This window comes from Streptomyces sp. NPDC056600, assembly GCF_042792855.1.
Taxonomy (GTDB): Bacteria; Actinomycetota; Actinomycetes; order Streptomycetales; family Streptomycetaceae; genus Streptomyces.
The window spans coordinates 45818-102688 of sequence record NZ_JBHTVQ010000005.1 but is presented as its reverse complement, the minus strand read 5'-3'; the positions used below and the strand labels follow the sequence as shown (position 1 = coordinate 102688).

At 71.7% G+C, this 56871-nt stretch carries 53 protein-coding genes and 1 pseudogene (1 of these 54 running past the window's edge); 33 read left to right on the top strand and 21 right to left on the bottom strand.

Features of this window, described 5'->3' with window-relative positions:
* A protein-coding gene (locus ACFRAV_RS04460) for a DUF4190 domain-containing protein (protein ID WP_382551559.1) crosses the window boundary here: on the top strand, positions 1-285 show its 3' portion. 933 nt of this gene lie to the left of the window's left edge; the window shows 285 of its 1218 coding nt (coding positions 934-1218); its start codon lies off the left edge, out of view; its stop codon occupies positions 283-285.
* A gap of 44 nt (positions 286-329) precedes the next feature.
* Here ACFRAV_RS04460 and ACFRAV_RS04455 read toward each other — a convergent pair whose 3' ends face one another.
* Positions 330-908, bottom strand: a complete 579-nt coding sequence (locus tag ACFRAV_RS04455; RefSeq protein WP_382551558.1) for a GNAT family N-acetyltransferase — start codon at positions 906-908, stop codon at positions 330-332.
* Between the two features lie 136 nt (positions 909-1044).
* On the opposite strand from ACFRAV_RS04455, the gene ACFRAV_RS04450 reads away from it, so the two are divergent.
* The 4 genes from ACFRAV_RS04450 to tpg all read left to right on the top strand — a co-directional run bounded on the left by ACFRAV_RS04450 (position 1045) and on the right by tpg (position 4842).
* Positions 1045-1275 carry a hypothetical protein gene (locus ACFRAV_RS04450; protein ID WP_382551557.1) on the top strand — a complete coding sequence of 77 codons (231 nt, stop codon included), beginning with the start codon at positions 1045-1047 and terminating at the stop codon, positions 1273-1275.
* 124 nt (positions 1276-1399) lie between these two features.
* Positions 1400-1801, top strand: a complete 402-nt coding sequence (locus ACFRAV_RS04445; protein WP_382551556.1) for a hypothetical protein — start codon at positions 1400-1402, stop codon at positions 1799-1801.
* A gap of 11 nt (positions 1802-1812) precedes the next feature.
* Entirely contained in the window at positions 1813-4269 is a 2457-nt protein-coding gene (gene tap, locus ACFRAV_RS04440; protein ID WP_382551555.1) for a telomere-associated protein Tap, read from the top strand.
* A gap of 15 nt (positions 4270-4284) precedes the next feature.
* The gene (gene tpg / locus ACFRAV_RS04435) at positions 4285-4842 is read left to right on the top strand and encodes a telomere-protecting terminal protein Tpg (protein ID WP_382551553.1); all 558 of its coding nucleotides are present in this window, start codon (positions 4285-4287) and stop codon (positions 4840-4842) included.
* Between the two features lie 102 nt (positions 4843-4944).
* Here tpg and ACFRAV_RS04430 read toward each other — a convergent pair whose 3' ends face one another.
* Entirely contained in the window at positions 4945-5205 is a 261-nt protein-coding gene (locus tag ACFRAV_RS04430) for a hypothetical protein (protein ID WP_382551551.1), read from the bottom strand.
* A 283-nt stretch (positions 5206-5488) separates the two neighbouring features.
* Between ACFRAV_RS04430 and ACFRAV_RS04425 the strand changes: the two genes are divergently transcribed.
* Positions 5489-6343 (top strand): helix-turn-helix domain-containing protein, encoded by an 855-nt coding sequence (locus ACFRAV_RS04425; protein WP_382551550.1) that lies wholly within the window; start codon positions 5489-5491, stop codon positions 6341-6343.
* Between the two features lie 61 nt (positions 6344-6404).
* Here the strand turns inward: ACFRAV_RS04425 and ACFRAV_RS04420 are convergent, their stop codons facing one another.
* On the bottom strand, positions 6405-6917 hold the full coding sequence (locus ACFRAV_RS04420) for a MarR family winged helix-turn-helix transcriptional regulator (protein ID WP_382551548.1): 513 nt from the start codon (positions 6915-6917) through the stop codon (positions 6405-6407).
* A gap of 91 nt (positions 6918-7008) precedes the next feature.
* Between ACFRAV_RS04420 and ACFRAV_RS04415 the strand changes: the two genes are divergently transcribed.
* A complete protein-coding gene (locus tag ACFRAV_RS04415) occupies positions 7009-9156 on the top strand; it encodes an MMPL family transporter (protein WP_382551547.1) in 2148 nt (715 codons plus the stop codon).
* A gap of 262 nt (positions 9157-9418) precedes the next feature.
* On the opposite strand, the gene ACFRAV_RS04410 is transcribed toward ACFRAV_RS04415, so the two are convergent.
* The 7 genes from ACFRAV_RS04410 to ACFRAV_RS04380 all read right to left on the bottom strand — a co-directional run bounded on the left by ACFRAV_RS04410 (position 9419) and on the right by ACFRAV_RS04380 (position 17594).
* Positions 9419-10420 (bottom strand): sugar phosphate isomerase/epimerase family protein, encoded by a 1002-nt coding sequence (locus ACFRAV_RS04410; protein WP_382551545.1) that lies wholly within the window; start codon positions 10418-10420, stop codon positions 9419-9421.
* Between the two features lie 93 nt (positions 10421-10513).
* Positions 10514-11707 carry a Gfo/Idh/MocA family protein gene (locus ACFRAV_RS04405; RefSeq protein WP_382551544.1) on the bottom strand — a complete coding sequence of 398 codons (1194 nt, stop codon included), beginning with the start codon at positions 11705-11707 and terminating at the stop codon, positions 10514-10516.
* A 102-nt stretch (positions 11708-11809) separates the two neighbouring features.
* Positions 11810-12847: a substrate-binding domain-containing protein gene (locus ACFRAV_RS04400; RefSeq protein ID WP_382551542.1), complete on the bottom strand. Its 1038-nt coding sequence runs from the start codon at positions 12845-12847 to the stop codon at positions 11810-11812.
* 31 nt (positions 12848-12878) lie between these two features.
* On the bottom strand, positions 12879-13928 hold the full coding sequence (locus ACFRAV_RS04395; protein ID WP_382551540.1) for an ABC transporter permease: 1050 nt from the start codon (positions 13926-13928) through the stop codon (positions 12879-12881).
* Positions 13925-15433, bottom strand: a complete 1509-nt coding sequence (locus ACFRAV_RS04390) for a sugar ABC transporter ATP-binding protein (RefSeq protein WP_382551664.1) — start codon at positions 15431-15433, stop codon at positions 13925-13927. Before ACFRAV_RS04390 ends, ACFRAV_RS04395 begins: the two co-directional genes overlap by 4 nt.
* A gap of 159 nt (positions 15434-15592) precedes the next feature.
* The gene (locus ACFRAV_RS04385; RefSeq protein ID WP_382551663.1) at positions 15593-16774 is read right to left on the bottom strand and encodes an ROK family protein; all 1182 of its coding nucleotides are present in this window, start codon (positions 16772-16774) and stop codon (positions 15593-15595) included.
* Between the two features lie 190 nt (positions 16775-16964).
* Positions 16965-17594 carry a helix-turn-helix domain-containing protein gene (locus ACFRAV_RS04380; RefSeq protein WP_382551538.1) on the bottom strand — a complete coding sequence of 210 codons (630 nt, stop codon included), beginning with the start codon at positions 17592-17594 and terminating at the stop codon, positions 16965-16967.
* A 139-nt stretch (positions 17595-17733) separates the two neighbouring features.
* Here ACFRAV_RS04380 and ACFRAV_RS04375 point away from each other — a divergent pair, with 139 nt between their 5' ends.
* Positions 17734-18720 carry an alpha/beta fold hydrolase gene (locus tag ACFRAV_RS04375; RefSeq protein ID WP_382551537.1) on the top strand — a complete coding sequence of 329 codons (987 nt, stop codon included), beginning with the start codon at positions 17734-17736 and terminating at the stop codon, positions 18718-18720.
* A 29-nt stretch (positions 18721-18749) separates the two neighbouring features.
* Here ACFRAV_RS04375 and ACFRAV_RS04370 read toward each other — a convergent pair whose 3' ends face one another.
* A complete protein-coding gene (locus ACFRAV_RS04370; RefSeq protein WP_382551535.1) occupies positions 18750-20351 on the bottom strand; it encodes a PucR family transcriptional regulator in 1602 nt (533 codons plus the stop codon).
* Between the two features lie 150 nt (positions 20352-20501).
* On the opposite strand from ACFRAV_RS04370, the gene ACFRAV_RS04365 reads away from it, so the two are divergent.
* From ACFRAV_RS04365 to ACFRAV_RS04355, 3 genes are all read left to right on the top strand, one after another.
* Positions 20502-22010: a CoA-acylating methylmalonate-semialdehyde dehydrogenase gene (locus tag ACFRAV_RS04365; RefSeq protein ID WP_382551533.1), complete on the top strand. Its 1509-nt coding sequence runs from the start codon at positions 20502-20504 to the stop codon at positions 22008-22010.
* Between the two features lie 13 nt (positions 22011-22023).
* A complete protein-coding gene (locus ACFRAV_RS04360; protein ID WP_382551531.1) occupies positions 22024-23394 on the top strand; it encodes an aspartate aminotransferase family protein in 1371 nt (456 codons plus the stop codon).
* 175 nt (positions 23395-23569) lie between these two features.
* Positions 23570-25060 (top strand): gamma-aminobutyraldehyde dehydrogenase, encoded by a 1491-nt coding sequence (locus ACFRAV_RS04355; RefSeq protein WP_382551530.1) that lies wholly within the window; start codon positions 23570-23572, stop codon positions 25058-25060.
* A 54-nt stretch (positions 25061-25114) separates the two neighbouring features.
* On the opposite strand, the gene ACFRAV_RS04350 is transcribed toward ACFRAV_RS04355, so the two are convergent.
* Positions 25115-26113, bottom strand: coding sequence for a right-handed parallel beta-helix repeat-containing protein (locus tag ACFRAV_RS04350; RefSeq protein ID WP_382551662.1), 999 nt, complete (start codon positions 26111-26113; stop codon positions 25115-25117).
* 51 nt (positions 26114-26164) lie between these two features.
* Positions 26165-26530, bottom strand: a pseudogene (locus ACFRAV_RS04345) (carbohydrate binding domain-containing protein); the annotation flags it as partial.
* Between the two features lie 246 nt (positions 26531-26776).
* On the opposite strand from ACFRAV_RS04345, the gene ACFRAV_RS04340 reads away from it, so the two are divergent.
* The 6 genes from ACFRAV_RS04340 to ACFRAV_RS04315 all read left to right on the top strand — a co-directional run bounded on the left by ACFRAV_RS04340 (position 26777) and on the right by ACFRAV_RS04315 (position 32210).
* Positions 26777-27427, top strand: coding sequence for a hypothetical protein (locus tag ACFRAV_RS04340; protein ID WP_382551528.1), 651 nt, complete (start codon positions 26777-26779; stop codon positions 27425-27427).
* A 158-nt stretch (positions 27428-27585) separates the two neighbouring features.
* A complete protein-coding gene (locus ACFRAV_RS04335; RefSeq protein WP_382551526.1) occupies positions 27586-28116 on the top strand; it encodes a MarR family winged helix-turn-helix transcriptional regulator in 531 nt (176 codons plus the stop codon).
* A 228-nt stretch (positions 28117-28344) separates the two neighbouring features.
* Complete coding sequence (locus ACFRAV_RS04330) at positions 28345-28773, top strand: STAS domain-containing protein (RefSeq protein ID WP_382551525.1); 429 nt, start codon at positions 28345-28347, stop codon at positions 28771-28773.
* A gap of 407 nt (positions 28774-29180) precedes the next feature.
* Complete coding sequence (gene uppS, locus ACFRAV_RS04325) at positions 29181-29897, top strand: polyprenyl diphosphate synthase (protein ID WP_382551660.1); 717 nt, start codon at positions 29181-29183, stop codon at positions 29895-29897.
* Entirely contained in the window at positions 29897-31366 is a 1470-nt protein-coding gene (locus tag ACFRAV_RS04320; RefSeq protein ID WP_382551523.1) for an oxygenase MpaB family protein, read from the top strand. The genes uppS and ACFRAV_RS04320 overlap by 1 nt, the downstream gene beginning before the upstream one ends.
* Positions 31367-31526: 160 nt before the next feature.
* Complete coding sequence (locus ACFRAV_RS04315) at positions 31527-32210, top strand: DUF4232 domain-containing protein (RefSeq protein WP_382551521.1); 684 nt, start codon at positions 31527-31529, stop codon at positions 32208-32210.
* Between the two features lie 96 nt (positions 32211-32306).
* On the opposite strand, the gene ACFRAV_RS04310 is transcribed toward ACFRAV_RS04315, so the two are convergent.
* A complete protein-coding gene (locus ACFRAV_RS04310; protein WP_382551520.1) occupies positions 32307-32858 on the bottom strand; it encodes a hypothetical protein in 552 nt (183 codons plus the stop codon).
* Positions 32849-33394, bottom strand: a complete 546-nt coding sequence (locus tag ACFRAV_RS04305; protein WP_382551518.1) for a thioredoxin family protein — start codon at positions 33392-33394, stop codon at positions 32849-32851. The genes ACFRAV_RS04310 and ACFRAV_RS04305 overlap by 10 nt, the downstream gene beginning before the upstream one ends.
* 223 nt (positions 33395-33617) lie before the next feature.
* On the opposite strand from ACFRAV_RS04305, the gene ACFRAV_RS04300 reads away from it, so the two are divergent.
* Entirely contained in the window at positions 33618-34361 is a 744-nt protein-coding gene (locus ACFRAV_RS04300) for a VOC family protein (protein WP_382551516.1), read from the top strand.
* 106 nt (positions 34362-34467) lie between these two features.
* On the opposite strand, the gene ACFRAV_RS04295 is transcribed toward ACFRAV_RS04300, so the two are convergent.
* Positions 34468-35019 (bottom strand): TMEM175 family protein, encoded by a 552-nt coding sequence (locus ACFRAV_RS04295; protein WP_382551514.1) that lies wholly within the window; start codon positions 35017-35019, stop codon positions 34468-34470.
* Between the two features lie 366 nt (positions 35020-35385).
* On the opposite strand from ACFRAV_RS04295, the gene ACFRAV_RS04290 reads away from it, so the two are divergent.
* The 3 genes from ACFRAV_RS04290 to ACFRAV_RS04280 all read left to right on the top strand — a co-directional run bounded on the left by ACFRAV_RS04290 (position 35386) and on the right by ACFRAV_RS04280 (position 36928).
* Positions 35386-35883, top strand: a complete 498-nt coding sequence (locus tag ACFRAV_RS04290; RefSeq protein ID WP_382551512.1) for a DUF1877 family protein — start codon at positions 35386-35388, stop codon at positions 35881-35883.
* Positions 35884-36034: 151 nt separating this feature from the next.
* A complete protein-coding gene (locus ACFRAV_RS04285) occupies positions 36035-36589 on the top strand; it encodes a hypothetical protein (protein WP_382551510.1) in 555 nt (184 codons plus the stop codon).
* 66 nt (positions 36590-36655) lie between these two features.
* Positions 36656-36928: a hypothetical protein gene (locus ACFRAV_RS04280; RefSeq protein ID WP_382551509.1), complete on the top strand. Its 273-nt coding sequence runs from the start codon at positions 36656-36658 to the stop codon at positions 36926-36928.
* A gap of 197 nt (positions 36929-37125) precedes the next feature.
* Here the strand turns inward: ACFRAV_RS04280 and ACFRAV_RS04275 are convergent, their stop codons facing one another.
* Both ACFRAV_RS04275 and ACFRAV_RS04270 read right to left on the bottom strand, forming a co-directional pair.
* Positions 37126-39432: a glycoside hydrolase family 9 protein gene (locus ACFRAV_RS04275; RefSeq protein WP_382551508.1), complete on the bottom strand. Its 2307-nt coding sequence runs from the start codon at positions 39430-39432 to the stop codon at positions 37126-37128.
* 422 nt (positions 39433-39854) lie between these two features.
* Entirely contained in the window at positions 39855-40823 is a 969-nt protein-coding gene (locus tag ACFRAV_RS04270; RefSeq protein WP_382551506.1) for an acetylxylan esterase, read from the bottom strand.
* Positions 40824-40946: 123 nt separating this feature from the next.
* Between ACFRAV_RS04270 and ACFRAV_RS04265 the strand changes: the two genes are divergently transcribed.
* Positions 40947-41450: a hypothetical protein gene (locus ACFRAV_RS04265; protein WP_382551505.1), complete on the top strand. Its 504-nt coding sequence runs from the start codon at positions 40947-40949 to the stop codon at positions 41448-41450.
* 123 nt (positions 41451-41573) lie between these two features.
* Here ACFRAV_RS04265 and ACFRAV_RS04260 read toward each other — a convergent pair whose 3' ends face one another.
* Positions 41574-42098, bottom strand: a complete 525-nt coding sequence (locus tag ACFRAV_RS04260) for a hypothetical protein (protein WP_382551503.1) — start codon at positions 42096-42098, stop codon at positions 41574-41576.
* A gap of 210 nt (positions 42099-42308) precedes the next feature.
* On the opposite strand from ACFRAV_RS04260, the gene ACFRAV_RS04255 reads away from it, so the two are divergent.
* Positions 42309-43586 (top strand): M20 family metallopeptidase, encoded by a 1278-nt coding sequence (locus ACFRAV_RS04255; protein ID WP_382551501.1) that lies wholly within the window; start codon positions 42309-42311, stop codon positions 43584-43586.
* 406 nt (positions 43587-43992) lie between these two features.
* The gene (locus tag ACFRAV_RS04250) at positions 43993-46002 is read left to right on the top strand and encodes a SpoIIE family protein phosphatase (RefSeq protein WP_382551500.1); all 2010 of its coding nucleotides are present in this window, start codon (positions 43993-43995) and stop codon (positions 46000-46002) included.
* Positions 46003-46184: 182 nt separating this feature from the next.
* Here the strand turns inward: ACFRAV_RS04250 and ACFRAV_RS04245 are convergent, their stop codons facing one another.
* Entirely contained in the window at positions 46185-46658 is a 474-nt protein-coding gene (locus ACFRAV_RS04245) for a hypothetical protein (protein WP_382551498.1), read from the bottom strand.
* A 299-nt stretch (positions 46659-46957) separates the two neighbouring features.
* Between ACFRAV_RS04245 and ACFRAV_RS04240 the strand changes: the two genes are divergently transcribed.
* The 5 genes from ACFRAV_RS04240 to ACFRAV_RS04220 are packed head-to-tail and all read left to right on the top strand — an operon-like array spanning position 46958 to position 50181.
* Positions 46958-47296: a PadR family transcriptional regulator gene (locus ACFRAV_RS04240; protein WP_382551496.1), complete on the top strand. Its 339-nt coding sequence runs from the start codon at positions 46958-46960 to the stop codon at positions 47294-47296.
* Positions 47293-48189 carry a DUF5808 domain-containing protein gene (locus tag ACFRAV_RS04235; RefSeq protein WP_382551494.1) on the top strand — a complete coding sequence of 299 codons (897 nt, stop codon included), beginning with the start codon at positions 47293-47295 and terminating at the stop codon, positions 48187-48189. Before ACFRAV_RS04240 ends, ACFRAV_RS04235 begins: the two co-directional genes overlap by 4 nt.
* Positions 48186-48488, top strand: coding sequence for a hypothetical protein (locus ACFRAV_RS04230; protein ID WP_382551492.1), 303 nt, complete (start codon positions 48186-48188; stop codon positions 48486-48488). Before ACFRAV_RS04235 ends, ACFRAV_RS04230 begins: the two co-directional genes overlap by 4 nt.
* Positions 48485-49411 carry an ATP-binding cassette domain-containing protein gene (locus ACFRAV_RS04225; RefSeq protein ID WP_382551491.1) on the top strand — a complete coding sequence of 309 codons (927 nt, stop codon included), beginning with the start codon at positions 48485-48487 and terminating at the stop codon, positions 49409-49411. The genes ACFRAV_RS04230 and ACFRAV_RS04225 overlap by 4 nt, the downstream gene beginning before the upstream one ends.
* Positions 49408-50181 carry an ABC transporter permease gene (locus ACFRAV_RS04220; RefSeq protein ID WP_382551489.1) on the top strand — a complete coding sequence of 258 codons (774 nt, stop codon included), beginning with the start codon at positions 49408-49410 and terminating at the stop codon, positions 50179-50181. Before ACFRAV_RS04225 ends, ACFRAV_RS04220 begins: the two co-directional genes overlap by 4 nt.
* A gap of 241 nt (positions 50182-50422) precedes the next feature.
* On the opposite strand, the gene ACFRAV_RS04215 is transcribed toward ACFRAV_RS04220, so the two are convergent.
* Positions 50423-51376 carry a DUF5937 family protein gene (locus ACFRAV_RS04215; protein WP_382551487.1) on the bottom strand — a complete coding sequence of 318 codons (954 nt, stop codon included), beginning with the start codon at positions 51374-51376 and terminating at the stop codon, positions 50423-50425.
* A 131-nt stretch (positions 51377-51507) separates the two neighbouring features.
* On the opposite strand from ACFRAV_RS04215, the gene ACFRAV_RS04210 reads away from it, so the two are divergent.
* The 4 genes from ACFRAV_RS04210 to ACFRAV_RS04195 all read left to right on the top strand — a co-directional run bounded on the left by ACFRAV_RS04210 (position 51508) and on the right by ACFRAV_RS04195 (position 56740).
* Complete coding sequence (locus ACFRAV_RS04210; RefSeq protein WP_382551486.1) at positions 51508-52797, top strand: MFS transporter; 1290 nt, start codon at positions 51508-51510, stop codon at positions 52795-52797.
* A gap of 212 nt (positions 52798-53009) precedes the next feature.
* A complete protein-coding gene (locus ACFRAV_RS04205) occupies positions 53010-53432 on the top strand; it encodes a GNAT family acetyltransferase (RefSeq protein WP_382551485.1) in 423 nt (140 codons plus the stop codon).
* 1017 nt (positions 53433-54449) lie between these two features.
* Positions 54450-54692, top strand: a complete 243-nt coding sequence (locus tag ACFRAV_RS04200) for a hypothetical protein (protein WP_382551484.1) — start codon at positions 54450-54452, stop codon at positions 54690-54692.
* Positions 54693-55249: 557 nt separating this feature from the next.
* Positions 55250-56740 (top strand): hypothetical protein, encoded by a 1491-nt coding sequence (locus tag ACFRAV_RS04195; protein ID WP_382551483.1) that lies wholly within the window; start codon positions 55250-55252, stop codon positions 56738-56740.
* The last annotated feature ends 131 nt before the right edge of the window (positions 56741-56871 follow it).

Sequence of the window (56871 nt, the reverse complement as noted above, 5' to 3'; positions counted from 1 at the left end):
CTCGGGCTGTTCGCCCAGGATCTGCGGGACCACAAGTGGGAAGGGGAGGCTGCCCCGCTGGCCGCCGAACTCGCCGAAGAGGCCGACGGCGTTCGCGGCGAGTGGGAGAAGCTGGCGATGCTGGAGGACGTCGACGAATTCTGCGACCAGTGGGCCGTGGCCGAGCAGACGGTGGCGGACGACGTCGCCGGAACGGTCGCCGCGCTGCGCACCCAGCTGAAGCTGTCCACGCGCCGTCCCGTCACCACCGAGTACCAGTACCCGCCGTCGCCCCTGCTGTTCTGAAGAGCTGTGCTCAAGAAGACCGGGGGCGCCGAGCGACGGAAGACTCAGCGGGCGGGCAGCGGGTCCGACCCCGGCTGCCACTCCCGCCTGAGCAACCCGAAGACCCACGAGTCGGAGACCTCGCCGTTGACGACGCAGTCCTCCCGCAAGGTTCCCTCACGCACGAAGCCGAGCTTCTCCAGCACGCGTGCGGAGGCCACGTTCCGCGTGTCGGTCTCGGCCTGGACGCGATTGAGGTCCAGCGTGTCGAACGCCCACCGCAGCATGGCGCGCGCGGCCTCCGTCGCGTAGCCGTTGCCCCATGCGGCCTCGCCGTAGCAGTAGCCGAGCGAGGCGCTGCGGTACTCCGGATTCCACCCGGCCAGGGTGCACCAGCCGATGAACGCCCCGTCGGAAGCACGCTCCACGGCCAGCCGCGTCCCCGTGCCCTCCCGTTCCATCTGCCGGCACACCTCGAGGAACCTGTCAGCGCGTGCGCGGTCGGTCCACGGCGGCGAGTCCCAGTAACGCAGAACGTGGGCGTCGCTGTGCAACGTGAAAAGGTCGTCCGCGTCCGTCCCCTTGAAAGCACGCAGTCGAAGGCGAGCGGTCTGCAACGCCGGGACGGGCAGCGACGTTCCCATGTGGCCTCCCCTGATCGGTGACCGGCCCATCAGACAGCCACCCCGTACCACTCGCAACGGGTTTTCCCGGCGGGTCGGCACAACTGGTGGACGGTGTGGCCGGTCCTGGTCGCCGTACTCGCTGTAGCCGTGCCGGGTGGCACTGCGTCCAGTGCAAGAGGTACGCGCCGCAGCGCAGCGTGTCGTCGCCCTGTTCGTCACCACGTGCCGCACGTTCACGAAGGCCGCGCTGGGTCCGGCGCCGCGCCAGGACATCGTGGCGCTGCACCGTGACCTGCTCGGCTCGTGGGTGAAAGGCGCGCATCTTGAGGCGCTCATCCCGCTGAACGGCAGCGGTGGCGGCCCGAGGCGGCGCCCTCCGGCCTGATGACGGGGTGTGGCCAGGCGCGGTGCGGTGCGCGCTACGTGAGGGAGGGCGGCAGGGCGGCACCGGCACCAACCACCTGGACCAACGGAACAACGTTTCGTTGGTCAGTGATAAGTTGTCCCGCATGTCTTCCGATGTTCGGGATGCTGCCCGCAGGCGGTTGTCCGCTCTGACCGCGCCCGCGGACGTGGCAGGCGGTGAGGTCGCGGCGGTTCGGCTCGAGGAGGACTCCGCCCTGATAGGGCGCTTCCTCGCGACGGTCGGCACCGCTGCGGACGGCGCAGACGGTGCGGACGGGTCGGGTCGAGCGGCTGTCGAGGACAGTGGGGCGGCGCTGAGTCTGCTGGAGAGCATGCGGGCGGCGCTGGACGAGGTGGAGGCGCAGGTCGTCATGGAGGCGCGTCGCCGCGGTCTGGACTGGCGGCAGATCGCCCGCCACCGGGGCCTGAACTCTTCCCAGGCGGCCTCCCAGCGCCATCAGCGGCTGGTGACGCGGCTGGAAGAGATCCGCCAGGGCGTCAGGTAAGGGAGAAGTCGGTGACGCATCAGCAGCCAGAGCTTTTCGCTGCCGTCGATTCGCTTCTCGCCGCGGTCGACGACGGCCGTCTGCTGCCGGCCCCGGCCGAGCGGAGGCGGCTGCGGGAGGCGGCAGGGCTGAGTGAGGCGGCCGTCGCCCAGGCCCTGGGCGCGCGGGTGGCGAGCGTCCAGGCGTGGGAGGCCGGCCGCTCGGAGCCCAAGGGGGAGCGCCTGGAGGGTTACCGCCGACTGCTCGACGGGCTGGCTGCCCGCCATCCCGCCCCCGCCGGCCCTGCGGCTCCCGCCCCCGGGAGCAACGCCCAGGCTCTCGCCCCCGGCGGCGCTGCGACTCCGCCCTCCGGAACGGCTGCCGCTCCCGCCCCGGGCGGCACCACCGCGCCTCCCGCTCCGGGCACCGCTGAGGCTTCAACCTCCGACACGGTTGCGGATCCGCCCCCCGCAACGGTTGCGGATCCGCCCCCCGCAACGGGTGCGGCTCCGACCCCCGGAGCTGCCGCGACCGCGGGCCCCGCTGAGGCTCCCGCCCCCAGCGACCCCCCCGCTCCCGCCACCCCCGCCGCCGCGCCCGCGACGTCCCGCCCGTCACGCACCGCCCCGCCGTCGCCGCCCCGCCGTCCCGCCGCGCGGAAGCCCGCCCGGGCCGGGGCGAAGGCCTCGACGCCGGCCGGAACCCCGGCGGCTGCCGGCGACCGCAAGGCGTCTCCCGCCCCCGCCCCGCCAGCGGACGACCCCCGCTTCGCCAACGGCCCCCTCGCCGTCCTCGACGCCGACCCGAACGGTAAGGTGCAGGCGTACTGCACCGGCGGCCTCGTCCTCGACGTGCCTGCCACCACCCTCCCCGCCCTCGTGGAGTGGACGCTCGACGAGGCCAGGCTCGGCCAGCCCAGACTGTCCGGGCCCGGCAAGGACGCCGACCCGCTCCTCGTCCTGACCCGGACCGCCCTTGAGTGCTACGGCCTGCCCACGGCCCTCACCGACGCCGAACGGCTCGCCGGACGCCTCCCCGAGAGCCACAAGGCCGTCAAGCAACTCGCCCGTGCCCACTGGCAGCTCACCAAGCGCGGCCTGGGCCCGTGGGCGCGGATCTACCGCCCCGCCCAGGGCGCGGAGCGCTCCTGCGTCCAGCTGTGCGTCCCGGCGTGGAACGCTCTGGACACTCGCCACTGGGGTGAGGCCGCCGACCTCGCCCCGGCCGACCTCGCCCGGGTGCTCGGCCTGTACGCCTCCCGCGTCACGACACCCCGCGGCTCCACCGCCGTGACCGGCCTGGAACTGATGACCGCCCTGCACCCGCCCACCCGCGCCTCCGCACCCGACGCCGAGGGTAGACGGCACTCCGAGTACAACCCCGGCTCGCTGGGCAGCCACCCCGTCGACCCGGCGCCGTGCGAGGCACCGGACGGCCACCCCGTCCTGGCCGACCTCCCGCGCTTCCACATCCGCGGACCGGAGCAGAAGCTGTTCGAGGAGGCCTACGACTGGGCCCGCCCCATGACGGACGACGAGTGCACCCTGCGGCACCTGGTCGGCATCGACGTCAACATGGCCTTCGCCGCCGGCGCCAACGGCCTGACCGTCGGCCTCGGGGCGCCCACCCACGTCACGCGCCCCGAGTTCGACCCCAAGCTGCCCGGCAGCTGGCTGGTGGACCTCTCCCACGTCGACCTGTCACGGGTCAAGGTGGGCAAGGAGTGGGTCCGGCTGGACGCCGACCTGCTGCCCTCCCCGTTCACCCCCAAGGGCGAACGACCCGGCGGCCCGGCCTGGTACGCCACCTCCACCGTCGCGTACGCCGTCGAACTCGGCTACGACGTGCAGCCGTTGGAGGCCTATGTACGCCCCGAGAACGGCCGCTACCTGGACGGCTGGTACCAGCGACTGCGCGACGCCTACCTCGCCACGATGGCCGACCTCGGTGTCCACCCCGACATGCCTGCGGCCGACTTCCTCACCGCGATGCGCCACCACAAGAAACGCGACCCGCACCTGGCGATCGTCGTCTCCGCGATCAAGGCCACCGTCAAGGGCGGCCTGGGCAAGCTGCGCGAGCGGCCCCGCGGCGAGGGCTGGCGACCGGGCCTGCCGTGGCGCGCCCTGTCCCGGCCGACATGGCGGCCCGACATCCGCGCCGCCGTCATCTCCCGCACCCGGATCAACCTCCACCGCAAGATCGTCAAGCACGCGGCGTTCACCGGCCGGTATCCCGTGGCGGTCCTCTCCGACTGCGTCGTCTACGCCGCCGCCGGCCCCTCGCCGCTCGACCTCCTGCCCTACCGCGACGGCAAGCCGCTGCCCGGCGGCTTCAAACTCGGCGTCAATCCCGGCCTGGTCAAGCACGAAGGCACCCAGAGCGTCCTGTGGGGCGAGGAGGTCCGCGAACGGTTCGACGCCCCGGACCTCAACCTCGCCCGCTACATCAAGGACGGCAGCGTCACCGACACCGACACCGGCGAATAGGGGAGAGGACAGGCGATGAGCATGTTCGCGGACGGCCTGGACGCCGCCGTCGAGAAGGCGTTCACCCGCCCGGCGCCCAGAAGGGCGGGCACGCAGATGCGCTACCTGGTCAAGCAGCTCGGCGGCACCAAACCGGTCGCCCAACTGCTGCGCGTCTCCCAGCGCACCGTGGAGCGGTACGTGAAGAACCAGATCAAGAAGCCCCGCCCCGACCTCGCGGCGCGCCTGGAGCGAGAGGTCAGGAAGCGCTGGCAGCCGCAGGTCCGGGCCAAGGCCAGGGCCAGGGCCGCCACCACCGACGGCATCGTCATCGACACCCGGGCCCGCCTCGGCTACACCGCGCCGATCGGGTCGACCGACCAGGACCGCGTCCGGCACCTGACCGTCGCCCTGTCCCCGCAGCACGCCGCCCGCCTCTTCGACGCCCACCAGGCCGGTGCGGGCGACCAGCAGCTCCAGCAGATCGCCGCCGAAGCCCTCAGGGAGGTCTACTTCCAGGACAACGGACGCCGCGCCGGCAGCCTGGAGGAGGTCCGCTTCACCGACGTGGAGCACCTGGAGTTCGAGCTCTGACAGCTGCCGGTCGCAGGTCCGGGGGCCGGCCGCCGACACCCCGCCGGGGCGGAGCCGCCGGCCCCACCCCGACGGGGCGAGGCCGACGACGGCTCGAGCGGGTCAGCGGTTGGTCCACAGGTTCCAGAAGAAGGTGCCCTCGGCGCACTGGTATCGGTCCCAGTGCCCGCGGTCGATGCCCTGCTGGCCCGCCGTCTGGCAACCGCCCAGGGTGACGTACTTGCCGCGATGGACGTCGAGGCTGTCGGCCGCCCGCACGGCGGCCGCACCGTGGGGCGCGGCGAAGGCGGGCGCCGCCGAGGCCGCACCGATCGCGAGCGCCGTGATCGTCGCGAAAGCCGTGAGTGCCGTGCGTACACGCATGATGAAGCCCTTTCGGAAGGTGGGTTCGGTCCCGCCGGGCGGCGTGCGCCGGCACGGCCGGGACCAGGATCGGAACCGGCCGACGCTCACCCTCGGGGGTGATCCGTCCAGCCGGTACGCCGAGTTTGCGCAGGAAGGAGCGCTTTCACCACCGGATCCCGCTTGATTCACCGATGTCGGGACAAATAGGGTTCTGACCTGCTGGGACGTCATCGTCCCGGGAGGCGGGACGGTCGTGTGGGACCGCGTCGCCCGTTGTCCTGCTCGGCGGAAGGGCCCATCGATGACCGGTTCGCGGCCGGAGCGCGACGCGGCGGTACGGAATCTGGCGAACGCGCTGCGCGGACTCCAGCAGCGGTCGGGCCGCACGCTGCGTGCCCTGGAGGCGCAGGTCCGCATCAGCGACTCGTCGCTCTCGCGCTACTTCCGGGGCGAGAGCGTGCCGGTCTGGTCCGTGGTGCGCGACCTCTGCCGGGCGATGGGAGCCGACCCGGCCGAGTTCCGCGCCGCGTGGGAGGCCGCCGACCGCGCCCGCCGTGGCGAGGAGGGCGAGGCGCGCCCCCTCGATCCCGGCCTCCGTCCCGCCCTCGATAAATCCCTCGACGCCGCCGTCGACGCGGCACCCGAGGCCGCCGCAGGCCCGCCGCGGCGCCGCGGTCGGGCATGGTGGCGCCGGCCGGGCGGAGGGCTGACCCGCGGTGGGGTCGTGGCGGTGGCCGCGACGGCGACCGCCGCGGGAAGCCTGGTGACCTGGATGCTGGCGGCCCTGCTGCTTCCCCTGGGCGGGCTGGACGCCCCACAGGCCCAGGGCGCCCCGGGCGAGGCCGGTGTCGTCGTCCACAACGCGGAGAAGGTGTGCCGGAAGCCCCGCACGCACGACTGCGCCCTCTCCCTGGCCTACGACCCCTACCGCCCCTACGTCAGATCCAACGCCGCGGGCCGGGTCTGGCACCACGACCTGCTCCAGGCGCGCTGCACGGTCGCCGACGGCGTCACCGTCACCGACGAGAACGGCAAGCACAGCAGCATCTGGATCCAGGTCACCCGTGACGGCGGGCAGGTGTGGCTCCCCGGAATCCGTGTCGCCCCCGACGAACTGGACCAGCTCGCCCGGCTGCTGCCCCGCTGCACCCCCTGAGCGGAGCGCCCTTCGATCGACGGAGCATCACCTGCCGGGCCGGGCCGGCCCGGGCGTCGGTCTACCGGCTCGGCTCCTGACCCTGCCCTCCGCCGAACCGGTCGGCGGCCAGTTCCTGGTTGAGGGTCTGCAGGAAGTCCGCCACCGTGGCGAGCTGCTCGGGCGTGAACTGCTCCATCGCAGCCTCGGTGCTGCGCGCCAACGGGCTGAAGTACTGGCGGGCCAGCGCGCGCGCCGCCGGCTTGTACTCCAGGTGCACCACCCTGCGGTCGGCGCTGTCACGCGTCCGGCCGATGTGTCCGGCCCGCTCCAGCCGGTCGATACAGGCGGTGACCGCGCCGGAGGTGAGGCTCAGGCGCTCGGCCAGTCGTGAGGGTGTCATCGGGCGGCCCTCCGTGACGGCGGAGTCCATGACGGCGGCCAGAGCGTGGACGTCGGTGGCGTGCAGCCCGTGACTGTGCGCGAAGGAGTGCGCGCGCCGGTTGGTCTCGCTGGTCAGCGTCCGTAGCAGGACGGCGAAGGCCTGCAGGTCGTGCGCTGAGTCGTTCCGGCTCTCCGGACTGGTCCGTTCCATGACTCCATTCTAAGATCTCTCGATTATTGAGATACTTTATCTTTGAGATATATTGACCTTCGTCATTCGCTCCACGTCCGTTGGGAAGTGCATGAACACCCTGCGTCGATCAGTCCGCCGGCTGGTCCCTCTCGTCCTCGTCGTCGTCTGGCTCGGCCTCGGGGGAGCTTTCGGCTCCTACGCCGGCAAGCTCGGGGAGGTCGCCACCAACGACCAGGCGGCTTTCCTGCCGCAGAACGCCCAGTCCACCAAGGTCATCGAGGAGCAGAAGGCCTTCAACCAGGAGGAGACGCTCCCGGCGATCATCGTGTGGACCGCCGAAGGTGGCGGACCGGTGGACAAGGCCCAGCAGAAGGCCGCCACCGGGCAGCTGGCCTCGCTGGCCGATGTCGACGGCGTGGCCGGCACCCCCTCGCCGGCGCTGCGCTCCGAGGACGGGGAAGCCCTCCAGGGCGTCGTGCCGCTGAGCCCGGACCTCGGTGACCGGCTCGCCGAGGTGCTGGACGACGTGAAGGCGGCCGCCGCCGAGGTGCCGGGCACCCGCACGCAGCTCGCGGGCCCGGCTGCCACCCAGGGCGACCTGAGCGAGGCCTTCGCAGGCATCGACGGCATCCTCCTCGGCGTCGCGCTCGCGGCCGTCCTCGTCATCCTGCTGCTCGTCTACCGCAGCGTCCTGCTGCCCTCCACGATCATCATCAGCGCCGTCTTCGCGCTCGGTGTGGCGTGCGCCGTCGTCTACGTCCTCGCCGACCACGACATCGTGCGGGTCGACGGCCAGGTGCAGGGCATCCTGTCGATCCTGGTGATCGGCGCGGCCACCGACTACGCGCTGCTGCTGACGGCGCGCTTCCGCGAGGAGCTGTCGCACAGCGGGGACAAGGTGGCCGCGGCCCTCGCCGCGACGCGCGGCTCCTTCGGCGCGATCACCGCCAGCGCCGCGACCGTCGCCCTGGGCCTGCTCGCCCTGCTGCTCAGCGACCTGACCAACAACCGCGCCCTCGGCCCGGTCGGCGCGATCGGCATCGTCTGCGCGGTCCTCACCACGCTGACGTTCCTGCCCGCGGTGCTCGCCCTGATGGGCAAGGCCGCCTTCTGGCCGGCCAAGCCCCGCTCCGCCGACGCGGAGACCGGCGGCCACGGAATCTGGCGACGTGTCGCGCACCGGGTCGACACCAACCCGCGACGGCTGTGGCTCGGCACCATGGCCCTGCTGGTGGCCGGGGCGGCCTTCTTCCCCACCCTGCAGTCGAAGGGCGTGCCGCTGGACGAACTCTTCGTCAACGACGCGCCGTCGGTGGCCGCACAGCAGACCCTCGGCAAGCACTTCCCGGGCGGCTCCGGCCAGCCGGCCGTGATCATCGCGGACGCGGACGAGCGGGCGGACGTGACCGATGTGGCCGCCGCCACGGCCGGAGTGGCCGACGTCCGCGTGGTCACGGAGTCCGGCAGGCCGGACGCGGCGCCTCTGGTGGCCGACGGACGGGTCCGCATCGACGCGACCCTCACCGCCGCACCGGACAGCGACGCTGCCAAGGACGCCGTGAGCGCACTGCGGGAACGGCTCGAGAAGGTCGACAGCAGTGCCCTGGTCGGCGGTTACACCGCGCAGCAGTACGACACCCAGAGCACCGCGGAGGACGACCGCACGCTCATCATCCCCGTCGTCCTCGCGATCATCCTGGTCATCCTCGTCCTCCTGCTGCGGTCCCTGCTGCTCCCGCTGCTGCTGGTGGCGACCGTGGCGCTCAACTACCTGGCGACGCTGGGCATCGCCGGCCTGGTGTTCGAGCACGGCTTCGGCTTCTCCGGCACCGACGCCTCCGTCCCGCTGTACGGCTTCGTCTTCCTGGTCGCCCTGGGCGTCGACTACAACATCTTCCTGATGTCCCGCGTGCGGGAGGAGACGCTGCGCCTGGGCACGCGGCAGGGCGTCCTGCGGGGACTGGTCGCCACCGGTGGGGTGATCACCTCGGCCGGTGTCGTCCTGGCGGCCACCTTCGCGGCCCTCATCGTCATCCCGCTGGCCTTCCTCGCGCAGATCGCCTTCATCGTGGCCTTCGGCGTGCTGCTGGACACCATCGTGGTGCGCTCGTTGCTCGTGCCCGCCCTGGTCCGCGACATCGGCCCCAAGGTCTGGTGGCCCAGCCGGCTGGCCCGTGAGACGGCGGACGAGCACGAAGAGCAGGACGGGCCCACGGCTCCGGCCGAGACGGTACAGGCGCAGGCGAAGCCGAGCTGATCCGCCGCCGGCCCCGGTGGCGAGCCGTGGCCCCGGCGCCCGCCCGTCGCGCCGCGCGAGGCGACGGGCGGGCTCCGGCCGCCACGGCCGAGCGGTGTCCCGGCGGTCGCCGCGGACAGGGCCTCTGCGCACCCGATCGCCTACCGGTGCCTGCGGGCGAGCATCACCGGCGCCCGCCGGTGGGATGCCCCCTCAGGACCGCCACGGTCACTCGCCCGCCACCTCGCCGCCGCCTGACCGGGAGCCACACGGACGGACCGGCCTAGTTGCCGCCGAAGGCCGCGTCGAAGGAGGCGGCCGGCGGGTCGAAGTCGAAGGTCTTGAGCCGCCGCAACGCCTCAGGGGCACCCTGGAGGCGGTCCATCCCGGCGTCCTCCCATTCCACCGAGATCGGACCGGCGTATCCGATGGAGCGCAGCATCCGGAAGACGTCCTCCCAGGGAACGTCGCCGTGCCCGGCCGACACGAAGTCCCAGCCGCGCCGCGGATCCCCCCAGGGCAGGTGCGAGCCGAGCCGGCCGTTGCGCCCGTCGAGCCGCTTGCGGGCCTCCTTGCAGTCCACGTGGTAGATCCGGTCGCGGAAGTCCCACAGGAACCCGACCGGGTCGAGGTCCTGCCACACGAAGTGCGACGGGTCGAAGTTGAGTCCGAAGGCGGGCCGGTGGTCCACCGCCTCCAGGGCCTTCCGCGTGGTCCAGTAGTCGTAGGCGATCTCGCTGGGGTGGACCTCGTGGGCGAAGCGCACGCCCTCGGCGTCGAACACGTCCAGGACGGGGTTCCAGCGGTCGGCGAAGTCCTGGTAGCCGCGCTCGATCATCGACTCGGGGGCGGGCGGGAACATGGCCACCAGGTGCCAGATCGCCGATCCGGTGAACCCGATGACGGTGTCCACGCCGAAGGCGGCCGCGGCCCGGGCGGTGTCGGCGATCTCCGCGGCGGCCCGCCGGCGGACGCCCTCCGGCTCGCCGTCGCCCCAGATCCGGGCGGGGAGGATCGCCTGGTGACGTTCGTCGATGATCGCGTCGCAGACCGCCTGCCCCACCAGGTGGTTGGAGACCGCCCAGCACCGCAGGCCGTACTTCTCGAGGAGCCGGCGCCGGCCGTCCACGTAGGACGGGTCGGCGAGGGCCTTGTCCACCTCGAAGTGGTCGCCCCAGCAGGCGAGTTCGAGTCCGTCGTAGCCGAATTCGCGGGCCAGTCGGCAGACCTCCTCGAGCGGCAGGTCGGCCCACTGGCCGGTGAAGAGCGTGAAGTCGCGGGGCACGGTACGTCTCCTCGGTCGGTTCGAGTGAAGGGCCGGCACCGCGGGCGGCGCCGGGTTCGCAGGGGAGAGAGGCGGCGGGGCCGGGGGAGTGGCTCACCCGACGGGGGTGTAGGCGGAGCCCTCGGCGGCGCTCGCCTCCACCGCCGCCAGGACGCGTTGGACCCGCAACCCCTCGGCGAAGGTGGGGGAGGCCGGTCGTCCGGTGTGCACGGCGTGCACCAGATCGCGGGCCTGGTGCACGAAGCTGTGCTCGTAACCCAGGCCGTGCCCGGGCGGCCACCAGGCGCCGAGGTACGGGTGCTCGGGCTCGGTGACCAGGATCCGGCGGAACCCGGCGTGCGGGGCGGCCTCGCGATGGTCGTGGTACTCCAGCTCGTTCAGCCGCTCCAGGTCGAAGGCCAACGAGCCCTCGGAGCCGTTGAGTTCGATGCGCAGGGCGTTCTTGCGGCCGGTCGCGAAACGCGTCGCCTCGAGGGTGGCGAGGGCGCCGCCGGTGAAGCGGCCGGTGAAGACCGCCGCGTCGTCCACGGTGACGGCGCCGCTGCCCGCCGACGCGTCCGTGACGGCCAGGCCGCTCGAGGGGGCGGCGGGGAGCGGCCGTTCGCGGACGAAGGTCTCGGTGAGGGCGGACACTCCGTCGAGGGTGTCGCCGGTCAGGTACTGGGCGAGGTCGACGATGTGGGCGCCCAGGTCCCCGAGCGCCCCGGAACCGGCGGTCTCCTTGCGCAACCGCCAGGTCAGCGGGAACGCGGGGTCCACCAGCCAGTCCTGCAGATAGACGACCCGCACGTGACGCACCCTGCCCAGACGCCCGGCGGCGATCATCTCCCGCGCCAGGGCGGCCGCGGGGACGCGGCGGTAGTTGAACCCGACCATGGCGATCTGCCCGCGCTCCTCGGCCGCCCGGGCCGCCGCCGTCATGGCCTCCGCCTCGGCGACGCTGTTCGCCAGCGGCTTCTCGCACAGGACGTGCTTGCCGGCCTCCAGGGCGGCGATCGCGATCTCGGCGTGGCTGTCACCGGGGGTGCAGATGTCGACGAGGTCGACGTCCTCACGGGCGATCAGGGCACGCCAGTCGGTCTCGGCGGCCGCCCAGCCGTGCCGCCGGGCCGCGGCGCGGACCGCCCGGGGGTCACGGCCGCCGATCGCGGCGAGCCGGGGTTCCAGAGGCAGGTCGAAGACCCGGCCCACGGTGCGCCACGCCTGGGAATGGGCGGCGCCCATGAAGGCGTGGCCGACCATGCCGATCCCGAGGGCGGGTCGTGCTGACGGAGCGGACTGCGGCATGCGGTTTCTCCTCCTCGTCGACACGCGCTGCTCGGACGGGCCCCGCCCGAGCAGCGCACCGTTCGCCCGGCCCCACGGCCGGGCCCGCGCTCGGCTCCGGGATCAGTCGAAGCCGACGGACATGTACCGGTCGACGTTGGACTTGTCGACGACGGCCGAGTACGCCGTGACCTGCGAGGGAATCTCGAACTCGGCGAGGCCGGCGACCCCTTTGCCCTGCCCGAGGGCGCGGGCCAGGTCGATCGCGGAGGCCGCCATGGTCGGCGGATAGAGGACGGTGGCCTTCAGCACCCCGTCGTCCGCCTTGATCGCCTCGAACGCCGACAGCGCTCCGGCCCCGCCGACCATCAGGAAGCCGCTGCGGCCCGCCTGGTCGACGGCCCGCAGGGCGCCCACGCCCTGGTCGTCGTCGTGGTTCCACAGGGCGTCGAACTTCGGCTGCGCCTGCAGCAGTTGGGCCATCTTGGCCTGTCCGCTCTCCACCGTGAACTCGGCGGCCTGCCGGGCGACCTTCTTGATGTTGGGGTAGTTCTTCAGCGCGTCGTCGAAGCCCTTGGTGCGCTGCCGGGTGAGTTCCAGGTTGTCCAGGCCGGCGAGCTCGACCACCTTGGCGTTCGCCGTGTCCTTGAGCTTCTCGCCGATGTAGTGGCCGGCGTTGAGACCCATGCCGTAGTTGTCGCCGCCCACCCAGCAGCGGAAGGCCTGCGGCGAGCTGAAGACGCGGTCCAGGTTGACCACCGGGATGCCCGCCCGCATGGCCTTCAGACCGGTCTGGGTGAGCGCCGCGCCGTCGGCCGGCAGGATCACCAGGACGTCGACCTTCTTGTTGATCAGCGTCTCGATCTGGCCGATCTGGGTGGCGGTGTCGTTGGACCCCTCGGTGATGTCCAGGGTGACGTCGGAGTACTTCTCGGCTCGGGCGCGGGCCTGTTCGTTGATGGCGTTGAGCCAGCCGTGGTCGGCCTGCGGGCCGGCGAAACCGATGGTGACGGCCTTGCCGGGCTTGTCGTCGGCCGCCTGCTGGGAGGAGCCGGTGTTCTCCTTGTCCTTCTCGTTGCTGGTACAGCCCGCGAGGAGGGCGCCGGCCGAAACGGCGGCGGTCCCGAAGAGCAGTCCCCTGCGGCTCGTGAGGTCGGGCATGGTGGTGGACCCTTCTGTCGGCTCGGACGGATCAGGTCAGCTCGTTCTTGACGGTGCGGGACTGCACCAGGACCGCGGCGACGATGATCGCGCCCTTGGCGATCTGCTGGACGTCGCTCTGCAGGTTGTTGAGCGCGAAGATGTTGGTGACGGTGGTGAAGATCAGCACGCCGAGGACGGAGCCGACGATGGTGCCGCGGCCGCCGCTGAGCAGGGTGCCGCCGATGATCGCGGCGGCGATGGCGTCGAGTTCGTAGAGGTTGCCGTTGGTGTTCTGGCCCGAGCCGGAGAGCACGACCAGCATGAACGCGGCGATGCCACAGCACAGTCCGGACAGCAGGTAGAGGTACAGGCGCTGGCGGCGGACGTCGATGCCGGCCAGCCGGGCGGCCTCCGCGTTGCCGCCGACGGCCACCGTGCGGCGGCCGAAGGTGGTGCGGTTGAGCAGCAGCCATCCGGCGACCGTGACCCCCGCGAAGACCAGCACCAGGGGCGGGACGCCGAGCACGTAGGCGTCACGCCCGCCCAGGTCGAGCACCCCCTCCACGGTCACCCGCTGGGTGCGCCCCTCGGTGATCAGCAGGGCCAGCCCGCGTGCCGAGGCCAGCATGGCGAGGGTGGCGATGAACGGGACCATCGCGCCGTACGCGATCAGCGCCCCGTTCACCAGACCGCAGCCGAGCCCCACCACCACGGAGGTGAAGAGGATGCCGGCGAAGCCGAACTCCTGGGTGGCCACCGTCGTCGCCCACACCGACGACAGGGCCACGATCGCGCCGACCGACAGGTCGATCCCGCCGGCGGTGATCACGAAGGTCATGCCGACGGTGACCACGCCGACCACCGAGGCCTGGGTGAGCACCAGCCGCAGGTTGTCGACGTCCCAGAACGCCTCGGGCCGGGTGACGCAACCGGCCACGACCAGCGCGGCGAGCACCCCCAACAGGGACAGGGTCCGCACGTCCAGCCGCGCGAACACGGGCGACGGTGCGGTGCGGCGGCCCTCGGGGGGCGGCGGCTGTTTCTCGGCACCGGGGGCGGGCGGGGCCCCGCCGGCTGATGGAGACACGGGGTGCGTCATGTCTGGCTCCCTTCGGCAGCCGCGTCGGTGGCGTGCAGCACGAGATCGAGGACCCGGTGTTCGTCGAGTTCGCCGGCCGGCGCGGTGTGCACCACCCGGCCCTCCCGGAGCACCAGGACGCGGTCGGCGAGACCGAGCACCTCGGGCAGTTCGCTGGAGACGAGCAGCACCGCGAGTCCTTCGTCCGCCAGCCGGCGGATCACCGCGTACAGCTCCGCCCGGGCGCCGATGTCCACGCCCCGGGTGGGCTCGTCCAGCAGCAGGATGCGACAGCCGCGCAGCAGCCAGCGGGCCAGCACGGCCTTCTGCTGGTTGCCTCCGGACAGGGTGCGCACGGCGGCGTCCGGGTTGTCGGGGCGCAGGGACAGCTCCCGGGTCGCCGCGCGGGCGGCGGCGCGCTCGGCGCGGCGGTCCAGCCAGCCGCCCCTGGCGAACCTGCCGAGTGTGGAGACGGAGACGTTGCGGGTGACGCTGTCCAGCATCAGCAGCGCCTGCGCCTTGCGTTCCTCGGGGGCCAGGCCGAGGCCGGCGCGGACCGCGGCGGGCACGCTGCCGGGCCGCAACGGCCGTCCGTCCACCAGGACCCGTCCGGCGGTGGGCCGACGCGCGCCGTAGAGGGTCTCCAGGATCTCGGACCGGCCGGAGCCGACCAGCCCGGCCAGCCCGACGATCTCGCCGGGCCGCAGCTCGAGGTCGAGCGGCCGGAACCTCCCCTCCAGGGCGAGGCCCCGGACGGTGAGCACGGGCGCCGCCTCGGGCGGACGGGCGGGCCGGGGCGGAAAGGCGTGCTCGACGCTCCGGCCGGTCATCAGGGAGACGATCTCCCGGGTGGGCGTGGTCCGCGCGGGCAGTGCTCCGGCCACCGCCCGGCCGTCCTTCAGGACGGTGACCCGGTCGCCGATGCGGCGGATCTCCTCCAGCCGGTGGGAGATGTACACGACCGCCACGCCCTCGTCGGTGAGGGAGGCGACGATCCGGAAGAGGTTGCCGACCTCACCGGGGTCGAGGGCGGCGGACGGCTCGTCCATCACGATCAGCCGGACGTCGTGGGAGAGCGCGCGGGCCATGGAGACGATCTGCTGCTGTGCGGCGGACAGCGCGCCGACCGGGCGGGCCGGGTCGATCTCCGGGTGCCCGAGCCGGCACAGCAACCGCGCCGAGGCCTCGCGGGCGACACGGGGCCGGACGACGAACCCGGCCCTGGTGGGCTCGTGGCCCAGGTGGATGTTCTCGGCGACCGACAGGTGCTCGACCAGATCGAGTTCCTGGTAGATGGTGGCGATCCCGAGACGGACGGCGTCGCTGGGGGAGCGCAGGGAGACCGTCTCCCCGCGCCAGGTGACGGCGCCGCCGTCCGGCCGATGGACACCGGCCAGCACCTTGATCAGGGTGGACTTGCCCGCGCCGTTCTGCCCGAGCAGGCAGTGGACCTCACCGGCCCGGACCTCCAGGTCCACCCCGTCCAGGGCACGGACGCCCGGGAAGGACTTGGTGATCGCGGTCATGGTGAGCAGTGGTGCGGAGGCTTCGGACGGCATGACGCATCTCCCGGCGGTAGGCAGGGCGGCACGGATCGCGCGAGGTCACGGCGGGTACGGCTCGGGGCCGGGCGGTGGCACGGCCCCGGCCGTCGGGGTGTGGGGCGCAGACGGTGTCTGGTGCTGTCAGGCGGGGGAGAACACGTGGTCGCTGATCAGTCGGGCCGCGCCGACCACTCCCGCGACCGCCCCCAGTTCGTCCAGGACGATCGGCAGGTTGCCGGTCGCCAGGGGGAGGGACTGTCGGTAGACCTGGGTGCGGATGGCGGCGAGGAGGTTGTGGCCGAGGCCGGTGACCCCTCCGCCGATCACCACCAGGCCGGGGTTGAAGAAGCTGACGAGGCCCGCGATGACCTGGCCGGCGCGCGTCCCGCCCTCGCGGATCAGGTCGAGACAGGCGGCGTCGCCCGCCGCGGCGGCGGCGCCGACGTCGGCCGCGGTGAGCCGGCCGTTCTCGGCCAGCCGTGCGGCCAGTTGCGGTGAACGCCCCTGCTGGGCGGCCTCCACCGCGTCCTTGGCGAGCGCGGCCCCGCCGAAGTGGGCCTCCAGGCAGCCGCGGTTGCCGCAGGCGCAGCGACGGCCGTCGGGGACCGCCCGGATGTGGCCGATGTCGCCTGCGCTGCCGGTGACGCCCCGGTGGACCTTGCCGCCCACCACGATCCCGCAGCCGATACCGGTGCCGATCTTGACGCACAGGTAGTCGTCCACGGAACGGGCCACACCGGCGTGCATCTGGCCCAGCGCCATCAGGTTCACGTCGTTGTCGACCATGACCGGGCAGCCCAGTTCCTGGCTGAGCGCCTCCCGCACCGGGAACCCGTCCCAGCCGGGCATGATCGGCGGCGCGACCGGCACCCCCTCGGGAAACCGCACCGGCCCCGGAACGCCGATACCGGCGCCGTCGAATCCCTCCGCCGGCCCCGATCCCTTCAGCTTGGCGGCCATGTCCAGCACCTGCTCGAAGACCGGCACGGGACCCTCGCGCACGTCCAGCGGCTGGGTGAGATGCCCGAGCACCTCCAGCTCGGCGTTGGTGACGGCGACGTCGACCGAGGTCGCGCCGATGTCCACACCGAGGAAACGCAGGCCGGGCGCCAGCCGGACGTTGTGCGAACGGCGGCCGCCCCGGGAGGCGGCGAGACCGTCGGCGACGACCAGTCCCGTCTCCTGCAGCCGGTCCACCTCGACGGCGAGCCGCGACCGCGACAGGTCGACGCGGTCACCCAGCTGCGCACGGGAGTTGGGGCCCTCGTCCCGCAACAGCCGCAGCAGCCGGGCCTGATGGGCGTTGGCGGGCCGCGCGGTCATACGTCTCACGATCCCCTCCCGGCCCAACTGCCCTCATTACGGGTTGCTTTCACGGAGAACGTAGCAGCGGCCGCGCGAGGTGAACAGAAGTCGCGCACGAATCCGCGCGACTTCTTCCCGCGACAGGACAAAGACTTGCCCGCACACCCCGCACACCCCGCACACCCCGCACACCCCGCACACCCCGCGTTCAGCCGCGCCGCCGGGACGGCAGAGGGCCGGGGCGGCCGGCCGGAGGGGTACGCTGCCGCAGACGTTCTCCCTGCGGCCCGAACAGGACCAGGTACTCGACCGGTCCCTCGGCGCCGGCGTTCGCCACTCCGTGGGGAACGCGCGTGTTGAATTCGGTGGCGTCCCCGGCAGCCAGGACCAGGTCCTGGTCGCCGAGCGCGAGCCACAGCCGCCCGTACAGGACGCAGAGCCACTCGTGGCCCTCGTGGGAGACCTGACGCGGCCGCGCGGGCGGGCCCTCGACGGTGGGCAGGACGTGCTTGTGGGCGTGCAGACCACCGACGTACCGGGTGAGTGGCAGCACCACCTTGCTGTCCCCGAAGCGCGACGGAGCCGGGGTGCGCGGCTCGCCGACCGGGGCGCCTGCCGTGCCGGCCAGCTCGTCCAGGGTGACGCCGTACTCCCTCGACAGTCGCAGCAGCACCTCCAGGGTGGGCCTGCGCCGGCCGGTCTCCATCCGCGACAACGTGCTCGGTGAGATGCCGGTCGCGCAGCCGACACCGGCGAGCGTGGCGCCGTGCCTCTCGCGCGCCGCCCGCAGCCGGGGCCCCATCGCCGCCACCGTGCCGTCCACCTCGTCGACCGCCACCGCGCCCTCTCCTTCCGTCCGCGTCGCCCCCGTCCGCCTGCGAGTTTGCCAGGACGGCACGTCCGATCGCGTCGGGCGGGGGGCGCGCCGCATGATCGAAAGGCAGCCGCGTCCGCCCGCGAACCGAGGAGAAACACCCATGCGATCCGAGCCGAACACCGTGCTCCGCCACCGCACCGTCGAGGCCCCGGCCGGACGCCTGCATCTGGTGGAGCAGGGCACCGGCCCCCTGGTCCTGCTCGTGCACGGATTTCCCGAGTCCTGGTACTCCTGGCGCCGCCAGCTCCCGGCCCTCGCCGCAGCCGGATACCGGGCAGCGGCGATCGACGTACGCGGCTACGGCCGTTCCTCCAAGCCCAGCGTGCCCGACGCCTACCGCATGCTCGATCTGGTGGAGGACAACGTCGCCGTGGTGCGCGCCCTCGGCGAGGACAGCGCCGTGGTCGTCGGCCACGACTGGGGCTCCGGCATCGCCGCCACCTCCGCCCTGCTCCATCCGGAGATCTTCCGCGCCGTCGGCCTGCTCAGCGTCCCCTACGCGCCGCCCGGCGGCCCCCGGCCCTCCGACGTCTTCGGCCGGATCGGCGGCCCCGAGCAGGAGTTCTACGTCTCCTACTTCCAGGAACCCGGCCGCGCCGAGGCGGAGATCGAGCCGGACGTCCGGGGCTGGCTCGCCGGTTTCTACGCCGCGTTGTCCGCCGACACCATGCCCGCCTCCGGCGAGCCCGACCCGCACTTCGTCGCCCCGGGCGGCCGGCTGCGCGACCGTTTCCCTGCCGGTCCGCTCCCCGGCTGGCTGACCGAGGACGATCTCGACGTCTACGCGGGGGAGTTCGAGCGCACCGGCCTGACCGGCGCCCTCAACCGCTACCGTGCCATGGACCGCGACTGGGAGGACATGGCCCCCCACCACGGCGCATCCATCACCCGGCCCGCCCTGTTCATCGGCGGCACGCTGGACGCGTCCACCACCTGGATGGCCGATGCCATCGACGCCTACCCCGTCACACTCCCCGCCCTGTCCGCCTCCCACCTCCTGGACGGCTGCGGCCACTGGGTGCAGCAGGAACGCCCCGACGAGGTCAACCGCCTGCTGACCGACTGGCTCGCCACCCTCCATGGCTGAACCGGAGAGGCGACCGTGCCGGCTGTCCCTCAGCGGGTGTCGATGATCATGAGGGCGGTGTGGAGCGAGGTGCGTGACGCGGCGGTCTCCAGGGAGACGCCCAGGATGCGCTCCACGGTGCGGAGCCGGCTGTAGAGGGTGGGCCTGCTGAGCCCGGTCAGCTGCGCGGTGCGGGTCTTGCTGCCGCCGCCGTCGAGGTGGACGCGCAGCAGTCCCACGAGGTCGTCGCCGGTGCGGACGTCGTGGTCCAGGAGACCGCCCAGTTCGGTCTGGGCGAACCGCTGGACCCGGTGGTCCTCCCGCAGGAGGGTCACGAGCCCGCGCAGACGCACGTCCGTCGAGCGGTAGAGACGGTTCGGTTCGGGCATGGACAGGCCGACGTCGGCGACGTGTTCGGCTTCGTCGAGACCGCGGGCGGCGTCGGTGAGACGCGGGGAGGCGGCTGCGGTGCCGGCGACCCAGGCATCGGTGCCGTCCTTGCCGGCGAGGCGTTCGCGCAGGCCGGTGCAGACGGCGCGCAGCACACGGTCCGCTCCGGCCGGCGGGCAGGAGACGACCGCCGAGACGGTGCCCGCCCGGCGGACGGCGAAGATCGCGCTCGCGCCGGCCGCGGTGACGGCCTGCCGCAGGGAGGACAGCAGGCGCCGGTCCACCTCGCCCTGGGCCAGGACATGGGCCCCGACGGGCCGGGGGACACGGACGCACAGCGGCGCGTAGCCGCTGTTGGCGCGCAGCCCCAGCGAGGTGGCCCTGGCCAGGGCTTCGCTCTCCTCGCCGATCCTGCCGTTGACGAGGTCGTCGAGCAGGCCGCCGAGGGCCTGGACGACGAGGGCCTCGCGCTCCTGCTGGATCATGCGGTGCAACTGGAGGGACTGGGCGGCCCGCTCCAGGACCATGCGGGCGCGGGGGTGGTGCGGCCCGTGGCCGGGCAGGACCAGTCGCCCCCACTGCTCGGAGCCGACGCCGACGGGCACCGCGGTCCAGGGCCGGCCGGGCTCGAGCCCGTCGGCCGGGGTGTGGAGGCGTGAGCGCTCGGCCCACTGGTGCAGGAGCCCGGCGGTCGAGGTGTCGACGGCGCAGAAGGCCAGGACGTGCCGGCTGAGGTCCTCCAGGACCAGGCAGGCGCCCAGGGTCTGCGCGGCCTTGGTGACGATGTCGGTGGTGGAGGCGCGGGCGAGGTTGAGCGAGGTGAACGCCTCGTGGGTGGTGCGGGCGAACTCGACCTCCTCGTACTGGTCGGCCACGATCAGCCGGTGCACCTGCTGGGTCACCTCGATGAAGCGGGTCCTGGCGGCCAGCGTCACCACCGGGATACCCAGGGAGTCGGCCAGCGCGGGCAGGCAGTCGGGGGCGGCGTGCAGGAACGTGCCCAGCTCGACGACCAGACCGGCCACCTTCTGCCCGGCGAGCATGCGCAGATAGGTCTCGGTGGCCTGGGCGTCGCCGGTCAGGGGCGCCCCGGTGGTCAGGACGAGCTCACCGCCGGCCAGGAGGTCCGTCAGGTCCACGAGGTCGCTGACGTGGACCCAGCGCACCGGACGGTCGAGCCGGGCGTGGCCCCCGACCACGGCCGGTCTTCCCGCGGCCAGGGCGGACAGCTGGAGGACTTCCCGGACGGTCGGCTGCTGCATCGACACACCGTAAAGATCCAGCCGTCCTTCTGTACAGACTGTCGGCCACCACGCTGACAGGCTTCTCGCCAACCGGCCGCCGAACTCCGCGCGGCCGGCTCCACTGCCCTGACGCACCAGCGCAGCGCGACGGAACAAGGTGAGGCAACCGTGCACACGACGACGAACCCGCAGCGGATCGGACACTGGGTCGACAACCAGCCCTTCGCCGGAACCAGCGAGCGCGCCGCGCCGGTGACCGATCCGGCGACCGGCGCGGTGACCCGCGAGGTGGCGCTGGCCCACGAGGGGGACGCCAGGGCCGTCATCGAGGCCGCCGCGGCGGCCTTCCCGGCCTGGCGGGACACCTCCCTGGCCAAGCGCACCGCGATCGTCTTCCGTTTCCGGGAACTGCTCAACGCGCGCAAGGAGGAACTGGCCGCGATCATCACCGCCGAGCACGGCAAGGTGCTCTCCGACGCGCTGGGCGAGGTCACCCGGGGCCAGGAGGTGGTGGAGTTCGCCTGCGGCATGCCCCACCTGCTCAAGGGCGCGTTCAGCGAGAACGTCTCGACCGGGGTGGACGTGCACTCGGTCCGCCGGCCCCTGGGTGTCGTCGGGATCATCGCTCCGTTCAACTTCCCCGCCATGGTGCCGATGTGGTTCTTCCCCCTCGCCGTCGCGGCAGGCAACACCGTCGTCCTCAAGCCGAGCGAGAAGGCGCCCTCGGCCGCGCTGTGGCTGGCCGAACTGTGGGCCGAGGCCGGCCTGCCCGCCGGGGTGTTCAACGTCCTGCAGGGCGACAAGGTGGCCGTGGACGAGGTGCTCACCCACAAGACGGTCAAGGCCGTCAGCTTCGTCGGCTCCACCCCGGTCGCCCAGTACGTGTACGCGACGGCCACCGCCCACGGCAAGCGCGTCCAGGCACTGGGCGGCGCGAAGAACCACGCCGTCGTGCTGCCCGACGCCGACCTGGACACCGCCGCCGACGCCCTGGTCGGCGCCGGCTTCGGCTCGGCGGGCGAGCGCTGCATGGCGATCTCCGCCGTGGTCGCCGTCGGCGACGTCGCGGACGACCTGGTCGGGAGGATCGCCGAGCGGGCCCGTGCGCTGCGCACCGGCGACGGCACCCGGGGCTGCGACATGGGGCCGCTGGTGACCGCCGCCCACCGTGACCGGGTCGCCGGCTACGTCGACCGCGCCGAGGCGGAGGGCGCGACCCTCGTGGTGGACGGCCGGGAGGTCACCGCGGACGGCGCACCGGACGGCTTCTGGCTCGGGCCCACCCTCGTCGACCACGTGACCACCGACATGTCCTGCTACACCGACGAGATCTTCGGCCCGGTCCTGTCGGTGCTCCGGGTGGACACCTACGACGAGGCACTGGACCTGGTCAACGCCAACCCCTTCGGCAACGGCACCGCCCTGTTCACCAACGACGGCGGCGCGGCCCGGCGCTTCAACAACGAGGTGGAGGTCGGCATGGTCGGCATCAACGTGCCGATCCCGGTGCCGACGGCGTACTACAGCTTCGGCGGCTGGAAGAACTCCCTGTTCGGCGACAGCCACGCCCACGGCACCGAAGGCGTCCACTTCTTCACCCGCGGCAAGGTCGTCACCACCCGGTGGCGCACCCCCGCCGAGGGCGGCGTGGACCTCGGCTTCCCGCAGAACGTCTGAGAGGACGACCGTCATGACCGCAGCCGACTCCCGAGCCCTGCTCGACGACGCCGCCCGGACCTACGAACTCGACCGCAAGCACGTCTTCCACTCCTGGGCCGCCCAGGCCGAGATCACCCCGATGGTCATCACCCGCGCCGAGGGATCCTACGTCTGGGACGGCGCCGGCAACCGCCTGCTGGACTTCTCCTCCCAGCTGGTGAACACCAACATCGGCCACCAGCACCCCGACGTGGTCGAGGCGATCGTCGCCCAGGCCCGCACCCTGGCCACCGTCGCCCCCCAGCACGCCAACGACCGGCGCTCCGAGGCCGCCCGCCTGATCAGCGAGCACACCCCCGGCGACCTGGACCGGATCTTCTTCACCAACGGCGGCGCCGACGCCAACGAGCACGCCGTGCGCATGGCCCGGCTGAGCACCGGCCGGCCCAAGGTCCTCACCCGCTACCGCTCCTACCACGGCGGGACGCAGACCGCGATCAACCTCACCGGCGACCCCCGACGCTGGCCGAACGACAACGGCGACGCCGGCGTCGTCCACTTCTTCGGCCCGTACCTCTACCGCAGCCACTTCCACGCCACCTCCGAGGCCGAGGAGTGCGAGCGGGCGCTGGCCCACCTCGAGCAGGTCATCGAGCTCGAGGGGCCGCAGACCGTCGCGGCCGTCCTGCTGGAGTCGATCCCCGGCACGGCCGGCATCATGCTGCCCCCGCCCGGCTACCTCGCCGGCGTGCGGGCACTGTGCGACCGGTACGGCATCGTCCTCATCCTCGACGAGGTGATGACGGGCTTCGGACGGGCCGGCAGCTGGTTCGTCGCCTCGGACGAGGGCGTCGTCCCGGACCTGCTGACCTTCGCCAAGGGCGTCAACTCCGGCTACGTGCCGCTCGGCGGCGTCGCCATCGGCCCGCGCATCGCCGACCACTTCGCGCACCGCCCCTACCCCGGCGGCCTGACGTACTCCGGGCACCCGCTGGCCTGCGCGGCGGCCGTCGCGGCGATCACCGTGATGGAGCGCGACGGCATCGTCGACCACGCCCGCCGCATCGGCGACGACATCCTCGGCCCCGGCCTGGCGGAGCTGGCCGCACGACACCCCATCGTCGGAGAGGTCCGCGGACGGGGCGTGTTCTGGGCCGTCGAACTGGTCGCCGACCAGGACAGCCGCGAACCGGTCGCGCCGACCGGCGGGAGCAGCCCGGTGATGGCGCAGGTCGTCCGCCTCTGCAAGGAGCTGGGCCTGCTGCCCTTCACCAACTCCCACCGCATCCACCTGGTCCCGCCGTGCACCGTCAGCGCCGACGAGGCGCGCGAGGGCCTGCGCATCGTCGACGAGGTCCTCGGCCGCCTAGACGGCCTCCCCGCCACCACGACCGGAGCCTGACCTCCGGCCCACGCGGACACCACGGGCACCCGCGCATCGGCGTCCACCGTCCCCCACGCCCGGGCGTGGGGGACACCCGCACCCGCACCCCTGGCCTGTGTCCCCGCATCCTGGGGCCGGAGGCGACTCGGCACGGCACCAGCACCCGCACCATCCGACGGGAGACCTGACGGCAATGCACAGCAGCGTTGACCACTTCATCGCGGGCCGCCGCCGCCCCGGCACGTCCGGCGAGCACTTCTCGGTGACCGCTCCCTCCACCGGCGAAGTCCTCGCCACCGGCATCCTGGCCGGCCCGCAGGACGTCGACGAGGCGGTCGCCGCGGCACGCGCCGCGTTCCCCGCCTGGTCCCGAACCACGCCCGCCGAGCGGTCCGAGGCACTCACCCGCTGGGCCGACCGCGTACAGGCGCGGAGCGAGGAGTTCGCCGCCGTCGAGAGCCGGATGTGCGGCAAGCCCATCCGGCTGACCAGGGGATTCGACGTCCCCGGAACGATCGACAACATCCGCTTCTTCGCCGGGGCCGCCCGCCACCTCGAGGGCCACGCCTCGGCCGAGTACTCCGGCGACCACACCTCCTCCATCCGCCGCGAACCGCTCGGCGTAATCGGCTCCGTCGCACCGTGGAACTACCCGCTGCAGATGGCCGCCTGGAAACTGCTCCCCGCGGTCGCGGCCGGAAACACCGTCGTACTCAAACCCTCCGAACTCACCCCGCTGACCTCCCTGATGTTCGCCCGGGCGGCGCAGGAGGCCGGCATACCCGACGGTGTGATCAACATCGTCACCGGCACCGGCCCGGTCGCCGGCCAGGCCCTGGTCGCCCACCCGGACATCGCGATGGTGTCGTTCACCGGCTCCACGGCGGTGGGCCGGCAGATAGCCGCGCAGGCCGCGGGAGCGGTCAAACGCGTCCACCTGGAACTCGGCGGCAAGGCCCCGTTCGTCGTCTTCGACGACGCCGACCTGGAGGCCGCGGCCCGCGGCGCCGTCGCCGGCAGCCTCATCAACGCCGGCCAGGACTGCACGGCCGCCACCCGCGCCTACGTCCAGCGCCCTCTGTACGACCGGTTCGTCCGGCGGGTGACCGCGCTGATGGACGAGGTCCGCCTCGGCCCGGTCGACGACCCCGCCACCGACATGGGGTCGCTGATCTCCGCCACGCAACGCGACCGGGTCGCCTCCATGGTCGACGCCGCCCGCGCGGCAGGGGCGACGGTGATCCGCGGAGGCCGGGCACCGGGCGGCGGCCTGGACCGGGGCGCCCACTACGAGCCCACCCTCATCACCGGCGCGGCGCAGGACTCCGCAATCGTGCAGCAGGAGGTCTTCGGACCCGTCCTCGTCTGCCTGCCCTTCGACACCGACGACGACGCCGTCCGGCTCGCCAACGACACGCCCTACGGCCTGGCCGCCTCCGCCTGGACCACCGACGTCTTCCGCGCCGGCCGCGCCTCCCGCGAGATCCAGGCGGGCTGCGTGTGGATCAACGACCACATCCCCATCGTCAGCGAGATGCCCCACGGCGGCTACAAGGCATCCGGCTACGGCAAGGACATGTCGCTCTACTCCCTCGCGGAGTACACCAACGTCAAGCACGTCATGTCCGAGAACACCGGCGCCGCGCACAAGCCCTGGCACGACGTGATCTTCACCAGCCGCTGACCGGCAGGACGGACACGGGGGCGGCGACCGGGGCGGCGACGGGGCGCGGGCCGGTCAGGTGACGGGTACGCCGGGATTCACCAGCCCTCGGCCTCCGACCACACGGTTGTCGGCGGTGACGGTGACGGGGCAGCCGGACGGGTCGTACCGGGTGATGTCGATGGCGTAGCGGGTGGACCCGGTGGCACCGGTCAGATCCGCCGTGTTGTTGCGGAAGATCGTGCCGCACCCCCACCCGGGATCCTGACTGTGCGTCTGGAAGCCGTCGTTGGTGGTGTTGACGCCGCGGTTGTTCTCCACCGTGTAGCCGTTGCCCTTGATGTCCACCCAGGAGTCGTCGTAGTTGGCGCCGGTGAGGCCACTGCCGTCGAAGGTGTTCCCGGAGATCAGGCCGCCGGTGGTGCCTTCCTTGACGTCGACGTTCTCCCCGCCGACGGCGGGACCGATGCGGTTGTCGAGGATGCGGACGTGGTCGCTGGCATCGGCGAGGGTGTTCGCGGTCCCGACGTACACCCCTTCACCCATGCCGTTGCCGGACATTCCCGTGTGGTGGATGAAGGAGTCCCGCACCACCCCGAAGCTGCTCGACGTCCGGAAGTGGATGCCCTCCATGGTGGTGTGGTGGACCTCCACCGAGTCGAGGACGACATGATCGGAGGAGTCGACCATGATGCCCTTCTGGCCGCCGGTGACGGTGATCCCCTTGATCACCCAGTACGGGGCACTCGTGAGCTGGATGCCGTTGCCGCCCCCGGTGGGAGTGGTCAGCACCGCCGCCCGCGAGCCCGTGAGGGTGATCGGGGCGCTCGCGGTGCCCCGGACGGCGATCTTGAAGTTGCCCGAGTAGGAGCCGTCCGCCAGCTCGATCGTCTGCCCCGGAACAGCAGCCGCCAACGCCGTCTTGAGCTGCCCGCCGTCCGACACGCGGACGGTCGCCCCGCCGGGGGAGCCGGGCGTCGGCGGGACGGTGGGCGCCGGCGAGGACGGGGACGGTGCCGAGGACGACGTGGACGGTGCCGGCGTGGGGCCCGGTGTCTGTCGCAGCGGAGTCATCGAGACGTCGTCCACCTCCAGCACGCCGGACGCGTACCAGCCGCTGACCGTCACGGTGAGCTCCGTCGTGGTCGCGCCGGCCGTCACGCCGAGGTCGAGCCGCTTCCAGGTCGACGACCCGGTCCAGATGGACTCCCGTACTCCGGCGCCCGTCACGTCCACCTGCCCGTAGGCCCCCTTCACCCACACGCCGACCGCGTACGTCGTGCCGGGCCGCACCGCGACCGTCTGCGAGCACGGCGCGGTGTCGGCGTTGCCCGGTGTGGACGCGAGTGCGTGCGCTCCTCCGTGCACTCCCGCGGACGTGACGGAGGAGTTGCCCCGGCAGGTCCACCCCGCGGTGTCCCCGGACTCGAAGTCCCCGTTGCGGACCAGGTTCTCCGGCTCGTCCGCCGCCGCGCCGTGCGGTCCCAGCACGCCGGTCCCGATGAGCACGGCAGCGGCGGTGAGGGAGCCGAGCACCGCTCGGGAAGAGGTTCGGGGCACGGCGGTACCTCCACGGACGCGGTCACGAGGCTGCCTCGGCCGGGGAGCCGATGACAGTGATTCAGATTGGACTGGACCAAGAGGGGGCGTCAACCGTCACGGACCGCCACACAGCCACGCCGACCGCCGACAGCGAGCCACGACACCCCCGTACGATGACCTTCGAGGGGTGATGGCATGAGCATGAACATCCACCGGTGGTGCGCGACGACCACGGCGGTACTGCTGCTGGCCGGCTGCGGTGGCGCGGAGAGCGACAGCACCACGGGCAAGGCGGCGGCGCTCACGAAGGACCAGGTTCGCCGGACGCTGCCGGACGGCCAGGCCATGCCGGGCTGGAAGAAGTCCGCCCGGCCCACGGCCGTCAAGATGGACAAGCTCTACCGTTCGCAGGCCTGCCCCATCAAGGACCGCGCGGGCTGCGAGAACTCCCGCTTCTTCGGCGCCTCCACCTTCCGGCGCGAGGACCCCCTCAGCGAGGTCACCTTCCTGATCGTCGCCTATGACAGTGAACAGGCGGCCCAGGACGCGTACGACGTCCTCTGGGACGGCTACTACGGCGACCGGGTGGGGCAGAAGCCCAAGCCGCTCGCGCTCGGCCCGATCGGTGACGAGCGCGACGCCCGGCTGGGCAGTGCCGGCTTCCGCGGCGAGCCCGGCGCCGTGACCCAGATCCGGGTCGGCACGACGCTGTTGTGGACGATGGAATCCGCCGCGCACGAGGGCGACCTCGACAAGGACACGATCCGCGACCTGGCCACGATGCTCGCCAAGCGTTCCCAGCAGGCGCAGAACGGCAACACGCCCTCGGCCACGCTCGGCGACTGACGGCCCCGCCGTCCGCTGTTCCCTGGACCCGACGGCGCGGGGACGGGCCCGGTGGAGGCGGGTCGCGGCCGGTGGTGGCGGGTCGCGGCCGGTGGTGGCGGGCGGCCAGGGGTCGCCAGGGCGGGCTCCGGGTGATCGCGGGGCGGTAGAAAGGTGTCATGCGCGAGAGCGAGAGCCCTGTGAGGGCGATGGACGACGTGGACGCCGTGACCCAGGCGGTGCTGACCGCCTCACGCCTGCTGGTCGCAGTGTCCGCGAGGTCCCTCGCCGAGGTCGAGGAGCGGGTGACGCTGCCGCAGTTCCGGATGCTGGTGGTGTTGGCCACGAGGGGCGCCACCAAGCTCGTCACGCTGGCCGAGCAGCTCCAGGTGGCGCCCTCCACCGCCATGCGCATGGTCGACCGTCTGATCGCGGCCGGCCTGGCGGACCGGCAGGCCAACCCGCACAGCCGGCGGGAGACGCTGTTGCAGCTCACCGTCGAAGGGCGGCGCACCGTCGAAAGCGTCACGGCCCGTCGGCGTACCGAGATCGCCGCCATCGTCGAACGACTCACCCCCGTGCAGCGGCTCGCACTGGTCGAGGCGCTCAACGCCTTCAACCAGGCCGGGGCGGAGCCGTTGGCGCCGGCCGCGGAGGATGCGCCGGCGCATCCGCTGGGGTGGACCGGCGAACTGCCCGACGTCTCGTAGGCGCGCAAGGGCCGACGGGGGGCCCGATGTCCGGCGCGGTCACGCGCGCGTCGCAGTCGTCGCGCCCATTGGCCGCCCTGACGGCTTCTGCGGCCAGGTCCGGGCCCCAGGTGGTGAAAATTCTTGCCTTGTGCAAAAATTCGGCAATGGCGGGGCCCGATGGCCCGGCCTGGAGTGCCGGGAAGTCTGGTCGGCGTCTGTTGAGGCGACCCTGCTGGAGGTCCGGCCATGCCACCGTCCCGTCCCGTTCCGCACGGCGATGCGGCCGACGGCATTCCGTCCTGGCGGTACGAGCTGTCCTCGACGGCGGGCGCGACGAGACTCCGTGTCCGTTCCGGGACCGGTCACGACCCGTCGACCGGGTTGCGCCTGCTCCTCGACGGAGAGCTCGATGTGGACACCGCCGTCGGCCTGCGGGAAGACCTGACTCTGCTCGCCGCCCGCGCGACCGCCACGTCGCTGGTCCTCGACCTGTCAGGTGTCACCTTCTGTGACCTGGCCAGCCTGTACACCCTGCTCGGCATCTACCGGACCCTGCCACTGGCCGGCGTCGATGTGCGGCTCGTCGAGCCCAGCGCCGCCGTGCGGACCGCCGCGCGGAGGGCAGGCCTGTCCACCGAGCTGGACTTCGACAGGGCCGGAGAAGAGCCACGCTGACCCGCCGCCTGCCCTGAAACAACCCTTGCATAGTCCAAATATGTCGAAGGGGAGCGGGGAGCAGCAGCCGGACCACGCGACGCCGATCCACGTTTGCCTCGGAAGCTGCCCACACCCCGGGGAATCGGGCACATGACCTGAGGGTGATGCCCCACCCGTTCGGCCGCTCACGCCCCTTTCCTGCCTTCAGACTGCTGGCCAGGAGCGTTCCCGCCGACGGACGTGCGAGGGGTGAGGGTGAGGGGTACGGGGTGGGTCTGACCGAGCGCGGAGGGGGCGACCGTGCCGCTCGGGGCGGAACGGGACCGACGATGACGGACCGCGGCAACCGGCAGCCGAGCGCGGCGACGGCGGACCGGCCGGGCGGGCCACGTCATCGGGACGAGCACCGTCGCGACGACGGGCCGGTGCGTGCGGTGCCGCGGCACGTGGCCTGCGTGATGGACGGCAACGGCCGATGGGCACAGCAACGATCGCTTCCCCGGACGGCGGGGCACCGGGCCGCGGAGACCACCGTCATCGACATCATCGAGGCCGCCCGGACAGCAGGCGTCCATTGGCTCAGCCTGTACGCCTTCTCCACCGAGAACTGGAGCCGCCCCGGCCCCGAGGTCGACTACCTGATGCGCCTGGTCCGCCGGGTCGTACGCAGGCACGCCCCTCTGCTGCTCGCCCGCGGCATCCGCTGCCGGTTCCTCGGGGCCTCGGACCCACGGATCCCCCGTGCGCTGGCCCAGGACTTCGAGGACTTGGCGACACTCACCTCCGGCAACCGGGGCATGACGCTGACCATCGCCTTCGACCACGGCGGACGTCGGGACATCGTCGAGGCCGCCAGGTCGCTGATCCGCACCGCGACGCCGGCCGACGCGGTGACCGAGCAGCTCTTCGCCGACCATCTGCCGTTCCCCGACACCCCGGACGTCGACCTGGTCATCCGCACGTCCGGCGAGCAGCGCATCTCCAACTTCATGCTCTGGCAGGTGGCCTACGCCGAGTGGGTCTTCCCCGAGGTGCTCTGGCCGGACTTCCGCGCCCCCGACTTCCTCGCCTGCCTGCACGCCTACCGGCGCCGTAACCGCCGCTTCGGCGGCGTGCCGCCCCAGACGAACGGAGACACGTGATGACGACCGGGAACGCGGGGGCGGCCCAGGACGTACCCCCCTCCACCAAGGAAGAGCAGTTCCGTGCCTTCTTCGACGACCCACGCTGGGCGCTGGCCGTCATCCGCGCCACCGTGCTGGAGGCCGCCCATCCCCAGGTCGGCGCGGCCCTCGCCGAGAACTCCACCTTCGTCGCCCACCCCTGGCGCCGGCTGCGCAACACCTTCCTGAGCATGCGGCGCATGTTCGACGCCGACCCGGCGGTACGGGAACGGGAGACCGCCCGGCTCAACAGGCTGCACGCCCGCATGAGCGGCTCCGACTCCCGCGGACGTGCCTACGACGCCATGGACCGTCCGACCCGCGCCTGGGTGGTCGCCACCCTCTTCGAGAGCGCCGTCACCATGTGCCGACTGAGCGGTCAGCCGCTCGACCAGGACACCATGGAGCACATGTACGCCGAGTACCGCGCCTTCCTCGCCGCGCTCGACGGCGACGCCGGAGAACTCCCCGTGGACCTGAACGACTTCTGGCGGTACTTCGACCGGGTCGTCGAGGAAGAGCTGGAGGACACCGAGGCGGCCCGCGTCATCCTCTTCCGGCTCTTCGACCACCTGCCCGCCCCGGCGCTGCTCGCCGGCGCGCCGACGCTGTGGGCGGCGGGCCGGGCCGTCGTCGGTCCGCTCCTCGGCGCGATCACCGTCGCCTCACTGCCCGGCCCCTACCGGCGCAAGGCAGGCCTGCCCGAGACCCCCGGCGCCCCGACCCTCATGCAGGGCGCCTACCTCGCCGCCGGACTCACCCGCTTCCTGCCCAAGGGCTGGATCGACGCCACGACCATCATCGAGATCCTCTCCTCCCCGCCCGGCGGCCACGCCGCCAAGGCCGGGACTGCGAGCGCCCTGCGCACCCGCGTGAAACGGGCGGCGGCCCTGCTCCGTCTGGTCACCCCACTCGGCGACGACACCGACCCCGAACCGGCTCCGCCCACCACGACGGCCACCGGTGAGGGCCGGCGCTCGGCGGAGGAGTTCTTCCGCCAGGTGCTGGACCAGACCGGCGACGGTCACCTCGACTGGCCCGACCTCGCCGCCATGGCACGCGAACTGGCCACCCGTCTCGACCTGGACGAACCCGAGGAGACCCGGCTCTACGAAGCCTTCGCCGCGTGGTGGCGTGAGCTTCAGGCATCCCTCGACACGGACGGCGACGGCAGGGTCAGCATCGACGAGTACGCCGCCGCCGTGCCGTCCCTCGCCGGTCCCGCGCTCATCCGCGTCGCCGAGGTGCTCTTCGACGTCACGGACAAGGACGGCAGCGGGGCCATCGACGCGCACGAGTACCGGGCGCTCTTCCGCACCGCCTTCCACCGCGACCTCGCCACCACCGACGGCGCCTACGGACGCAGCGCCTTCGTGGGTGACTTCCTCTCCTTCATGTCGGGCCGCCGCGCGAACACCCCCTACGACCCGCTCCTCGCCGACGCCTGACGCCCCGCCACGTGGTGCTGCCGGGGCCCGCCGGGTCACAACCGTCGTGCCTGTGTCACGAACGTGCCCGCGAACGGCCCCGGCCCGGCACGGGCCGATACAGGCGCCGCTCCGGTGGGGCACCCTCACCGGTACACGCAGACTCCCGGGGGGAAATCTCATGGCCCACGCACTTCGCCCACGCCGTACCGCCGCCGCACTGGCGGCCCTCTCGCTCGGCACCCTCCTGCTGACCGCGTGCGGCGACGGGGACGCCGACAAGGGCACGGGACCCGCCGCCACGTCGGCGGCCCCGTCCCCCTCCCCGGCGGACACCGGCAAGCCCTCCGCCACGCCGTCGACCGCCGGCCCGGACGACGGCGGCAGCACCGCCGGAGGTTCCCCGGACGACAGCGAGGGCACGCCGCCGCCGTCGAAGGCCGGGGCCGACGACGATCAGGACGGCGGCGTGGGCATGTGCGAGACGCACGACATGGCCTACACGGTCACCGTCGCCTCCAAGGCCGCCCACCACGCGCTGCTGACCGCGGTGAACAAGGGCGGCGCTCCCTGTCTGCTCCCGGTCAATGACCTGGTGATCACCATCCCGGGCCTCGACGGCGCCGCCGAGCACGTGGGTCCCAAGGACACGGACCGGATCGTGGAGCCCGGCGGCCGCGCGTACGCCGGGATCCACTTCTCGCGCGGGGACGACGCGGGCGGCAAGAGCGTCGACAAGGTGGAGGTCGCCCTCACCGCCGCCGAGACGCCCGCCACGCTGCCGGTCGACGACGGCCCCGTCACGGTCAACGACATGCTGGTGACCACCTTCTTCACCACCGCCGAGGACGCGCTCTCCTACTGACCGGGACGCCCTCCGACGCGACAGCCCCCGTCCCGTTCCGCTGTACGCGCGCTGCCGCCGGTCCGGCCGGAAGGTCAGGTGACCCCCCGACGGCCCTCAGCCCCTCCTGCTCAGTGGCAGGGTCACCGCACGGTCCCGGACCGGCGGCAGACATCCCGCGCTTTCACTGCACGCCCCGTACGTGAGGAACACCCGTGTGCTGTCGCCGCCTTCGGCCCGCCGCACGGGAAGTTCGAGAGTCACCGGGCCGTCGTCGTAGACCGGCAGGGCGACGTCGAGTCCGGCCGGGCGCAGCATCCGTTCCTTCGCGTCGGTGCCGGCCGGCCCCGTCGCCCGCAGGCCGCCCTCGGTGCGGATCCGGGTCGGGACGCCGATCCCGTCGACCCCGTCGTCAGGCAGGTCGAGGCTGTAGAGGTGGAACCCGGCCTGCCGAGGCCTCAGTTCCGCCAGGAGCCGCGAACCGCCGTCGTCGCGGGACTCCACCCGGACCGTCACGCGCACGCCTCCGGCCGTGAAGGAAGCGGCGTGCGGTGTCCTCGCCGGCTGCGCGGAGGCCGTGCAGCCGGCGAGAACCGCAGCAACGACCGCCACCGCCGTGCCCGTACCGACACCCGTGCGGCGCGCCTGGAGCCGGACGGCTACGCCCATCGCTTCAAGAACTCCTCGACCTGCGCGGCCGACATGCCCCGGGCGTTGGCGAACTCGCCCTGGTTCGTCGCCACCTTCACCCGGCCGGACGTGGCGTCCAGGACGGCCAGTGCTGGTATGCCGCTGGTCCCCAGGTCGACATAGCGTTCGGCGACCTCCAGGTTGTTGTCGAACTCGCCGACGTCCACCTTCACCACGTGGTACCCGGCCAGCAGCGCGGAGGGCCCGGGCTCCTCGAACCGGGCGCCCAGGACGCGACAGTCGAGGCACCAGTCGGCTCCGAAGTCGACGAGCACCGGGCGGCCGTCCTTCTTCGCCGCCTTCAAGGCAGCCGCGATGTCACCCGCGGCGTCCGCCTTCGGGTCGTAGTCAGGGGCGTCCTCCGCCTCGGACGGGGCCTGCTCGGTCGTGGCCGGCGCAGCCACGACGTCGACACCGGCCTCCCGGGGTTCCGCGTCCCCACCGGCGCAACCACCGAGCGAGGGCAGGGCGAGCACGGTCAGCGCCAGTGCCGTGGGAAGCAGGGGACGTCTCACGCGAATCCTCTTCGTTGCATGTCTGTTCATGGTCAAGAAGCCGCAGTGTCGCACACCGAAGATCCGGCCCACCTCCCAGATCCGGCCCGTGCCGAGCCGTCGACCGCGCCGAGCCTCTCAGTTCGTACGGGAGCAACCCCGCTACGCACCACACGCGCGGCATCTCCAGGCACGCCGAGTGCCGCCTGGTGCGCCCGGCCCCACAGCTGCGATCATCCACCACGTGACCGCGACCGCACCGAGCTGGCTGACGCTCTTCCTCGACATACCCCATGCGAACCACCAGTCAGCATGCGGCTTCTGGCAGGCAGCCACAGGCTACGAGCTGTCCTCCCTCCGGGGGGAGGACGAGGAATTCGCGACGCTGATCCCGCCATGCGGAGACGCGCACCTACGAGTGCAGAGAACGAGGGCCGAACACTTCTCGGCCCACCTGGATCTCCACGTCGCCGACCTCGACGCCGCCACCGACAGCGCGGTGCGGGCCGGCGCCGACGTCGTCGCGCAACCGGGCCACGTCGTCATGCGGTCCCCGGCCGGGCTCCTCTTCTGCCTCGTGCGCGGCCATGACGAGACGACGCCCGCCTCATCCGGCGACCGGGGCACTCACCGCTCCTTCACCGACCAGCTCACCATCGACGTCGCGCACGACGCCTGGGACCGAGAGAAGACCTTCTGGTCCGACCTCACCGGCTGGACCGTCACCCAGTCGGCCCGTCCCGAGTTCGCCCGCCTGCACACGCCGCCGTCGCTGCCCGTCCGGGTCCTCCTGCAACGCCGCGACGAGGGTGGAACGTCGGGTCATCTCGACATCGCCACGGACAACCGCTCCGCCGAAGTCGAACGGCTCATCCGCCTCGGAGCCACCCAGCTCGGCCACGGGCCCACATGGACGGTGATGACAGGCCCCGACGCCAGCGTCTTCTGCGTCACCGACCGAACGCCTGCCACCGGGCTCCTGTCCTGAGCACGGCGACGACGACGAGCAGAAGCCGGCCGGCGGCTCCGGCGGGGCAGCCGGAACAGTTGGGTGGCTTCGGTGCGGGGCGCGCCCATGCCCCGCCGGTCCTCGGTCAGGACCGGGAGGCCCGCGACGCGCGGGTGGCGTGCCGGTGCGCCAGCACGGTCAGAGGCACCGAGGCGATCCAGCTGTAGACGGCCGCCACCGGCGCGAACTGGGCGATGCCGACGGAGAGAAGGAAGACGCACGCCTGTGCGGGAAAGGCCGGGAAAGGCCCTCGGCGCTCCGGTCCTCGCGCGATGCGCACGGCCATCAGGTACAGCACGAGGGCGGCCGTGCCGATGACCGCGCCGTACAGGCCAGGTCCGAGCGGCTGCTGACCGTAGTCGGCCAGCACCCTCGTCGGAAAGGGGATCAAGGAGACCAGCGCCAGGAAGGCGACGTTGCACCAGAAGAGCGAGGTGTCGATCCACTCCGCGTCACGCAGCACCATGTGGTGGGCCCGCCAGAACATGGCGATCACGACAGCGCTCAGCAGGAACGTCCCCACCTGCCCCGTCACGTCGTCGAGCGCGTCCGCCAGGGCCTGCCCTTGAAGCCCGTCGGGCACGTCGATGTCGAGCACCAGCAGCGTCATGGCGATCGCCACCACGCCGTCGCTCAACGCGAGAATCCTGTGCTTCGGCAGACGCATCTGCTCCGAAGGGGCGGCTGCGTGCCGGTGGCCCGTATCCATCGTCCTGTCGTAGCACCACCCGAGCGCGACACTCCGGCACCCGTCCACCGGACCGCGCACGTGTCGTCGCCCCAGGTTCCGGACCAGGCACGCTCCGTGGATGCGTGCCGGTCCGCAGTGCTCGACCTCGACGACACGGGCGCTCGGGTGTCCGAAGGCGTCCCGGCAGGGGCGGCGTCCTGGCTGGGACGGCGTCCTGGCATCAGGCGACGGGCATCCCGCCGTCAGTGCTCGCGCGTAGGTTCTCCCCGTTCGGCCCGGCGGACGGGCCGCAGAAAGGGGAGGACTGTCGCTGTGAGCATCCACATGCACATGCGCGCCGTCGCGGAATCCGAGATCCGGTACGACCACACCTGGCTTGCAGCGTTCATGTGGGAGGCGTGGGAGAACCACCCCGACGAGTACGCGAGGGGCATCGCCGAGTCGATCGAAAAGATCTGGGACTCCGTCAATGACCTCTACGCCGCTGCCGCTGTCCTCGATGCGGGTGCCGACGACTCCTGGGAGCTGCCGGTCTACGGTGGGCGGCCAGTGGTCCATAGCGCCGACGCCGACCCCTCCAGCCCGCCCCTGGGAATTCTCGAGCCGCCTGAGGTCTCGCAGGCCGCAGGCTTCCTGGCTCGTGTCTCGTTCGACGAGCTGTGGAACGCCACCGGTGCCGGGCTCGTCTGGGCAGGCTGGGACGAAGCACAGGTCAGACAGGAGTTCCTCGACCACCACGAGGGACTCCTAAGGTTCTACGGGCGGGCGGCCACGGCGGGCCACGCGGTGGTCAGGGCGGTATGGGCTTGAGACGTGGCCCATCCCGGGCACAGCCATGCGACGAGGGAGACGCATGAGATCCACCATGCCGAGGGCCGTGCCCACGGCGAGAAGGGACAGGCCACGTGACCACGCGAACAACAGGTGCACAGATCCGACTCAGCGATGCGACACTGCCCCCATGACCAGGCCGGACCTCACCGAACTCGACTATCTGCGGGAGATCGAACGACTCGCCAAGGCAGTTGCCTCCGCAGCCGCCGACGAGCAGTGGTACGCCTGCGACACCGAAGCTGAGGGACCGCTCCAACGCAGTGTCAACGCTCTGGGACGGGCCCTGCTGCACTATCACTTCCCCCTGGACGGTTGCTTGCAGGAGGAGGAAGACCGTCCACAGGTTCCTCTCGCCGCCGTGGCCGTCATACGTCCCGGGGCCATGCCCGTCGGCACCGAGGAGACCTACGCGCATGCCTGTGCTCGACTGGGAGTGGAAGCCCGCCCTGAGGGGTGGGCGCTGTGGGAGACCTGGGTCGAGGGAAAGCTGAAGGTCACCATGGTCGTATCCGCCGTGGACACCACCGAGGGCCTGCTCACCAACTGGGCCAAGGGCAGAGACCTGCTCCCCGTCATGCCGTTGCCCTCTCAGATCGCACAGGTCCACGCCGGCTGGACCGGCTGGGCATCCATCTTTTCCCCCTACGGCAAGAAGAAGCTCGGCCTCAGCGGACAGCCGTGATCCACAGGCCCCCAGCAGACGGATGATCCCGACCTCATTGTCAGTGGCGGCTGTCAGGCTGAGCGAATGGACCGTGATGACGAGCAGTTGCTGCGCCGCCGGGTCTACGGCGCAGACCACGACCGGCCCGGCCCGCGATCCGACCGGCGCTACGCGCAACTCGTCGGCGGGCCGCTGGACGGGCTGCTGCTCGACGTCACCGGCCGGACGCCCGACGAAGCCGGTACCGACGTCGCCCTGGCCACCGAGTTGGGGAGGTTCGGCCTGGGCGGCAGGTCCCTGTACGCCCCGCGCCCATCGGATCCGGACCGCTTCGACTGGACGGGTGACATTCCCTGACCGGTCCCGGGCGCGCGGTTGCCGCCGATGGTCGGCATGGACCGGCTCGGGTCCGATGAGTGCTCGGGCGGGCAGGCGGGCGCTAGGGGCGCCCTCCACACCGAGCCGCAGACGCTCCCGTAGTCCGACACCAGAGCCACGGGAGGTCGCTCCGCCTCGTCGCCAGGCCCGGCCGTGTTACGGCCGACCCCAGCGGCTTATCCGCAGGTCTTTCCGTTGAGGGCGAATGCCTTGGCACCCACGGGCGTTCCGGTGCCCTGGAAGCCGAACGAGGCGCTGCCGCCCGCCGGGATGGTGCCGTTGTGCGCCGCGTTGGTGACGGTGACGTCGGCCCCGGACTGCGTGGCAGTGGCGTTCCAGGCGCTGGTGACCCGTTCACTGCCCTGGAAGGTGAAGCCCAGCTTCCAGCCGCCGGTGATCGCCGTCGTCCCGGTGTTCTTCACCGCGACGTCAGCGGTGAAGCCGCTGCCCCAGCTGCTGGTGACCTTGTACGTCACCGAGCACGGACCGGTCGACGTCGGGGTGGGTGTCGACGTCGGGGTGGGTGTCGGTGTCGGGGTCGGGGTGGGTGTCGGCGTGGGGGTCGGCGTCGGACCGGGCGTGGGCGTCGTCCCGTCCGGCGTCGTACCCCACTGCCTGACCGCACCCTCCATCAGCACGATGTTCGCCGCATCGACGGGCGTGCTGCCCGAGGCGGTGGGGACGCCCTGGTAGGACCAGTCGTTCGCCGGGTTCCACGCGCCGGCGGAGGCGATCCGGAACTGGACCTCCTTGCGGTAGGCCGACTGGCCCGCCGGGGCGATCACCGTGTCCGAGCAGTCCACCGTCACGTAGTAGACGTTGTCCTTGAACTGCGTGGGCCCGCTGAGCTTGCCGCACTGGTTGTAATTGGTCGTGAGGGTGATCTGGGCGGGAGTGACGCCGTCCTCGAGAGTGAAGTAGTACCGCAGCGACGCGTCGTTCAGCGCCCGCGCGGGCCAGGCCGACTTGTTGACCAGGTACGCCTTGATCTCGGTGAAGCTGGAACCGGTGGCGTTCACCGAGGCCTGCACGGACATCTCGGGCCCGTCCGGCTTCTCCGCCTGCGGGAAGCTCGCGAGCGGCGCGCCGCCGTACTCCGCATAGAGGCGGGCCAGCGCACCGGTGAACGCCGCGTTGTAGTCGGTGGCGACCTCGTTGTTGGTGTAGTTGGACCGGTCGTCGGTGTAGGCGTCGTCCGCGGCGCTCGGACCGCCGACCAGCGCCCCGTACAGCACGTGCCGGCTCTCGACCGGGTTGGTGATCTGGTCGGTCCAGGAGCCGTGAGCGGTGCGATGGTGCGGCTTGGTGGGAGCGTTGGTGCCGAAGCCGACGACGTAGCTGGACTTGCGCGGGTTGTCACCGAGCGCGTAGTTGATCTGCCGGACGGCGAAGTCGTGGTAGCGCTGCTTGCGTTCGCTGTCGCCGGTCAGCCAGTCGGAGTACGAGAGGGCCACGAACGCGGTGTTGGCCGCATACCGCAGCGATCCCCAGCTGTCGAGGACGGCCTGTCCGCCGGGCGAGTACTTCACCTTCTGGCCGTTCACCCCGCTCGTCCACCAGTCGAGCCAGCGGTTGGCGTCGTCGACGTACCGCTGCTTGCCGGTCAGCTTGGCGAGCATCACGTAGGAGCCGTACGACGTGTCGTCCCAGGAGATCGTCCACCGGTAGGAGCGGGTGGTGGTCTGCGGCTCGGTGGAGAGGTTGTCGTAGTGCGTCTCGGCCTTGGTCAGGTACGAGGCGTCGCCCGTGGCCTTGTGCAGCCAGATCGCGCCCCACACCAACTCGTCGTTGTAGCCGCTCCAGGACTTGTAGTACGACTGCGCGTCGGTGATGCAGTCGCTGTACTTGCCCCGATAGGTGTCGGCGAAGGTGTAGAGCTGCTTGGCGTGGGTGAGCAGCTTGTCCGCGTACGCCGGGTCCGAGTCGCGGAAGACGATGGAGGACGCCGCCATGGCGGCCGCGGTCTCGCCCGCGAGGTCGGAGCCGGGGCAGGAGGCATCGATCTTGTGTGCGGGCCGGGCCATCGGCATGACCTCGGCCGGGCCCCACCACTTGTGGTCGTCCGCGCCGTTGCCTACCTGGCCGTAGAGGACGTTCGGCGAGGGGTGCGCCTTGACGAAGTAGTCGTTGACGAAACGCAGGTTGTCGCGCAGGTGCTCGAGCTGGCCGGAGGAGGCGTAGGCGGCCTTCTGCTCGATGCCGCCCCAGGCGAGCATCGTCGCGGAGTACGCCATGGGCAGTCCGAACTTGACGTGGTCGCCGGCGTCGTACCAGCCACCGGTGAGGTCGAGACCCGCGTCCTTGCCGTCGTCCAGGCCAGAGTCCCCACGCCAGCCGACGCGGTTGAAATCGGGCAGCCGGCCGGACTGCTGGGCCTCGTAGAACAACAGCGACTTCTGCAGCGCCTCACCGTAGGCGAAGGCGGGCGCTGCGGAGGCGGAGGTCGAGGCCGACAGAGGTAACAGAGCGCCGGCGAGAAGCACTCCGACGAGGGCTGTCAGCCCCGCGCGAGGCCCGGTTACGGCCGAGGAGCGGAGTCCTCGTCTACGGCGGAACACGTGGGGGAGGCGCAACGGAACGACCCTTCCGACGTCGGTGGGGCGGGCGGCGGGCCAGGCTCCGGCCTGCCCAAGGAAAGTGGAGTCCCACCCCCAGGGATGAGGAGGCAGGACCTTCGTGCGACCGTGCGGCTGGCGATGGGAGCGCTCCCATCGCTCCCGTTCATGAAGCCAGCAGGGCCCGCACCTGTCAACAGCGGTCACACAACCTGATGCGCCCGCTGCACGCACCGCTGCCCCATGGGCGCCGTCATGGCGGTCAGCAGCAGCACCGCAGGGCCGTTCAGGGAGCACTACGCCAGCTCCCAGCGTCTGTTCCTGCCGTGCCCGCGCCCGCGTTCGCAACGTCAGGCGTATCGCCGAAGCCAGCGCAGCCTCGCCGCATCCTGATAGGGGCCACCGCCCTCGTGATCGTTGAACTCGTAGACCTCGATGGTCTTGTCTGAGCCGGCCCAGGCGTTGAACGCCGCGAAAACGGTCGACGGAGGACAGGTTTGGTCCTCCAACGCCGCCGAGAAGAGCGCGGCCGCGCGGCCACGGGCGGCGAAGTGGACGGCGTCGAAGTAGGACAGCGTACGCAGGACCTCCTCGGTGCGGCCCCGGTGCGTCCTGAGGTAGAGGCCCACCTCACGGTACGGGTGCCGGTCCGTCAGCGTCGTGGCACGGGGGTAGTCGCACAGGAACGGCACGTCCGGCGACACGGCGACCAGGTCCGACACCAGGCCGCCCACGGCGATGCTGATTCCGCCGCCCTGGCTCGTGCCGAGTGCCACAGTCCGCGACGCGTCCGTCAGCGGGTGCGAGCGAGCAGCCTCCACCGCGCGTACGGCATCGGTGAACACACGCCGGTAGTAGTAGTTCTCCGGGGCGTCGATGCCCCGGGTCATGAAACCGGGGTACGCCGGAGCGCTTCCCACCGGGTCGGCGGTCCCGCCTCCGCCGCCCCAGCCGCTGCCCTGTCCTCGGGTGTCCATCACGAAGTGCGCCCGACCGCTGGAGGCCCAGAGGAGGTCCTCGTGAGGAAGGCCGCGTCCACCGCCGTACCCCTTGAACTCCACCACCAGCGGCACCGGTTCCTCGATGGTGACCGGGAGGCGCAGCCAGCCCTTGACCGGGTGACCTCCGTACCCGGCGAACGTCACGTCGTACACCGCGATCGTCGACAGTCCTGCGTCGACCGGTTCGAACCGGGCGGCCAGGTCGAAGACCCGTGCCTCCTGAAGCGTCGTGGCCCAGAAGGCGTCGAAGTCCCCAGGGGCGACCGAATCGCTGTGATACTCCCGCAGTTCCTCGATGGAGAGGTCGAACAAGGCCACGGAGAACCGCCTTCCGTCGATGTCACGAGCGATCACACCGTACGGGATGTGCGTACGGCCCACCTCCACAACTCGTGGGCCATCTCGCGATCCCGCGCCCGGAGTGGCCGTGTCTGCGGGGTCGTGCCGCTGGAGGGCCTCATCGAGGACGCCCTGACTCCCGACGGACCGCTGACCCCGTTCCTCGCCGTCTCCCGGCGGCTGCCGCAGGTGCCTCGCCACGCCACGGAGAACCGGCCGGCGCGAACGCCGGGTCGACCCGCGCCCTGCACGAAACCGTTCCCGTCTTCGAAGGGCGCGAGGACCTGGTACGGCAACGCCAGACCGTCATCGCCGCCAACCCCGAACTCCAGGGAACGCGAACTGGCCAAACCCGCACTCGCGGCCACCCTCACCCAGGCATTGCGTGAACGCGGTCTGGATTCCACCACAGCAGCGCTCGCCGCGGAAATCGGGATCGCCGCGTTCAAGGTCGCTTACGAACGCTGGGTCAACGACCCCGTCCAACCCACCCTCGCCCAGCACATGCGGGAAACCCTGGACACGGCCAGGCACCTCACCACGCCGGCCGAACATGCCGCCGCGACCGACAACGTGAGCTGCACGGACCTGGAGGGAGCGACATGATGCGGGAGGCACCCTGGCAAGGAGCCGGCGGGCTCTCCGCCCTCGCCGTCTCTGTAGGGGTCGCACAGCTCGCGGCCTCGAGGACGGTTCGTGTGCTTGCGCCCGCCGTGAGACCTCTTCGGTTCAGTGCCGGAGAGAACAGTCATCCGCTGCCAGGTGCAGGTGCAGGTGCTGCAGGGCTTCCAGTTCGGTGGTGGGGAAGGCGTGCCGTCGCCACTTCTGGAGGTAGCCGTCCTCGCCGTGGGTTCGCCGCACCTTCTCGGCAGCCATCAGGACCGCGTGTGCCAGGTGGGTGCGAGGACGTGTGGACGTCCACTCGAGGGTGCCCATCCCGTCCGGTGTGCCGAAGCTCGTCGACATGTCCGGGAAGCGACGGATCGTGATGTGCACCTCGCTGTTCCGGCGACGAAGAATCCAGCGCGCCTCCGCCGGTTCGAGATCGAACGAGAACCGCTGGATGCCGTGGGGGCCGTAGAGGCCCGTCACGCCTTTCAACAAATCGGCGAGCGCGTCCGTGCAGTAGCTGACGTGGTCCCGGTGCTTCGTCGAGCCGTCCCAGATTCGGTACGTCGCCCAACCAGAACCGCTCAGTTCCCAGCTGAAATGCAAAGACCCCGTCACCGAATCCCCCTGATGGTTTGCAGACAACGCTACAGCGATACGGAAAGCGGCCGACCGCAGGCGAGGTCCCTTCCCGTTCCGCTCCCGGTGGAGAGGGGCTGTCAGCGTTCGAGGCGGCGGGGTTGGTGGTGCGGGTACCCCCACCCCGACCCGGGGGTTGATCGGCTGGGCAGCGCCCCGCGAGTGCGGCGATCGTGTCTTCGGAGAGAAGAACACCTGAGCCGAAGGAGCAAAGCGATGAACCCTCCCGAGCAGCGCGCTCTCGCACGCCGCACGTTACTGGCCGGCGCGGCAGCCGGTGTGGGATCCGTGTGGATGGGTGCGGGGAAGGCCGCCGCGGACCGGGGGAGAGGACCGGTGACGCAGGCGGCGGTGGCCGCGGAGGTGGCGCGGATCGAGCGGAGGCTGATCGCGCTGCGCCGGGATCTGCACCGGAACCCCGAGGCGCCGGGGCAGGAGCGGCGTACGGCCGCCGTGGTGGCCCGGGAACTGCGGGCTGCGGGACTGACCGTGACCACCGGGGTGGGCGGTCACGGAGTCGTCGGTGTCCTGCGGGGCTCCGGGCCCGGCAGGACCGTCGCCTACCGTGCGGACATGGACGCGGTCCCGCCCACGGACATCGTCGGGACAGGTCCTGCCGTGGACCACGTCTGCGGCCACGACCTCCACACCGCGGTCGCCGTCGGCGTCGCCGCGGTCCTGGCGCGGCTGCGCGAACACGTGAGCGGGACGGTGGTCTTCATCTTCCAGCCCGCGGAGGAGACCCTGTCCGGCGCCCGCGCGGTGATCGACACCGGCCTGCTGGAGCGGCTGGAGGTCGAGGAGATCCACGCCCTGCACTGCGGGCCTTTCCCGGTCGGCCAATTCGCCGTGCTTCCCGGCTACGGAATGCCCGGCCAGGACAAGGCGGAGGTGACCCTCTCCGGTCCGAACGCGGCTGACGCCGCACGGGCACTGGCCGCCGACATCGGATCCCTCGCCACCGTGACGCCACCGCAGAGCCCGGCGGAACTGGAGCGCCTCGTCAAGGACGCCCTCACCCCCGATGGACCGCTGACCCGGTTCCTCGCCGTCCGGGCAGTGGCGCAGGGGACCCAGGTGAACGTGTCGTACCGCTGCTGGCCGCAGGAGCGATACGTGGAGGTGCGCGAGGCGATCCGCCGGGCGGCGGCACCGCACGCGGGAGCGGTGGCCCGCTTTCCCTCCGAGCCGTTCCCGGCCCTGCTCTGCCCGGAGCGCGAGACCCGGATGCTCGCCCGCCACCTGCGCCGCACGCTCGGGCGGGACACGGTCGTCACCCTCCACGCCGCGTTCCCGCCCTTCAGCGGCGAGGACTTCGCCCTCTACCTGGACCGCCTGCCGGGCACCTACACGTTCCTCGGTGTCCGGGCTCCGGGCGCCGCCATCACCACGAGCTACCCGCACTTCCCCGACTTCTCCCCGCACGAGCAGGCCATCGGCACGGGCGTCCGGGCGATGGCGGGATGGATCGCGGAACGCACCCGCAAGGGGTGACATCCCGCCCAGCCGACCCTGCGTCCGCGCCGACCGGTCCCCCTTGCGGCAGGCGGCCCTCGCGCGGCACCGGCCGCCGGCCCTGGGTCCGGTGAAGAGGCATCGCACGTGCTCCGCGGCCGCGCCCGACGCGGCCGAGCCCACGGGCGCGGATGATCGCCGCTCGGCGGCAACCCGCCACCCGCACTCACTCGAACGACGCAGGCCGGGTCGTCGGGACCGCGGCGCACGGGCGATGCTGGCGTGGTGCGAAGCCGCACCCCGGCCTGGGACGTGGGCGCGGGAAAAGAAGTAGGGCGAGGTCCTCGAAACCTTCGGCGGAAGCGGAGCACGCGGTGATGGCGCTGATCCGGCGGGCCCCCGACCGGTCGGACGTCCGGCCGTCACGGGGCAGCACAGAACGGTCGTGAGTCCGGTGGAGCCCCTGGACGTGCGGCTCTTCGACGAGACTGTGGCGGCCGTCGCCCTGTTCACCGGCCCGGAGCACCGGCTGGTCTATCAGAACCGGGCCTGCGCCCGACTGCTCGGCGCCCGCCCCCTCGGACTTCCCGCACGGGAGGCGTTCCCCGAAGCGGATGCCGACACCTTCATGGCCGTGCTGGACGAGGTCGTCGCCACGGGGCGGCCCCGTCGCCTCCCCGAGGCACGCGATCCCGATCCCGACGCCCCGGAACAGGCGCGGTTCTTCGTCTACTCCTGCACGCCCGTCACCACCGCCGAAGGACCGGGGGCGATGGTCGTCGCACTGGACACCACGGCCGAGATCGTGGCTCTCGAGCGCTACCAGGCGGTGGCGTCGGCGGTTTCTCAGATGGTGTGGGTACTGCGCCCGGACGGATCCGCGGAGGAGATCGTCCCCGGCTGGCAGGAGCTGACCGGGGAGGCGTGGCACGGTTGGATGGACAGCCGCTTCACCGCCTACGTCCACCCCCGCGACCGCGATCGGCTCGAGCAGGACCGGCGCCTGTTGCTGGCCGACGAACCCCCGCGCGTCATCGAGACCGCCTTCAGGGTACGGACCGCCGACGGTTCCTACCGCCACGTGGCGACCCGATCGGTGCCCATCACACGTGGCGGCCGCGCCACGGAATGGATCGCCGCCACAGACGATGTCGAGGACAGATGGAACGCGGCGCTGCGTGAACATCTCCTCGCGCACCTCGCGGAGGTGTCCGGCGGCACTCTCGACGAGGTCTTCGAGGCGGTCGGGCACGTCATCGTCCCGGAACTCGCAGACGCCTGCCTGATCATGCTGCTGACCGGCGAGGAGTGGCCGCCACCTGAGAACACCGCCGTCACGGCCCGGCCGGCCGCCTCGGCGACCCGCCGCGACCTGTCACCGCCGCCTCCCCTGCCGGAGGGCGAGGTCGTCATCGGCGCCACCGCCCGCGCGGTCCTGGACAGCCGCACCCCTCGCACCATCCACCTCACCGTGGGAGGACGGGTGCCACCCGGTCTGGTCCCGGCAGCCATCGAACACTGGCTCTCCGACGCGGACGCCACCAGCGTGACGATCTACCCGCTGACAGCCGACGGCATCGTCCTCGGCTACGCCCTCACCAGCGCGAACGGCGACTCACCCGCCCCCGGGCCGACCGACACCGAACTGCTGCGCATGGTCTTCCACGACGTCGAACCACCCCTGCGCAAGACTCTCGACCTCCAGCGGGCACGTCGCACCGCCCTGCGCCTCCAGCGCGCCCACCTCACCGACCCGCCGGCCGTTCCCGGCGCGAGCCTCGCCGCGAACTACCAGCCGGCCAGCTCCGCCAACGAGATCGGCGGCGACTGGTACGACGCCGTCGTCCACTCCGACGACACCCTCGTCCTCGACATCGGGGACGTAGCCGGACACGACCTGACCGCGGCCACCGCCATGGCACAGCTGCGCAGCATGCTCCGCGGCCTCGCCTGGAGCAACGGCCCCACCTGCAAGCCGTCCACCATCCTGTCCATGCTCGAGGACGCCGCCGAAGGACTCGACATCGCCTCCTTCGCCACCGCCGTCCACGCCCGCCTGCGCCGGACCCCGAACGGTGGGTGGGGGTTCACCTGGTCCAATGCGGGCCACCCGCCACCCCTCCTCCTCCCGGCCCGCGAGAACCCCCGCTTCCTCACCGGAGACGACCAGGACCCTCCGCTGTGCGCCCTGCCCGGCATGCCCCGCACCAGCCACACCCACCAGCTCGCCCCCGGCGACACCGTCCTGCTCTACACCGACGGCCTCATCGAGAGACCTGCGGCGTCCCTCGACGAAGGCCAGCAGAGCCTCCTGTCCGCTGTCGCGCTCCACCGCGACAGCCCCCTGCCCGAACTGCTGCGGCGGCTGCAGGACCTCTCCGACAAGCGCGACGACACGGCCCTGCTCGCGTTCCGCGTCGATCCAGACAGCTCCGGCAAGGAAACCGCCGGCTAGGACGCCGCACGGCCCTCGTCCACGCCGCCGCCCTCCGCCACCCGGCGTCCTGATGTCCCGGCAGGCAGGTCCCCACCCCGACCCACCGCTTCGGGCGCGGCTCGCGCCACCGAACGTCGCGGGAGCCGTCCACAAGCCGGACCAATCGAAAGTGCATCGGCGGGCGACCACCACGGCGGTTGTCAGCGGACGTGGTGGCGGGCCGCGATCGCCTGGGCGCGTAGGCGGCAGGCGTACCAGGCGGTGGCCCCGCACACGCCGATGTACAGCACCACGGCCTGGACGGCGAACGCGGCGTAGTCGAACTCCCACGGGTGGCCGCCCGCCCCGGCGACGGACGCGGGAGCGTCACGGACGTAGGGGTGGAACACGGCGACGAGGCCACCCAGCGCCTGGGCCCCCGCGTACAGCACGACCAGCTCGCCGAGGACCCGCAGACAAGCGCGGTGATCGTCACGCCGCATCCGTGCCACCGCGTGCCGGGCGCGCCCCGGCAGCCAATCCGGGCCGGCCGGGGCCGCCCTCGCGCACACCTCGGGCACGTACACCACGGCGGCCACCAGCGCGGCGGCCAGCGCGAGCCACACCGCCGCGGCCGTCGCCTCGCCGCCGCCCTCGTAACGACTGCGACCCCAGGGCAACAGAAAGACGCCCAACAGGGGGAGTTGGGCGACGAGTGCGGCGGCCCATGTGCGGCCCAGGACCGCTGCGCGAGGCACGGGGAAGCGGGGGAGTGGCTTGGGCGATGTCGTCATGCCTCGAGGTAATCAGGGTCGCGGGCACGCAGCCATGGGCGCGGCACCACCCCCCGGGGTGGTGCCGGCACCACCATCGCGGGTCCGCCCGACGTCAGGATGACCCGGCTCGAGGCCGCGTGCGCCGAAGAAGGAAGCGGGGCGGCCCCTCGTACCGGCCGCCGGCGCGGCGGCTACTATGTAATGCAAGGATGTATGTCATGCCAACAAGTGATCGTGCCCGCCAGCTGCGCAAAGGGGTGCTCGAACTCGCGATCCTCGCCGTGCTGGACCGCGAGGAGTGCTACGCGATCGAGATCATCGGGCGACTCGACGCGCACCCAGCGCTCGCTGCGTCGCCGGGGACGGTGTACCCGCTGCTCGCCCGGCTCGACAAGGCAGGGCTGGTGGTCACCCGGTGGGTGGAGGCCGCAGGAGGGCCACCGCGTAAGTACTACCGGCTCACCCCCGAGGGCAGCGCTTCCCTCCGGGAGGGCGCCGAGGCGTGGGCCGAGATGAGCCGGGCCCTTTCCGAGATTTTTCGAGGAGGAGAGCGATGAGCCGCACCTACCTGCACGCCGTACGCGAACACTTGGGACGGCTCACCGCGGCCGACCGCCGACGTGCGCTGGTCGCACTGGAGGCGCAGCTCGACGAGTTCCAGGAGGCCGGCCTCGATCCCGCCGCGGTCCTCGGGAGCCCGGCGGAGTACGCGGCTCAGCTGGTGGAGGCGCTGTCCGAGGATCACCCGGCGGGTGAAGCGCGGTGGAGAGTCCTCGGGCTCCCCGTCGAGACGCGTGGGCCGGTGAACGCCGAGGTCCGCTCGCGTGTCTGGGATCCTGCCGACCCGAGACTCGTCGTGCCCCGTCTGTTCGGGCTGGGGTGGAGTCTCAACCTCGGGGCGTTCGCCGTGCGGCTCGGCCTCATCCGCCCCGACGACATGGGCCACGACGTGCTGGAGGGCGTCCCCGCCCGGAATCTGCGGCTGGCACGCTCCGTACCGCTGGTGATCGCCGGTGCGACCGCGGCCGCCACGGCGTTCACATGGCGCAGTCTGCCCCGGACCGTCGCGTCCGGTTTCGGCCTGGGCGGACGGGCGCGGGGCCGGGCGTCGCGCACGTCGATCCTGGGCATGGTGGCGATCGGCGCGGTGCCCGCACTCTGGTCGCAGCGCCCGGCCGTGGCGACCGAGGAGGCACTCGTGCGGGCCGCCACCGCGACGTCCCTCGCTGTGATCTCGGCAAGCGTGGTCGCCGCGACCGTGGCGGACGCCCGTCACGCGGGCGACCGCTGGGGCCTTCTCACCGCCGGCGCCGTGCCCGTCGCCGCGCTCGCCTCGATGGGCGTTGTGCTCCTGCCCCTGCGAGCCGGCCTCCGGCAGGCCTGGCGCACTCCGCCCTCCGCCGTCCCGGCCGGCGACACGCCGACGAACAAGGATCAGGAACCCCGATGAACGCCGACCTGTCGTCCATACCTACGCCCGTACTGATCGCCCTCGGCGTCCTCCTGCTCCTGCACCTCGCTCTCGTCGTCCTCTGCCTCGTCCTGCTGGCCCGCACGTCGGCCGACCGACTCGTGTTCGGACGGAAGTGGCCGTGGGTGCTCATCGTCGTGGGCGTCAACCTCATCGGTTCGGTCCTTTTCCTGGCGCTCTCCCGGCGCCCTTGTGCGGTCGAGGAACAGATGCCCGACACCGAACCGGCCGGTGCCGAGCGAGTTGTGCGCAGTCTCTACGGAGGGGACCGGGGATGACGGCCGCCATCGACATCCGTGGCCTCGTGAAGACCTACGGCCGCCACCGGGCACTCGACGGTCTGGACCTTCGGGTGGAGGAGGGGTCGGTCTTCGGTTTCCTCGGCGCGAACGGAGCCGGGAAGACGACGACGCTGCGCACCGTCCTCGCTCTCGCCCGCCCGACCGCCGGCACGGTGAACGTCTTCGGCCACGCACCGGGCAGCGCGGCGGCACGTGAACTCGTCGGCTTCTGCCCCGACGTGCCTGGTTTTCTCCCATGGATGACCGCCCGCGACGTGCTGGAGACCACCGCGAGCCTGTTCCGGCTGTCGCCCGGAACCACTCGTCGCCGGGTGGGCGAGCTGCTCGATCTCGCAGGGCTGAAGGACACTCGGGTGCGGGTGGGCGGGTACTCGCGCGGGATGCGGCAGCGGCTCGGTCTCGCCCAGGCGCTCGTCAACAGTCCGCGGCTGCTGCTGCTGGACGAGCCGACCTCAGCGCTCGATCCGCTCGGCCGCCGGATGGCGCTCGACCTGATCACCGCACTGCGCGGACACGCCACCGTGTTCTTCTCCACCCACCTGCTGCCCGACGTGGAGCGGGTGTGCGACAGCGTGGCGATCGTCCATCAGGGCAAGGTGGCGGCGAACGGCACCCTCGACGAGGTGCGTGCCGCGCTGGGAGGCGCCAAGCACCGCGTGCTTGTCACGGTCGACGATCGCGACCGGCTCCGTGCCGCGCTCGCGGGACGGCCATGGATCGTCACGGTCGCTGATTCGGATACGCCCGACGAGCTGGCACTGTCAGTGACCGACATCAGGGAGGCGTCACTGCGCCTACCCGCCGAGATCGCCGCCCTCGGCCTGCGACTGCACCGGCTCGAACCACGCGAGGCGAGCCTCGAGGACATCTTCATCGACACGGTGGGAGGCCCCCGATGAGCGCCGCCGTACCGCTGCTGCGCCTGCGCATGCGGGAGATCATCCGCACCTGGCGCCTCTGGCTCCTCCCCGGCGTGCTGGTCCTCCTCGCGGTCACCTCACCGCTCCTCGCACGGTTCACCAACGACCTCCTCGCCGCCGCCCTTGGACCGGGGGCGGAAAAGGCCCTCGCGTTGGCCGATCCGACCTCCGCGGACGCCTACGCGCAATGGACGAAGAACCTCACACAGCTCGTGGTGTTCGTCGTGATCGTCATGGCGGCAGGTGCGATCAACTCCGAGGTCCGCTCCGGATACGCGGCCCTGCTGCTCGTGAAACCCGCGAGCCGCAGCGCCTACGTCCTCACCCATGCGGCGGCGCTCATCGGCTTCATCAGCCTGGCCGCGTTCGTCAGCACCGGGGCCGGATGGCTCGCCACCCTGGCGTTCTTCGGCGAAGCGGGCCCCGGGCCCATCTTCGCAGCAACCGCTGTCTGGGTAGTGCTCGCCGCGGTGCTCGTGGGTGCCTCCCTCCTCGCCTCGGCGACGGTCGACGCCGCCGCGGGAGCGGCCGGAATAGGGATCGGCGCCTACTTCGTTCTCGTGACCCTCGGCGCCATCCCGTGCCTTACGGAGTACACCCCGGCCGGACTCATCCCGCTCATCGGCGCGATCGCCACCGGCACGCAGGAGGCGGGCCCCACGCTCTGGTGGCCGATCGGCACCGGCGTGCTGCTCGCCGCGGCCCTGCTGGCCGTGACGACGTCCGTGTTCCGACGGCGGGACCTGTGACCAGGGATATGCACGCCGACCGTCCTGGTCCACCCCGGCGCACGTCGGTCGCCGCTGAAGACGAGATACCGGTGGGCCTTGCGCTCGACGCGAGCGGTCAGCGTAAGGATGGCGTGCACCGCCTCGGCTTCATCGGCGGCTGAGGCGTCCGCCAAGGCCCGCAATTCAGGGATGAGGACTTTGAGCTGCGATCGGTTGCACACGATGTCGTCGCAAGGAGCGCCCCTGGGACGGTCGGTCCCTATTGACCGGACAGTGCTTCGCCCAGATCACTGCGGTAGTACAGGACGCTCCGTCCATGGCGCGCGCGGTTGAGCAGCCCGCCCCGTTCAAGGACACGGAGGTGCTGGTTCACCGCGGAGGTGGTGACACCCAGGCGCAGAGCCAGCTCGGTCGACGAAGCCGGCTCACCGAGAGCCGCCAGGAGGGCGGCGCGGGTTGTGCCGAGCAGGTCACGTACCGCGCCGGCGTCCGGGCGCTCAGCCGTCGACCACATGGCGCCCTGACCGCGAGCGGGATACACGATCGTCGGTGGCAAATCCTCGTCGAGCGGGGTGGAGGCGCGCGCCACGAACATGGAGGGCACGAGTGTCATTCCCTCGCCGTGTACCGGGCGGACGCGTGGTGCGGGACTGCTCAGGCGTACGTCGAGGTGCCGGCCGTCGAAGGTGACCGCGCTCGACAGGCCGCCGAGCATCGTGCCGATGCCGGCCTGGGAGGCGATGCGGCTCTGGTAGGTGATGTCCGCCTGCATCACGGCCCGCATGCGATGCCAGTACGGGACGAAACAAAGCTCCCACGCCGAGGCGAGTGCCGAGCGGATGCGGCTGACGACCTGGTCGTGTGGTCCGCGGAACACCGGCGGAACGGCACCGTGCACGCGCGTGAGGTCTCCTTGGAGCCTCTCCGGCGTGATGCGCGCGAGGTCGTCGAGTTCGTCGTCGAAGGCAGTCAGGGGTGACTTCGGCCGCGGATTGACGAAGTCGGCGACCCGTCGACTGTCATTGACGAGTGCGAGCAGCACCTCGGAGTCGAGGAGCGGACGGACAGCAGCGATGCGTTGCAGCCAGGGGCGCTGGAGAGGGAGTGCGTCGGGGACGCGCAGCGCTCGCAGCCCGAGTCCGAGCTCAGTGAGCGGTGAGATGCCGAACCGCACCGCAGAGACGTCCGCGGACTGCAGTACGTAGCGAATCATGAAGCATTATTCTACATCTGTTGGCCGCAAGGCCGCGTGCTGCCAGAAATGGTCAGGTGACAACCACCGCTCTTCCCGCCGTCCTCATGCGCGCACTTGTCCGTAGGGACACGGCGCTCAGACTTCTGCTCGTGGTCGCCTTCGTGGACGCGGGGGGCCGCGGAGCATTCTTCGCGCTGACGTCGCTGTACCTGACCACCGTCGTGGGCATCCCGGTCACGGCGGTGGGACTCGCTCTCACGTTCGCCGGCGGAGTCGGCCTGCTCAGCTCACTGGCCTTCGGGCACCTCGCCGACCGGTGGAGCGCCCGGAAGATGCTGCTCGCGTTGCATCTCCTGCAGGGATGCGCCCTCGAGGCGTACATCGTCGTTCGTGACCTGCCGTCCCTGGCGGCGGTCGCCTCCTTGGTCATGCTCGCCCAGCAGGGAAACTCCTCTGTGCGGTCCGCCGCCGTGGGCAGAGCCTTCCTGGGTGACGAACGCGTGAGGATCCGCGCGACGATGCGGACGGTGACGAACCTCGGGATGGCCGTGGGCACGTCGGTCGCAGCGATCCCCCTCGCGGTCGGAACCGGGCACGCCTACCGGATCACGATGGCGGTGGCCGGTGCGCTCTTCCTCGCGTCGGCGCTCATGCTCACACGCTTGCCCGCGCACCGCGTGGACGCCCGCCGCTTCGCGGTGACCGACACCCGTGACACCGCCCGCCCGGCCACCCCCGGACGGCCGCCGCACCGGAACATGCCCTTCCTCGCGGTGACGGCGCTCAGTGGAGTGTTCGGGATCCAGTTCGGCCTTTTCGAGGTGGCCATGCCTATGTGGGTCGTCGGGCACACCCAGGCACCGGACGTGCTGGTCTCACTCCTGCTGCTCGTGAACACCGGCGTCGTCATCGCACTGCAGATCCCGATGAGCCGCACAACCGCTGATGTGCGCGGCGCGAGCCGGACGATGGCACGGGCCGGGCGGCTGATGGCCGGCGCGTGTGTCCTGTGGGCCGCAGCGGGATGGGCCCCGCCCACGGCAGCGGTGGCCGTCCTCCTGGCCGCGGCGCTCGTCCACTCGCTCGCCGAGATCGCATCGAGCGCGGCAGGGTGGGTTCTGAGCTTCGAACTGGCCGACCCGGAGCGGACAGGCGCCTACCAAGGCGTGTACCAGACGGGGTACGCACTGGGCGCAATGGCCGCACCAGCGGTAGTCACGCTCACGGTGATCGACCTGGGCACGCCGGGATGGGCCCTCCTCGCGCTCGTGTTCCTCGCCTCGGCATCCGGGATCGCCATGATCGCCCGCCGAGCTGCCGAGGCAAGGGAGCCCAACACGGCGACGCACCAGTGCAAGCGTTCGGCGGCCTCACCCGACACAAGCCCACCTCGCCGGAGCGGGCCTGCGTTCGCCACCGCCGAAACGAGCAATCAGTAAGACGTTTCGCCGCAGCCGTCACTTTCCGTGCCGGTGCCGCCCGCAGCTCGCGGCGCGGCACCAGGCGCACACGTCATACGGCTCATGCGGCGCGTCACCGAACACCCTCCCGGTCGTCGCAGTCACCACGCACGGCCGAAGGGTCAGGGCGGCGCCGGCCTGAGCATCAACGATCCGATCATGCAAAGAAGAATGACGAAGGAGCAGGTGCGATGACGATCCGACCGTTCGAGGACTCAGACACCGATGCGGTGGTGACGCTGTGGGAGAAAGCAGGGCTGACGCGGCCGTGGAACAGCCCCTGGGCGGACGTGCGGCGCAAGCAATCGGTGCAGCCGGAGATGTTCTTCGTGGCCGAGGACGACGGCCGCATCGTCGGCACGGTGATGGCCGGCTACGACGGCCATCGCGGATGGATCAACTACCTAGCGGTCAGCGACGATCGCAGGGGGACCGGCCTGGGCCGCGCGCTCGTCGAGCAGGCAGAGGCAGCGCTGGCAGCACTGGAGTGCCCAAAGGTGCAACTGCAGGTCCGCCTCGACAACATCGGCGTCATCGATTTCTACGAGCGCCTGGGCTACGCACCCTACGAGGCAATCAGCCTCGGCAAACGCCTGATCAGCGATGTCGACTGAGCAGCCGCATCCGACGCAGGGCCGGAGACAGACGGCCGCGGAGGGCTGCGGCCAGATCGCAGCGAGCGGCTGTTCCCACTGTCACGCCGCCTGTCACGTCTTCCGCGGACAGGGCGCCGACCTGCACTGACATCCACCCGGCGCGGATTGGTCCGAACGAGGTGACAGCTGCACCGGTGCCCGCGGCGGAAGACGTCGCCGCACCGGTGGCCCAAGCGCCCCGGGGCCTCCACGCCCGCCGCCGGGCCCGGCTCCGCCTCCGCATCGCCCGCGCCGACGTCATCAAGCAGGCGGCGCGTACGCGACGCTGCTCCACCTCGTACGAGTGGTGGAGCTCTGGAAGGGCCTCAGGAGGCCGCGGCGGCCGCCTACCGGCTGCGGGGCTCGACGGCGACAACTACCAGACGCTGGAGGGCATGATCGGGGGTGACATGGACGCCATCCAGCGGTTCAGCGAGTGCTACGCCCCTTTCTGGCCGATGCGGGCCAGCTCCTTGCCCGTACGCGTCGACGTCGTGCCCTCGCTGCTCGGGCGGTACTTCGGTGTCGACGAAGGGGTGCGGCGGCGACCACGCGAGGAGCAGGTCCGGTTCGTTCAGTGCGAGCGTGGCGAGCTGGAGGTGGCTGTCCCTGATGGCCTGCTCATTGGCCGTGAGCGAAGCCGGCGTTGTGCTCTGGCAAGATGGCCTCGGCCCCCTTGCGATCCACGGAGTGCAGGCGACCCGACGCTACGAAGACCAACGAGTTCGCCGCTCCTTCGATGCCTCGCCGGCCGGCCGGGTGGGGGCACGCTGGACGACGAGCGCTCGCACCTGGTGACGACGAAGGACCCGGCGCCGGCCCAGGTCACAGCCAAGCTGCTGGGCGCGCGCGTGCAGGTCGGTGTCCGGAGGGCCGATCGTCTACCTCACCCCCTGAGGCGACGGGTTGCGCGAAGTTGGAGCGGGCGTCCGCGCGCCCCGTTAGCCTCCTCCTCTGGGCACGAGACCATAGGCGAGCCACCCGGGGGTTGACGGCATGACCGATCGCGATTTCGTCGCCTTCATCCTGGGTGCCCTCATCGGTGGGATCGGCATCTTCTTGTGGACTTCGGGCCACGAGATTGGCGCCGTCGCCGTGGTGGTGCTCCTGGGCTCCCATCTGTGGGACTGGATGGATGAGCCGGACCACGGCCAGAAACGGCCCGTGCTGACCGTCTTCGGTGAGGCCGCCGGAATCGTCGGCTGCGGCATCGCTCTCCTCGAGTTCCTGAACCGCTGACCACCGGGCCACGCTAAGGGCCCCGTTGCCTCCCCAGCAAGCGACGGGGCCCTCCTGCTGCGTGCGGGGGCTCAGGTCAGGGGTGCAGCCCGCGGCCGTCAGGGCCTGCGTGCTTGTGGCCTTCTCCGCCTCGCTGAACGGGTGGGAGGAGCCCGCTCGGTACGGGGGGCGTAGGCGAAGAGCACGATTGGGCCGCGCGTCTTTGGGGCCTGCTCCGTCCGGGCCGGCTGACCGCGAGCCTGCCGCTCCTCGCACAGCCCGAGTGAGCAATGCAGATGATGCAGCAGCGGCGTCCCGGCGTCCGGCCCTCGTTGTCCCGCGCTGCCGATGTTCTGCTGATTGCTGCCGGTACCAGGAAGAGAAGAGCCTGATGCCGCGCAGAACCTGACCGCGCCTGGCCGACTGTCCGGAGGGCGCCCCGGATCCCACAACCGGTATATCGCCGCCGCTTGTTGGAGGCTGCGGGTAGGGTAGGCGCGCCCACGTTGAACGCGTTCAATTCTGCGCGTTCGTGTGTCCATGGGGCGTCCTACCCATTCATGACAGGGAGCTTTTCGTTGCGCAGAGCAGCCATGGCGGGAGCGGTCCTCACCGCTTCCCTGACCGTCACCCTCACCCCGGCGCCGTCGTCCGCCGCCGCTCCTTTCAAGGGGGCCAACACCGCGACCGTGCGGGACGACTTCAACGGTGACGGGTACCGAGATCTGGCCGTCGGTGCTCCGTCCGCCGCCGCCGGCACGGTGGAGGCGGCCGGCGCGGTCGTCGTGCTGTACGGCTCCGCGTCCTCGGTGAACACCACCCGCCGCACGGTCATCACCCAGGCTTCGACCGGAATCCCCGGCGCTGCCGAGGCCTACGACGACTTCGGCAGGACGGTGGCCGCCGCCGACCTCGATCGCGACGGCTACGCCGACCTTCTCGTCAGTGCCCCCGGCGAGGACGTCGACGGCGCGGGCGAGTCCCGGGGCTCGGTGACCGTGGTGTGGGGCGGCCCCAGTGGACTTGCCGGCGGCGCGACGATCACCCCACCCACCGGCTACGGGGAGGGCAGAACCGCCTGCCGCTTCGGAATGTCGATCGCCACCGGTGATATGAACGGCGACGGTGCCCCGGAGGTCGGCATCGGCTCCGGCTGCACCACCGCCAACTACAGCGGCCCCTTCACCCGCATCGGCCAAGCCGCCGACAATTACGGCGAGTGGCGGGCGAACGCCCGCGGTGTGGTGATGGGCGACGTGAGCGGCGACGGCAGGGCCGAGCGCTTCTACCTGGCGGGCCCCACCGACGGTGACATCCGCGGACCGGTGAAGTTGGACGTGGGTGCCCTCGACCCCGACAACCCACTCGCCCATTACCCCATCGAGCTGCCGCTCGCGGACGGTCACGCGGGGGAGATCGGCGATATCAACGGTGACGGTTACGGCGACCTCGTCACCGGCGTCGCCGGCGACGACTCCTACTTCAACGCGCCCACCCCCGCCGCTCACCAGGGCGGCGAGATCCAGGTCCTGTACGGCAGCGCCCACGGCATCACCGCCGACCAGAAGCCGCAGGTCTTCCACCAGGCCACCACGGACGTCCCCGGCGCCGCGGAGTGGGGGGACTTTTTCGGCCAGTCCCTGTCCGTCGGCGACGTCGATGCCGACGGCTACGACGACGTCCTGGTCGGCGCCCCCGGCGAGGCCGTCGGCGCGCTCGCCTCGGCAGGCAGCGCCGTCCTGCTGCACGGCTCCGCCTCCGGCCTGACGACGGCGGGGGCAGTGGGCTACACCCAGGACACCGCAGGCATCCCCGGCACCGCGGAGGCCGGTGACGACTTCGGTGCCACGGTCCACCTCATCGATCTCGACAAGGACGGTAAGGCCGAAACCGTCGCCGGGGTCCCCGGCGAGAACTCCGACGGCTGTGTCTGGGTCGCCGGGGGCTCCGCCTCCGGCCCCGTCCTGGACGGCTCGGGCAACCTGTGCGGCAGCAGCGCCGGCATCACCGTCAAGGGAACCGTCGGCCACTTCGGAGCCGCCCTCACCAGCACCCACATAGAGTCCTGATCAGAGATGACACCGTCGGGGGGGGGGGGGGGCCCCCCCCCCGCCCCCCCCCCCCCGCCCCCCCCCCCCCCCCCCCCCCCCCCAACCGCACACCCCCCCCCCCCCCCACACAAAAAAGCGACACAACAACA

Coding starts and splice junctions, on each gene's coding strand:
- ACFRAV_RS04375 (WP_382551537.1), top strand. CDS start 17,734: ATGCGATCCGAGCCGAACACCGTGCTCCGCCACCGCACCGTCGAGGCC.
- ACFRAV_RS04395 (WP_382551540.1), bottom strand. CDS start 13,928: ATGACGCACCCCGTGTCTCCATCAGCCGGCGGGGCCCCGCCCGCCCCC.
- ACFRAV_RS04390 (WP_382551664.1), bottom strand. CDS start 15,433: ATGACCGCGATCACCAAGTCCTTCCCGGGCGTCCGTGCCCTGGACGGG.
- ACFRAV_RS04320 (WP_382551523.1), top strand. CDS start 29,897: ATGACGACCGGGAACGCGGGGGCGGCCCAGGACGTACCCCCCTCCACC.
- ACFRAV_RS04430 (WP_382551551.1), bottom strand. CDS start 5,205: ATGCGTGTACGCACGGCACTCACGGCTTTCGCGACGATCACGGCGCTC.
- ACFRAV_RS04225 (WP_382551491.1), top strand. CDS start 48,485: ATGACGGCCGCCATCGACATCCGTGGCCTCGTGAAGACCTACGGCCGC.
- ACFRAV_RS04240 (WP_382551496.1), top strand. CDS start 46,958: ATGCCAACAAGTGATCGTGCCCGCCAGCTGCGCAAAGGGGTGCTCGAA.
- ACFRAV_RS04200 (WP_382551484.1), top strand. CDS start 54,450: ATGACCGATCGCGATTTCGTCGCCTTCATCCTGGGTGCCCTCATCGGT.
- ACFRAV_RS04425 (WP_382551550.1), top strand. CDS start 5,489: ATGACCGGTTCGCGGCCGGAGCGCGACGCGGCGGTACGGAATCTGGCG.
- ACFRAV_RS04335 (WP_382551526.1), top strand. CDS start 27,586: ATGCGCGAGAGCGAGAGCCCTGTGAGGGCGATGGACGACGTGGACGCC.
- ACFRAV_RS04420 (WP_382551548.1), bottom strand. CDS start 6,917: ATGGAACGGACCAGTCCGGAGAGCCGGAACGACTCAGCGCACGACCTG.
- tpg (WP_382551553.1), top strand. CDS start 4,285: ATGAGCATGTTCGCGGACGGCCTGGACGCCGCCGTCGAGAAGGCGTTC.
- ACFRAV_RS04255 (WP_382551501.1), top strand. CDS start 42,309: ATGAACCCTCCCGAGCAGCGCGCTCTCGCACGCCGCACGTTACTGGCC.
- ACFRAV_RS04455 (WP_382551558.1), bottom strand. CDS start 908: ATGGGAACGTCGCTGCCCGTCCCGGCGTTGCAGACCGCTCGCCTTCGA.
- ACFRAV_RS04235 (WP_382551494.1), top strand. CDS start 47,293: ATGAGCCGCACCTACCTGCACGCCGTACGCGAACACTTGGGACGGCTC.
- ACFRAV_RS04340 (WP_382551528.1), top strand. CDS start 26,777: ATGAGCATGAACATCCACCGGTGGTGCGCGACGACCACGGCGGTACTG.
- ACFRAV_RS04405 (WP_382551544.1), bottom strand. CDS start 11,707: ATGCCGCAGTCCGCTCCGTCAGCACGACCCGCCCTCGGGATCGGCATG.
- ACFRAV_RS04360 (WP_382551531.1), top strand. CDS start 22,024: ATGACCGCAGCCGACTCCCGAGCCCTGCTCGACGACGCCGCCCGGACC.
- ACFRAV_RS04280 (WP_382551509.1), top strand. CDS start 36,656: ATGGACCGTGATGACGAGCAGTTGCTGCGCCGCCGGGTCTACGGCGCA.
- ACFRAV_RS04400 (WP_382551542.1), bottom strand. CDS start 12,847: ATGCCCGACCTCACGAGCCGCAGGGGACTGCTCTTCGGGACCGCCGCC.
- ACFRAV_RS04330 (WP_382551525.1), top strand. CDS start 28,345: ATGCCACCGTCCCGTCCCGTTCCGCACGGCGATGCGGCCGACGGCATT.
- ACFRAV_RS04415 (WP_382551547.1), top strand. CDS start 7,009: ATGAACACCCTGCGTCGATCAGTCCGCCGGCTGGTCCCTCTCGTCCTC.
- ACFRAV_RS04285 (WP_382551510.1), top strand. CDS start 36,035: ATGACCAGGCCGGACCTCACCGAACTCGACTATCTGCGGGAGATCGAA.
- ACFRAV_RS04385 (WP_382551663.1), bottom strand. CDS start 16,774: ATGACCGCGCGGCCCGCCAACGCCCATCAGGCCCGGCTGCTGCGGCTG.
- ACFRAV_RS04315 (WP_382551521.1), top strand. CDS start 31,527: ATGGCCCACGCACTTCGCCCACGCCGTACCGCCGCCGCACTGGCGGCC.
- ACFRAV_RS04220 (WP_382551489.1), top strand. CDS start 49,408: ATGAGCGCCGCCGTACCGCTGCTGCGCCTGCGCATGCGGGAGATCATC.
- ACFRAV_RS04215 (WP_382551487.1), bottom strand. CDS start 51,376: ATGATTCGCTACGTACTGCAGTCCGCGGACGTCTCTGCGGTGCGGTTC.
- ACFRAV_RS04310 (WP_382551520.1), bottom strand. CDS start 32,858: ATGGGCGTAGCCGTCCGGCTCCAGGCGCGCCGCACGGGTGTCGGTACG.
- ACFRAV_RS04355 (WP_382551530.1), top strand. CDS start 23,570: ATGCACAGCAGCGTTGACCACTTCATCGCGGGCCGCCGCCGCCCCGGC.
- ACFRAV_RS04370 (WP_382551535.1), bottom strand. CDS start 20,351: ATGCAGCAGCCGACCGTCCGGGAAGTCCTCCAGCTGTCCGCCCTGGCC.
- ACFRAV_RS04445 (WP_382551556.1), top strand. CDS start 1,400: ATGTCTTCCGATGTTCGGGATGCTGCCCGCAGGCGGTTGTCCGCTCTG.
- ACFRAV_RS04350 (WP_382551662.1), bottom strand. CDS start 26,113: ATGACTCCGCTGCGACAGACACCGGGCCCCACGCCGGCACCGTCCACG.
- ACFRAV_RS04205 (WP_382551485.1), top strand. CDS start 53,010: ATGACGATCCGACCGTTCGAGGACTCAGACACCGATGCGGTGGTGACG.
- ACFRAV_RS04230 (WP_382551492.1), top strand. CDS start 48,186: ATGAACGCCGACCTGTCGTCCATACCTACGCCCGTACTGATCGCCCTC.